Source organism: Nonlabens sp. (assembly GCF_047636915.1).
GTDB lineage: Bacteria > Bacteroidota > Bacteroidia > Flavobacteriales > Flavobacteriaceae > Nonlabens.
The window spans coordinates 1-57,671 of record NZ_JBLIGN010000009.1 but is presented as its reverse complement, the minus strand read 5'-3'; the positions used below and the strand labels follow the sequence as shown (position 1 = coordinate 57,671).

Below are 57,671 nucleotides of genomic sequence, written 5' to 3'. Positions count from 1 at the left end.
TTTTAGTATGGAATTAGCGGCAACAGAATATACGGGTACAGGTAACGATGTAGGTTCTAATTGGGGTCTTGCTAGTTCTCCTTTTGGTGATGGAGATAATGGAACTCCAGGAGCTACTAACGATTTCACTTTGTCTTCAACTCAATTGGAAACTACCAACTTTAGATTGTACCCAAACCCTGTTACTGATAGTCATGTTTTTATAGAAAGCAGTAACAATCAATCATTTCATATTGTTGTATTTGATATTTTAGGAAAACAAATTAGAAATCTGAATTTAAGTAATAATCAACCATTAGATGTTTCTGACTTGAATTCTGGAATGTATATATTAAAAATTACTCAAAACAAATCTTCGGTTCGTAAAAAACTTATTATTAAGTAAATTACTTTCAAAATAGGAAAAGCACTTTAATTTTACATTAAAGTGCTTTTTTATAACCTCTAAAAACGTTTATCAATGAGATATTATTCTTTTCTAAAAAACACAGTAGCTTTGTTTGTTTTCATAAGTGTCATTTCCTGTGATACAGATGACATTCTACCAGCTCTAGAATTAGAGGCAAGTGACATTAGTTTAAATGAAAATAATGGTCTTATTACGTTAACGGCTAATTTAAATGCTGCGGCTACTCAACAAATTATTGTTCCTTTATCTATTTCAGGTACTTCTACACCAACGGCAGATTATAGTATTAGTGCTTTAGAAATAGTAATTAACGCAGGAGATAATTCAGGTAGCGTTACCATAACTGGTATTCAGGACACCAGTGTTGAAGGTATTGAAACACTTATTATACGTGTTGCTGATGCTCAAAATGTACTCTTATTTTCAAATACAGAGATTTCTATATCTATTTTAGATGATGATTCAGACACCGATGGTGATGGGGTTTTAGATGCAAACGATGATTGCCCACAAGTAGCTGGTGATCCCGCTAATAATGGCTGTCCATTTTTAGGATTTATTATTAATGAAGTTTCCTATGATCCAGCATCAGGTATTGCAGGTGATGCAAACGGAGATGGTACCAGAGATGCCACTGATGACGAGTTTGTAGAATTTTTTAATTCAGGAGCGGTACTTGATATTAGCGGCTATATGGTATTTGATGCAGATGCCTTGCTCAACGGTTCACCGAGACATACTTTTCCTGCGGGGACAATCGTACCGGTTAATACCGCCATTGTGCTATTTGGTGGAGGAATTCCAACAGGCTCTTTTGGTGGTTCGGTAACACAAACAGCTTCTGGAGGAACTCTAAATTTAAGTAATGCTGGTGATTTGATAACTTTACAAGACGCTGCGGGAAATACCATTCTCACATTTGATATTTCTCCATTGTCTAATAATCCAGACGAGTCTTATACGAGAGATCCTGATTTGACAGGTAGTTTTGTTCAACACTCGACCATCATTGCTACTAATGGCACCCTCTTTTCTCCAGGCACTAAATTGGACGGAACATCTTTCTAAGCATAAATAGCATGAGCAATTTAGGTCCTATCTTATCACTAATATGTATAGCAATAACAGCTGTATTACTCCTTAAGAAATTCTACCCACATGCTGTGTTGTTAGTTTCGGGGTTATCTATGCTCATTATTGCTTTTTTACTGAATTTAGATATGCCTTTGCTACTAAAACCTACGGGGTTTTCGATTTTCGATTTATTTCGATATGTAAAAGAGTCATTTGCAAAAACGAATGCAGGAGTAGGTCTTATGATCATGTCTATAGGAGGCTTTGTAGCTTATTCAGACCATATAGGTGCTTCAAAGGCATTGGTATACGTAGCGCTTAAACCTCTCAAGCTTTTAAAAAAAAGACCCTATCTCGCAGCATCCTTAGTAATACCAATCGGGCAAACCCTATTTGTAGCCATTCCTTCGGCAGCTGGTTTGGGATTATTATTAATGGCATCTTTATTTCCTATTCTTATTAATTTAGGAGTCAGCAGAATATCTGCTGCCTCCGTAATCACGGGTTGTACAGCTTTTGGAATAGGTCCAGCATCTGCCATAACAGCTAGTGCGGTAAGTATTCTAGGGATGGATGCAGCTTCATTTTTTGTAAATCATCAAGTGTTATTAGTGTTGCCGCTAACTTTATCTATGATGGTTACTTATTATTTTGTGAACAGATATTATGACAAGCGAGATAAAGATTTGAAGTTTAAAGAGCCTATTGATGAAGAAGAAATGGCAGTAAAAGCACCATTGATTTATGCTTTTATTCCCGTATTACCTATACTATTACTTTTAGCTTTTTCGTCACTTTTCAATATTTTTGGAACTCCTATAATTTTAGACACTACTACAGCCATGTTTATCAGTCTGTTTATAGCATTAGTGTTTGAATGGATTAGGAAAAGAAGCATTAAGAAAGTCTTTGAATCTTTAAATGTATTTTGGAACGGAATGGGAAATATTTTCAAAACCGTTGTAACGCTCATAATAGCGGCAGATATTTTTGCGAAAGGACTTATTAGTCTTGGTTTTATCGAAGGCTTATTAAGTCTGGTTCAAACCTTGGGATTTAGTGCTGTAGGAGTGATCATAGTTATGTCTGTTATGATATTTCTAGCTTCTATGCTTATGGGCAGTGGAAACGCTTCCTTTTTTGCTTTTGGCCCATTAGTTCCTAAAATAGGGCTCCAATTAGGAATTGATCCTATAAAAATGATTTTGCCCATGCAGCTTTCTGCCTCTATGGGACGTACCGTATCTCCCGTAGCAGGCGTTATTATCGCGGTTTCAGAGATTGCAGGTGTCTCTACACTTGCCATCGTAAAACGCAACTTAATCCCGCTTACCGTTGCCTTATTATTAATGCTTATTTTACTCTTTTTATAATGATGCTCAAACTCATAAAAAATGCCAACGTCTATGCACCACAACATTTAGGAAATAAGGACATTCTTATTGCAGGTGAGAAAATAGTAGCCATTGCATCTGACCTTTCTAAATACGAAAGCGATGCAAAAGTATGGGATGCACAAGGTAAAACTCTTACTCCAGGACTTATTGACCAGCACATGCACGTCACTGGTGCAGGAGGAAAAAATGGATTTGCTTCCATGACTCCAGAAGTAAGTTTAAGCGAGTTAATTTCCTGTGGTACAACAACAGTAGTTGGACTTTTAGGAACTGATGGTACCACTCGCAACATCAGATCTCTATACAGTAAAGTAAGGTCCTTAGAACAAGAAGGTGTTACAGCGTATATGTTTTGTGGTTATTATGGAGTGGACAGCTTGACCATTACAGAGAGCATCCAGAGTGATATGATTTTTATAGATCAAATGCTGGGTTGTAAAGTGGCTATAAGTGACATAAGATCTTCGTATCCCACGGCGTTAGAATTGCTTCGTAAATTGAGACAAATTCGTGTTGGTGGATTTACAGCAAATAAAAAAGGCATACTTCATGTGCATTTAGGAAATCTAGATACAAAAATGGATATACTGTTTGAGCTTGTAGAGAAATATCAATTTCCAATAGAATATATTTCTCCAACACATGTAGGACGTACTAAAGAGCTTTTTGATCAGGCTATCGCTTTCGCAAAAATAGGAGGAAGCATAGATATAACCACAGGAGCATCTAAATATACAGAACCATATAAGTCGGTACTCTATGCTCTAGAACAAGGAGTTTCTATGGATTTGATGACTTTTAGTACCGATGGACATGCTGGACTAACGGTTACAGATGATCAAGGTAATTTTGTGAGAGATAGAATCGCACCTATAGAAGCAAATCTAGATCAAGTAGTGCAGTTGATTCAACTTGGCGGTATTCCTATTGAAGAGGCTTTTAAATTAATTACCTCAAGCCCAGCAAAGAACCTAGGTCTTAAGCATAAAGGAAACACCGCCGTAGGAAGTGATGCAGATTTCTGTGCATTTGATAATAATTTGGTGCTTACAGATGTATTTGCAAGAGGAAAACAAATGATGAATAACGGCAAAATTATAATTACTGGAAATTTTGAATCGTAGAAAATATCAAAGTTATATGAAGATTTTAAAACTAATATTAATTCCCTGTATTTGGATCCTGATTTCTCAGGTTCGAGCTCAAGAAGTTCAACTCAATTCCTATGAATTTGGAGAAGGTCTTCGATTTCAAACAGATAATGGTAGCAATTTCAATATTAGAGGTTATTTACAACCAGGGATGGAAGTAAAGCAATATACTTCAGATAATGAATTTGGTTCCTTAAACAGATTTCGTTTGCGACGCGCTCGATTAAGGTTTGATGGAAGCTCTAGTAATGAACGTTTTAAATATAGATTCCAAATAGATTTAAGTGGTTCATCAGAGGCTGGTGATGACACTGAATCTAACTACCTGCTCGATGCTTATGTTTCTTATGACGTTACGAAAAGAATCAATGTAGCCTTCGGTCAGCGAGCGACTTATACGGATAATCGAGAGTTGTTTATAAACTCTAATGCCTTGCAATTAGTGGAGCGCAGCAGGTTAACATCGGCATTTGCATCGATTCGGGAATTTGGTCTATTTGCTCAAGGAAATTTCAAAACAGGAAACATATCTCGTTTAAAACCCTATTTTGTGTTGACAAATGGAGATGGATTAAATGCTTTTGGGAGAGATTTTGGTGGACTAAAAGTAGGTGGTAGAGTAGACTTTTTACCTTTTGGATTATTCACAAATTTCGGCCAATTTAGACAGGCAGATGTTGTTAGAGAACAAACACCTAAATTAGTAATAGGGGTCAACTATAGTTATAATAATGGAATGAGTAGTAGAAGAGGTCGCAATAGCGGCGCTATACTTTACTTAAATGATACTGATGAGGAATCACTTCCGGATTATACCAAGTACGGAATCGACTTTTTGTTCAAATACAAAGGTTTTTCTGTATTGGGAGAGTATGTAGGAGCAACAGCAACGGTTCCAGATGATATTACACAAAGAGTTCGCAATGACGGCTCTACATCTACTAATTTTGATGTAGCAGGAATGCAAGATGTACAAAATTTTGTCAAAGGAAGAATGATGTTAGGGAATGGTTATAACATTCAAGCAGGTTATCTGTTTAAAAATGGAATATCATTAGATGGCAGGTATACACGCCTCAATCCAGATGACAATTCTTTTTTAAATAACGCTACTTTTTATAGCAGGCCCAATTATTACACGATCGGAATCAGTAAATATTTGAGCCGTAATTATGGTGCGAAAATCCAAACTTCGTTAACCTATGTAGAGGGCGATATGATTAATGATTTCCAAAGCAATCCCATTGATGGAAATGAGTGGATAGGTCGGGTTCAATTAACCTTAGCCTTTTAAATATGAAGATGATACTCCTTTTAACTGGTTTCTTGCTTCTATCGTTGGTAACATTAGCGCAATCTAATCCACAGTCTAAAAAGATAACAGAACGATATTTTCAAGATGCAGATACCATTAAGGACGTAACTCCAGCCTTACAGAAAGAAGACGGATTTACAGATTATGAAGAGCTTATTGGTTTTTTAGAAAAATTGCAAAAAGTAAAGCCAAATATGGTGGAACTAAGTTACATTGGTGTGTCTCAGAAAGGATATCAAGTCCCATTAATTCACCTTTTAAATAAAAAGACTACTGGAGAGAAAATAAAAGTATGGATGCAAGGTGGACTGCACGGTAATGAACCTGCTAGTACAGAGGGTCTTTTATATCTTTTACAGGAGCTCGTCAACAACCCAAAACACGAATACCTTTTAGAGCGACTAGAGATAGCCGCAGTGCCTATGGCAAACATTGACGGGTACTTAAAGCAAGATAGATACGCTGCAAATGGTTTGGATCTCAATAGAGATCAAACTAAATTAATGGCTCCAGAAAGTGTGTTCCTTAAGAAAACCTTTTCAGATTATAAGGCAGAGGTAGCCATTGATTTTCATGAGTACAATGCTTTTAGAAAGGACTTTTCTAAACTCAGTTCTTTCGGTGTCATGAGCTCTTATGACGTGATGTTATTGAAATCAGGAAATCTTAACGTACCTCAAAATATGCGAACCCTTACAGATTCTTTATTTTCTGGTCATACAGAGATGGCACTGGATGCTCATGGTTTGCGACATCATGATTACGTATCATCTAATAAGTTTAGAGGAGCGATACATTTCAACCAAGGGTCTAATAGTGCCCGTTCCAGTGCCACATCTTATGCGCTTACTAATGCGATTTCTTCACTGATTGAAGTAAGAGGGTCTAAGCTCAATAGAACTTCATTTAAGCGCAGGATAGCTACTACTTATATAGTTGGCATGTCTTATTTAACAACAGCTTATCATCATGTATCAGTTGTAAAAAGAGCGATACAGGTAGCACAGATTTCACAGGATAGCTTAACAGTAACAAGCTTAAGAACGGTGTATAAAGATCAATTGCAATTTATTGATATTGATACAAAAGAACTCATAGACCTAGACGTTACTATAAGGGATGCGAGTCAAATGCAAGCTCAATTGACCAGATCAGCACCAGCAGCTTATCTGATTCACAAAGGACAAATTGAGATGATAGAAAAGCTTCAAACACTGGGGATACAAGTTGAACAACTAGAACAAGAAACCAGCTATAAAGTGGAGGCATTCAAAATAATTGAATATGATAGAGCTACAGCACGCTACGAAAAAATGAAGCTCCAGACGGTAAAAACAAGCTTGGAAAATAAAAGTATTGCTTTTTCTAAAGGAACATTTATCATTTATACAAATCAAAAAAACGCACCATTACTTGCTGAAGTACTGGAACCAGAAGCTCCTAATAGCTTTGTGAGTTTTGGAGTATTAGAAACGAGTTTAAATGAAGAATTACCAATTTATAGATTACCTAAAACAATTTAAAATGAAGTCATTAAAAACATACTTATCCTGTTTATTAATAGTAGGTGCAACCGCTATACTTTGGTCACAGGAGGAAGAACAAGCGCCTAATCAAGCAGACTTTAACCTAGGAGAAGGATTGCAGTTTTCTTTTAATGAAGGAAACTACCTGTTTAATATAGGTGGTTTTATTCAACCTAGTGCGAGCTTTGAAAAATTATCAGAAGCTGACGCAGACTTTTTCTTTAACTCAAAGCGCACTTATCTTATCATAAGTGGAAAAGCCTTAGAAGAAAAAGTAAGCTTTTTGCTTCAATCAGATTTTAGCTTTAACCAGCCTTTGTTAGATGCTTGGGTGGCATATCACCCCACAGAAAACATTACTATTAGCGCAGGACAAAAACAAACCTTCTTGAACAATCGGGAGATGATTTATAGAGAAGACAGATTACAATTTACAGACCGCAGTAGATTAAGTCAGTTATTCAGTGAAACGGGTAGAGAATTTGGGCTTTTTGTAGAAGGATCATTTGGAACTGAATTTATAATTTCACCAGCAGTCGCTATTACTTCAGGAGATGGAAGAAACTCCTTCGGTTCAGACTCTAGAGATACAGATAAAGGGGGTGTTAAATACGGAGCACGTTTAGATATTTATCCATTGGGTGCCTTTAAAAAAGGAAACGATAGGTACACAGCAGATCTTGCTCATGAGAGCCAACTTAAAATGTTATTGGGTGGAGCAATAAGTTATAACAACGGTGCTAGTGGTCCAAATGGCGAAAGACATGGAGATTTTTTGTTTTTTGATGCAAATGGTATTGAAAATCTTCCAGATTACTCACAACAATACTTGGATTTGTTATTGAAATATAAAGGATTCTCCTTTTTAGGGGAGTATGTAAACGCAAGTGCAAGAGGTATAGAACTGGCCTTTTTAGACACTGCCGGAGCAAATTTACTCGTACCATCACAAGTAAGTAATTTTCTAGTATTAGGAAGCAGTTACAGCCTTCAAACGGGTTATGTTACTAAAAGTGGTTACAGTCTTGATCTAAGATACGAGCAAACCACTCCAGAATTTGAAAATAATCTTAATTCTATCTTACTTGACGCAAATAGTTATTCGATAGGATTTACTAAATATTTTAGAGCAAATAACTTAAAGTTACAAGCTTCTTATAGCAAGACAGATTTTGCTCAAGGAACAGATATCTCAGCGGCCGAAATATTAATGCAAATTGTTTTTTAAGATAAAGATGAGTAAAACAAAAACAATTTAGACAAAATAATTTGATGTGAAATAGGTATGGTGCACTGTAGGGCAGACAATGTAAAGGCCTCCTATCCTTTTTTCATAAATGCCACAATTTCTTCTAGGAGATCATTCTATGGAAAAAAGAGTTGAGTGACCATTGGAACATGTTTTTTGTTTAGAAACTCTATGTGAGCATTGGGCTGATATCTTTGAAGCTTTAGAGCAAATTTCTTATTACCAGCTATAATAGATGCCTAGGTTGTCGTTCCTGTATAGATTTTTATTTTGGGCGTTTCTTCATCAATAGAGTAATAGGGAGAAGCGGCTTTCCAATTTTCTGGATCCAACGTCCGTATATTGTGGTAATTGTTTTTTTAGTGGTTTTGTTTTTTAATAAATACGAGTAGATGTCTAGTCCTACGACAACGTTTAAAATAATACCTTTTAGGGTATTAGTGGGTATATGGTATTCTTTATTCATAATAGCAAGCGCTCCTAAATGTGCGCCAGCACTATGTCCAGTCACGTAGATTTGATCAGGATCTCCATTATATGTTGCAATATTTTTTGTATTCACTTTATGGATTGTGCAATTTGCTCTGCCATTTCTTTATAGCTTGATACAAGACTTTTAGTATAATCAGTTTGTACGACTGTAACTCCATTGCGTACAAAATTTCGAGCTACGTGATTGTAAATTTCCTTGCGACCACTGTTTCAATTGCCGCTGTAAACAAAAATCAATACTTTTTGTAATGAATCTTTTGGATGTCGTTTCGTAAAAAAAAATATGTAATATAGGTGCAGGAGTTTCTTTTACTTGTGATGCTTGATCGGTTAAATTATTGAATTAATATGGAGCAACCGATATGAAGAAAATAAAAAATACATAAATAGCAGCGCATACTTTAAAATGACATGCAGTTTTTGAATTAAAGTCTATGTAAAAGTTGAGTAGAATACTGTTCTTTATGGATCACTTTGAGCTATTTAAACAAATGTAACCTACGTATTCAATTCGTTATAAAATTTCTTTACTCGCAGCTTCTTGAGCCGCTTTAGTAATCGCCTTTAACCGCTCTGTACGCAATTCTTTTTTGCTGCGTTTTTTGTTTTTAATACGTTCTATAAGCTCCGTATGCTTATTCTTATTTCTGGTATTCTTTTCTTTTCCTTGCTTAGCCATAATAGTTTAATGATACTGCAAAGGTAGTCGTTCTAGACTTTAAAGCTAAAGGAGTTACATTTATATGAAATATCTGCAGCAGGAGCATTAATGATATCATTGGGAATTACAAAAGCAAAGGACACCACTAGGATGCTCCTCAAAGTATGGATGAAGGAGAACTTACTTCATCTTCTGATAGAAAGAGAATCATCATCGCTTCGTGTATTATATAAGGCAGTAGTCTCATAAAAGAACAGGATTCTTTAAAGACCGTATTTTAGGTATTAATTTAAAGAACAAAATACTTTAATTATTCTGCTTTCGCGAAAGCAGCACATAGACACATTTATGTTTAATTAAAAAATTATATTTAACCGGATCTGTTGTGAATTATGACCATCTCTTATATCAAATAATAAGATTTTGCTTAACCCAAAATTCACTTATAAAATTTCTTTTTACTAGGGTATTGCTCCTAATAGGTGTTAGTATTCACGAACAACAAGAGGTAGGATAGCTGCTTCACAATACCATATCACCAGATGGTGCAAACTATGGTCTTTACGTTTAAAGGTGATTTGTATAAAGTCTCTTTTGAAGGGGTAGGTATACAACCATTAACCTTTCATGAAGCTCACGATTATCATGCCGTTTGGAGTAAATACGGAAAGTAAATTGCTTTTGCCTCTAACCGTTATAGAAATTTTGGTGGGAATGTCATAAATGCAATCGCAGGTGCTGTTTGCATTTACACAGGATGATAAAAAATGCTTTTTGGAGTTGTGCGTATGGATGAGGTTAACCACAGACAGTTTTCTCCAGGATCACAGCTAGAAGTGTACCATGTGCTCGTTGCTGGTGGATGAGTAGATCAAGTATTTACTATTCTCGCAGAATTTCTCAAGGTACGTATAGATGGCAAGACGATTTTATACCACTATAAAAAAGGAGATGAAGATAATTGGCGCAAGCAACATCAAAAAAGCATACAAGAGATATTTGGAACTCTGAAGTTGCTACAGATACGCATAAAATGATCACTATTTTTAAAGGAGAAGACAAACTGCCTGTTTTCCTACGGATCAAATTTCCTTATATTATTTAAGTGAACAGAGTGGTACGTTTAACGTTCATAAATCAAATTTAGACGGCTCTAATACAAGCCAATTAACTTCCGTTAAGTAGTGTCCAGTGCGTTTTTTATCTTTTGAAAAGGGAACACTTTGTTTTAGTCTTGATGGAAAGTTAGGTACCATGAAAGAAGGTCAAGAGCCTAAAAAACTTGTGGTAGATATTACTACACAACAAATAAGCAACAGCGAGAAATTTATTTCGATCATTGGCGGTGTAAAAAAAATAGAAATTTTTCCAAAAGGTAAAGAAATCACTTTTATTACCAGAGGAAGAGTATTGGTAACCTCCGTAGAAGAATCATTTACAATCAGGATTGCCAATACGATATAAGAAGAGCGATTTGTGACTTGAGGATCAGATGGTAAATCTATGGTTTATAGATTGAGTGCCATGGGAAATGGAGCATTGAAAGTTTATATCTTGTTTTAAGATTATAAAGGATTCCTTTTACCCTATTCTATTTTGACTTTTTAGGAGGTAATAGTTACAGCTTTATTGAAAAGTTCTAAGTTATGGATAAAAGAGAATCGGAAAGCGCGTCATTGGTTGTTTTTTGAAGCATATAACCTACTTCGTAATAATAAAATTCAGCTGAATTTGATTTTAGGCTTAGCCTATGGTTATTTCAATTTAAAAATAAAAAGATAGGTGTTATTAAAGAGAAAAGTATTCCTAATTTACCAACTATATGAGGTTGTAATTTTTATTATTCGGTCATAACAGCCTTTACAACGACTGTAATTTTATCAGCTATTTTTTTACTGACTATAGAAGGAATATCAATGTTATAATCGCTCGGGTTGAGTTTAAATTCAGCAAGCAGTTTATATCCTGCTGCCGTATAGGTGAGTTCTATGGGGATTTCTAACTCTTTTTTAATGCCGTGCATTTCAAGTGTTCCTATGAATTGTAATGTTTGAGTAGAACCATCAGACACAAAAGTGTCGTAATTGGCAAACTTGCCTCTGAGCGTAGCATTAGGAAAGTCATCACTTTCCATATAATTTTCATTAAAATGTTCTTGCATTAATGCGACAGGAAAACGAAAGCCTTTTATCAAGACCAGCGCTGCAAGATTGCCTTTATTATCTAATACTACGGTAGTACTTTCATTAGTAGCCTTAATGGGTTGAAAGGTTTCCACAGAACCTTCAAAACTTATGGTTCCCGTTTTAGTCACATGTTTTTGTGCATGTGTATGTAAAACTGTTATGAGCACCAGAAAAGGGAATAAACATTTCATATTGGGTTAATTTTCTAGGTATCCATCCGTTTGCCATTGCAAGATAAGATTGATACTGTTTTGTGGAAGTTGGTTGCCTTGGGGCATGAGTAATTGATCTCCTACATTTCTTGTGATTCTGTCAATAACATTGCCGTTTTCTGTGGCAACTCTAAATTGAGCATAACTGCTGTAACTATTATTTCCGGAAGCAAAATTATCATTATGACAGGACAAACACTGACTTTCTACAATTGGAAAAATATCGGCACCATATTTAACGGATCCCGTTATGGGTGTACCATCTTCAAGGTCCTCGGGGCTTGTGTTTGTACAAGAGATAAGTGTTAAAACTATCGTAAGGTAAAACAAAAGGTGTTTCATTTCGGTATTCTTTGCTATAAATATATGATTCTGTTAGGAATATATTGTAAATTATATGTATAATTGATATAACAAATGAAAAAAAAGATACTTTTAGTTTTTTTTATTATTGTCATTATGGGGTTTCTAGGGTATAATTTTGTGTACCAAGACCATAGAGACATAGCATCTAGTGATGCGACTTCATCATTTACGACATCAGAACTTACAGCTCTTTTGACAGATGATGATGCTTCTAATGATGTGCGGGCTTTAGATCAAGTGATTGAAGTTTCAGGAATTGCCACTGATGTAAAAACAACATCTATAACTTTAAATGGTCAGGTGTTTATTGAATTATCCAATGCTCATGATACAGAAATAAATCAACCTTACACTATCAAAGGCCGTTGCTTAGGCTATGATGACTTATTACAAGAAGTTAAAGTAGATCAAGCCATATTTATAAATTCACCTAATTAAAACATAAACATTATGAAAAAAAATTACTCATTTTACAGCATTCTAACAGCTATTCCTATAGGACTTTTATGTTTGGTTAGTTTTTCTGGTGGTCAAACAGGAAATTTTTCAGGTTCGCCAGGTGATGGTGGAAGTACTTGCACCAATTGTCATGCGACAGGATCAAATCATGGAGGTACTCCAGCATTAACAAATATGCCTACCGCTTACACAGCGGGTCAAACCTACAGTATTAATTTAGGAATCAACGGTTCTAACGTATCTAAATTTGGTTTTAACATCACTGCAGAAGTTGCAGGTGGAGCTAAGATAGGAACATGGACAGCAGGTACAAGTACTCAATTACGTACTGATACTAATGGATTGACTCATAATTCTTCAGGAACTAGCAGCAATAATTGGGATCTTTCTTGGACCGCACCAGCCTCTAACCTTGGACCTGTCACATTTTACTACGCAACTCTTCAAGCAAATAATGCTAATGGCAATGGTGGCGATCAAATGGTGAGTGGACAGTCTTCTGCGATTTTGACTAATAATGAGGAACTCATCAGTTCTTTTCAATTATTTCCTACCCATGCTATAAATGAGGTGACTATTGAACTTGCAAATTCAGATAAAGCACAGTTGGTGATCTATAACATGAATGGGCAGCCAGTTCTTCGACGCAGCATAGAAAGACAAACCCAAATTGATGTGGCTTCTCTATCTACGGGAATTTATATCAGTCAGGTGATTGTGGATCATAAAATTTCAATACAGAAATTCATTAAAAAGTAAAAAAAATAACCAAAGCCGCTATATTGAATTATGGGCGGCTTTCTCTTTTTTGAAATTATGAAATATTTATCAGCGTTATTTATTTATTTATTTATTATTTTTTGCGCTTCGGCTCAAGAAGACTTATTAGAAGGCTTTGATCAAGAGGAAGATAAGACAGTTATCGCTACGTGGAAATCATTAAAAGTGGTCAATTTTGAGACTACAAAATTAGTAGCTCCAAAGGAGTTTCAAATGGTAATATCTCATCGTTTTGGCAGTGTAGAAAATGGTATTGATGATCTCTTTGGCATGGACAATGCGGTTACTAGATTCCAATTCGTCTACGGACTTACAGAATGGATGCACATAGAAGCCAGTCGGACAGGTTTTAATAAAACTTATCAGCTCGCCACAAAATTTAAGTTAAAACAACAAGTACGAGAAGGCTTTCCTTTTTCTATAGCTTTATTCACTGCTTTGGACACAAATACCGAATTAGATAGAGTTATTTATCCAAAACTGGAATTTGTAGATCGACTGGGCTATACGGCACAATTTATTATTGCCAGAAAAGTATCTAAAAGATTCTCGGCACAATTGAGTCCTACCTTGTTTCATCAAAACTTTGTGCCTTTTGATCCACAAGATAATACACAGTTTGCTATGGGATTAGGGGCTCGTTATAAATTAACCAACAGATGGAGTATCAATGCAGATTACGGTGCTCATTTAAATAGAGCAAATGAAAGTCCGTTTGTGAACCCGCTAAGTGTTGGTGTTGATTTAGAAACTGGCGGCCATGTTTTTCAGATGCATTTTACAAATGCGCAGCCCATGTTAACCAATGGTTTTTTGAGTCAAGCAGCAGGCGATTGGACAAAAGGTAGGTTCTATTTTGGATTTAATCTGGTACGTGTTTTTTAAAGATTGATCTCTACGTTATATTTTTTTAATTCTACCTTATAACTAACATCAGAGAAGTTTGCTTCAGCAATTTCTTTTGCACTCTTATTTTTGATCTCTTTCCTTTTTATGGCTCTAGCAAATCTGCGTACGTCGGTTTCGTTACTTATTTTAAGTCCTGGAACTGGAACTGTTTTCCCATGATTATCTTTTGCAACCATAGTAAGAAAGGAAGAGTTGCAATGCTTAGATTCGCCTGTTTGAATGTTTTCGGCATCTACCCGTATTCCTACAACAATAGAAGAGGTGCCTACGTAATTGACAGTGGCTTTTAGAGTTAGCATTTCTCCTACTTCTATCGGAGCTTTAAAATCTACGACATCTACACTGGCAGTTACACAGTAAACGCCACTGTGCTTTGAGGCACAAGCAAATGCAATTTGATCGATAAGCGATAATACATAGCCTCCGTGGATTTTACCTGAAAAGTTAGCATGCGATGGTAACATCAGTAGCGATAGCATCACTCTAGATTGTTCTGGTGATTTGAATTTTTCATTCATAAAACAATTATAATTAAGTGTGTTAGATATATGCTCCGAAAATTTTTATAAGGAGCGTAGTCGTTAGGAAAATACATCACTAGCATCAGTAATTCTTATTAAAATAAAGGTTGTCTTTTTTAATAGCCGGTAGTATAAAGGCTTTTGTTTTACCTCAAAAGAAGAAAGAGCTAAATTTTTCTTCGTGCGTAAGTTCTACATAATTCCTAAAATATTTTTACAACACATAGTTTTTAAAAACGAGTCCAACTAGAATTGCAATGCCAAAGCTAAGCAATGTACCTATCAATACGTACTCGGTTAACTTCATATTTTTTGCTTTGCTTAAGTCACCAAATCTAAAAACAGATTTGGCGGTCAATAATAAACCTACAGCTCCAAAATTATCGGTAATAATAAAGAGAAATATCAATAATCTTTCTAACATCCCTATCCATTTCCCTGCATTTTGCAATCCATAGATTCCAGTTTCATCATCAGATAATGTCCATCTTGTAAAAAATATCTTTAACATAATCCCGACAGGATTGGTTAAGAAAAGGACACATAGTAGCAAGGGCCACAGCAGTTCTATGAACCTACCACTTACATAAAAATCTATTAATGAAGTATAAACTGCAAGCGCTAGAATGACTAAAATATGAGCCAGTTGGTCTAAAGCAAATAACCAGCGATTGTTTTTCTTAGTAGTAAAATAAAGTTTGCCAGTATCTATGATCAAATGTGAGACTAAAATAATAAGTGCCACATACCAATAGCTCAAATCCCATAAAAGCAACCAAGATGCGATTCCATGAATCCCTGCATGGAGATAAAGATGATAGGAGCGAAGCTTGAGTTTTTCTTTCTTCTTTGTAAAATTGTCCGTCTGTAAAACAAAGTCTCCTAGAAAATGCACTATTAAAAGTTTAATCAATAGCTCCATGGCTCACATCTTTATAGAATTGTTCAAATAACAGTATCAATTCTTGAATTTCTGTCCAGTAGGCTCTTTCTAGTCTTCTGCTTGCTGTAGCCTGTTTGATTCCTAATAGTTGCCCTAGTTGGGTTTGGTTTACTTTAGGATTTATAAGGGCTTCATAAACGGTTTCTGCACTATTAATGCTCCAGGAGTCCATTAATATCCCCGCTAGTTTTAAATTACTGTTCATATAAGTATCTAATGGGTGATCGCTAGATAAAATGATATTCTGTTTTTTATTTTCTATAGCATCTAATGCACGTCCAGATCTTATAAACGCCGTTCCATTAGATTTAGAAGTGATGGCATTTTTAAAGTCTATACCGCCCAAGCCTATCGCAAGTTTTACGTCTAGTGTTTTTATTCTTTTAAGCGCTGATTTTAATTCGATAATCACACTTAATGCTTTTGCTGGTTGAGCTACTACGAGTTGAAAGCTATCGCCTCGATAAATACTATACTGTTGATCTTTTGAATGTTTTATGATCCATTTTTCTAAAATGGACAAGTATACCTGTGGCTTTACGTTTGTAGAGTTAACGATATCTCCTGATAAGATGATTTCCATATTACATATTTAGGTAATAATCAAATATATTACATATTTAGGTAATAATCAGTATTATTACATTTTTAGGTACTATTTTAATTTAAAAGAGGATCTTCATCACTCGCATCTAAAACGTCAGGATCACTTTCTATAGCTCGATAAACAAGCTTTTCATTGAGAGATTTATTCGTTTTAGCACCTAGTATCTTTAATCGCTCAATTTTACCTACTAAGTTTCCAGAACCTTCTGTAAGCTTATTCATACTAGATTTATAGGTTTTTTGAACCGTATCCATTTGTGTCCCTACTTTGATGAGGTCTTCTGTTAGGCCTACAAATTTATCGTATAAAGCTCCAGCTGCGGTGGCTATATCCAGTGCATTTTTTTGCTGTTTTTCATTTTGCCACATTGTATCAATAGTTCGTAAGGTTGCCAGTAGCGTCGTAGGCGTGACGATGACTATGTTTTTATCAAATGCCTCACTGTACAAGCTACCGTCATAATTAAGGGCCATCGCAAAAGCTGGTTCGATAGGTATAAAAAGGAGAACAAAATCTGGACTGTCTATATGGTAATCATGATAGTTCTTTCCAGAAAGATCTGCTACATGCTTTTTCAGAGACGCGACGTGGTCTTTCAAATAGCGCTGTTGCATTTCTTCATCTTCTTCATTGATAAATCGTTCGTAGGCATTCAAGGATACCTTAGAGTCAATCACCATTTTCTTGCCGCCAGGAAGGTTAATAACCACATCAGGAAACAAGGTTTTTCCATCTTCTGTCTTAATGGTTTGTTGCACCTCATACTCAGAGCCTTTTACTAAACCAGATTTTTCAAGAACTCTTTCCAGTACTAATTCCCCCCAATTACCCCGCATTTTTGAATCCCCTTTGAGCGCTTTGGTAAGATTGCTAGTTTCCTTACTCATTTGCTGGTTCAGTTCTTTGAGTCCTAATATTTGTTCTCTCAACGAACTTTGTCGGTCTATAGTATCTTTGTGGGTGTCTTCTACACGTTTTTCAAAGCTTGTAATTTTCTCCTGTAGCGGACTCAGAATTTGCTCGATATTTTTTTTGTTTTGGTCCGTGAATTTGATGCTTTTTTCGTCTAGGATTTTGTTAGCTAAGTTTTCAAACTCCTTGGTGAATTTTTCATTTAATTTTTCTATTTCTCCCTGTGCTTCGGTGTGTTTTTCTTCCGCTTTCGCGAAAGCGGTACGTTGCTCAGCTAGTACTATATTTATATGCTCCTTCTCGATAGTTATTTCCCGATACTCTTTATCTAACTTTTGAAGCCTAGCACTAAGTTCTTGTTGACTTTCTAGTTTCTGCTGCAGTTGTGCGCTATACTGACTGTTTTCATGTTTTAACTTATCACGTTCTTCCAGCGCTGGTTGCAATCGAGAAAGTTGCGAAGTCAATTGGTTCTTTTCTGATGCTAATAGATTTAAACTCCCGGAGAAACTTGTCTTTGCAAAAAACCACGCCACAACAGCACCGACAAACACACCAATGATTAAAAATAACAACCAATTCCATTCTTGAGACATAACATAGACATTTACAGTAAAAATACGATGTGCATTCCCGTCTCAAAATAGGAATGTGACCTAGTTATTCACAAGACTTTAAAAAGGAGCAGGAACCTTCAAAATGACAGGTTGTAATGTTATGGGGTGTATGAATTCCAGTTGCTCAGCGTGCAAGTACAATCGGTCTTTTTTAAAACCGTAAAGATCGTCACCCATAATAGGACAGTTTAATCCTAGTGGATGCGCTGCATGAACTCTCAGTTGATGCGTACGACCGGTGATAGGGAAGAAGTAGATTCTTGTTTTTCCATCTTTTCGTTCTAACACTTCATATCGAGTACGTGCATTTTTACCGTACACAGGATCTACCATTTGAAAGGGACGGTTGTCGAGATCCACACGTAAAGACAGGTCTATAAAACCACTATTATCTTGTACGATTCCATCGAGTAATGCCACATAGCGTTTTTTAACCGTGCGCTTTTCAAACTGATCTTGGAGTCTTTTATGTACCTCCAAAGATTTAGTCAATACCAATATGCCAGAAGTGCTCATGTCTAGTCTATGAACAATAAGCGGTCCAGTGGCATCAGGGAAACGCTTTTTCATCCTGGATTCTACAGAATCTTCTATAGTTTTACCTCGTACTGAAAGGAACTCTTCCGGTTTGTTGACAGCCATAAGGTAGTCGTCTTCGTAAATAATAGGTAAATCCTTTCCTTCAGCTGGATTTTTGAGTAAGGGATTGTCATCCACCTCTAGACCTTCTAACATGTGTTCTAAAATCGGTTCACATTTAGAACGACAGGATGGATAATAATGACCGTGCTTTCTAATTTGGGACTTTAAAGACTCTCCGTACCAAAACTCCGCCATAGCTATCGGTTTTAGATTATGGAGGTAGGCATATTGTATTAATTTAGGCGCTGCACAATCTCCTGTTCCAGAAGGAGGGAAGTAGGGCGGTATGTTTTTAAATAGATCAAGCGCACTTTTAGGCTCGCCATTGGCATTGAGGAACTTGTAGTGCTCAAAAATCCAGCTTTGAAGTTTATGAGATAAGTTTTTACGCTTGGTTTTGAGTTCCTCGATTGCTTTTTTACGTTTGGAAATAAATTCTTTTACAGGAGCAGCTTTTGTATCAAGGTATATTTTGTATTCCTTAAGTAAGAACTTTGCATGCATTCCTTGCGTTTGATGACTATCAATCAGTCTTTGATACTCCTCTTCACTAAAGGAACTTAGAGCCTGTTCCCGTTCTTTTTTACGAGCAGCTTTGAGTACCGCATGTTTTTTACGCTGGTTGTAGAGCAGGAGCTCGTTTTCTTTTTCAAGTTTTAGAAGTTGTTTTAAGCTTTTTAAAAATGAAGCATCGGTTTTTAAGGAATCAATTTGTTGATTCAACTCATCCAGTTGTGAATTCTCCTTTGCATAAAAGCTATCCTCTGAAAACATATTAAAAACTAAAGGAACAAAACGAGAATCTTTTTGCGTTCCTGTGATCACACCAGAATAAGCCCATAAATGTCTTAGCGCACCATCTGTCTTTTCTACCACAAGAACCCCAAACATCTTCCCAAGCGGATGCTCGTAATTTTCTGGTCCTAAATTTAAATCATAAAACCAATTCGCAAAACTGTCTAAGTAATTTTTGAGTTGCTCAGCTGCCGCTATAGCAAGTGGGTGCGGTTCATAAAGAAATGGAAAGGTGAATTTTTGAGGGACATCGGTATCTTTTGTTGGATCAATTGGATCAAATCGATGCAGAATGGAACTCATCAAAGTATAGATAGATTCATAGTACAAAGGTAGGATTAAATGATGGTTTGTATCACCTTTAAAAGTGAAAGGAATTTTGTTTTTTTGCTGACTTTTAAGCATGTTTTAAAATCAAAAGTATTTTAAAACCGGTATGGACTTTTATCCTATTGTTAATTTTTGTAACTTCAAAATAAATAACATATTCAGATTGAGAGAGATAACAGGATTTTTTTTGGTATTACTATCCGTGTTTTTTTCTGTGGTTTCCTGTCAGGACACGGATATATTGAATGAAGAAGAGCGCAAATGGCTCAACGACAAGGAACGGATTCAGGTAGCCGTTTACCCTTCCTATTCTCCGTATATTTTTCTAGATAAAAATGATCACCCTAAAGGGATCCTTATGGATTATTTAGCGCTTCTAGAAAAAAGAGCGCAATTTAAATTTGATATCAAGACCTACGATGATTTTTCAAATGTTATGGAAGATGCGCGCAACAATAACCTAGATCTAATTCTTGAAATCCAAGAAGCCCCGTCCAGAAAAGCATACCTCAACTTTTATTTTAAGTTGTTTGAATCACCTTATGTTATTGTAGGGAATAGAGCTTCTGGAAAAGCAAAGACTATAAAGGATTTTGAAACGGCATCCTTTTACTTACCTAATGATTTTGCTATAGTAGAAAATCTAAAACTTCAATTTCCTAAAGCTACGATTTTAACTCCATGCGGGACCGATCTAGAATGTCTAAAAAAGATTTCAGAAAGTGGAGCAGCTTATTTTGTCGGACCTAAAACTGTAGTTACTTACTATATCGAGTCCAAAAACTTACATAATTTAGAAATTTTAAAATACACAGGTCAGTATTATGAACCTTCTATAGCTGTCGTTAAAAATGATATCATGCTCAATGAAGTTATTTATAGCGCTATGCAGAGCATTACCTATCAAGATAAGCAAGAGATCATCGATTCTTGGTTGGTGACCTTTAAAAAGCCTTTTTACCAGAGCGTATCTTTTTGGGTCAAGTTGTGTATTGGAATTTTATGTTTGTTGTCATTGATACTGGTATTCAATAGGTATTTAAAATATGTTATTAATTCAAAAACAAATGAACTTAAAAAGGCAAAAATTAATGCGGAGCAGAGCAGTGAAATAAAGACTTCATTTATGAATAACATCACTCATGAAATGCGTACTCCCATGAATGCCATTATGGGTTTTTCAGGTTTGTTAAATAAGGAAGGTCTTGAGGAGAGCCAGAAAGAAGACTATGTAGCGATTATTAATCAAGCTTGTTTGAGATTGATGGATATGATGGATAATGTCCTGGAAATGTCGATGTTACAAAACAAGCAAATATCGGCTCAAAAAAATACAGTACTTCTTTCGGATGTGTTGAACAAGTGTTTTGATAAATATATAAATTTATCGAGGTTAAAGAAGCTCCAATACCAACTAATAGTGGAGATTCCTGAAAATCAAAACTGTGTCATTGTGGATGAAAATAAGTTATCTAAAACGATCAAGTATGTCATTGATAATGCCATCAAGTTTACGAGTTATGGAGAAGTTATCTTTTTTGCAACCATTAAAAATGATTGTATTGATATTACATTAACAGACACTGGAATAGGTATTTCTGAGGAACGTCAGAAATCTATTTTTGATAGTTATTCCAAGTCTAATCAAGATACTACCGAGTTATTTGAAGGTTTGGGGCTAGGTTTAACCATATCAAAAGCTTACGTTGAATTAATGAATGGACAGCTCGATCTTTATTCAGATTTAGGAAAAGGAACAACTGTTCATATCAAAGTACCAATAACTGTAACAAAAAAACAAGAATTGCGGGATGAGAAAGTAAAAGAATCAATCAAGAAGGCAAGGCCCTCTTTTTATAAAATTTTGATAGCTGAAGATGTAGCCTTGAATTACTTAATCCTCAAATCTTTGTTAGAAAAAATAAAGGAGTACGAATTTCAAATAATTAGAGCTGAAAATGGGCAAGTAGCTATTGAAATAATGGAGCAAGAACAGAATGTAGATCTTGTTTTTATGGATATTCAAATGCCTGTTATGAATGGTTATAAAGCCACACGAGAGATTAAAAAAATGTTTCCTTATACCCCTATAGTGGTTCAAACTGCCTATACGAATTCTGAGGATAGACAGAGGGCTATTGCATCTGGATGCGATGATTTTATATCTAAACCCATCAAACCTTCGGCAGTAAAAGAGGTGTTAAAGAAGTTTATTAATAATTAGAAATCATCAGCTCTTATCAACTAAAGTGATGATAGCGTTATTTTTAAAAGGAGCTTTACAAATTATTTTTTAGTAAAGATTATCGCAACATTTTTTTCCTCTTCACGGGACATTTTTGAAGTCGCTTTTAATTTTTCTATAAAAAGAGCCACCTTTTCCTTAGAAGCTGACCATCCAAGATTTTGACCTTTATTAGTAAAAGAGTCTGTGACTTAATTTCCTGCGGCATCCAGAACCACCCAAAACGGCAATCCGTATTTTGTTTTTTTAACTTTGTAATTAATTCACGAAAACCGGGATTTTCAGGTCATACTTGGTTTTCATTTTCAAACATTGCGATAGGAAGTACTACACAATTCTCGTTAAAGAACGTACCAACTTTTTTGGTATTGATATTCTTAGTTATGGGATGCTACCAAGGATACTAAGAAGCCTTGGATTTAATCAGCCCATGCTCTTCTCAGGCTGTTACTTGATTTAGCCGTTTAACTAGTAACCTATATAGACAGATTTTTATGCTTGTGATAGGGAGGCACAAGTATATAAAAGGACGTAAAAGAAGGAGCCTGGTTATTTTTTTGTTCTCTAAGATATATACTTAAATCATCATACCAGACTTTGCATGCTTACCAGTCCGTGATAAAGACCTTCTTTAGCAAGTAATTCTATATGTGTTCCCTGCTCTACTATGTCTCCTTTTTTTAGGACTACAATATGATCAGCATTTTGAATGGTAGACAGTCGGTGAGCAATGATAATGGAGGTTCTGTTCTTCATCACTTTTTCTAGAGCATTTTGAACAAGACGTTCACTTTCTGTATCTAACGCACTTGTCGCTTCATCGAGTATGAGAATAGGAGCATTTTTAAGCACTGCACGAGCGATGGAAAGGCGTTGCTTTTGTCCTCCACTTAATTTACCACCGCTATCGCCTATATTGGTATGAATTCCTTCAGGCAAGTCTTTTACAAATTCCCATGCGTTTGCAATTATAAGGGCTTCTATAATACGTTCTTCTGAAGCATTTTTATCACTTAGCGCTACATTAGTGGCAATGGTATCGTTAAAAAGAATAGAATCTTGCGTTACAATCGCAATTTGATCGCGCAAACTCTTAAGTGCTACATCTTTTATATTTACACCGTCTATGGAGATGGTTCCTTCTTCTACGTCATAGAACCTGGTTAATAAATTTGCAATCGTACTTTTTCCAGAACCTGATTGGCCTACAAAGGCAACGCTAGTTCCTTTTGCAATATGAAGAGAGAAGCTCTTGAGAACGGGTTCTTCTTGATAGGCAAAGGTGACATTTTGTAAGTCTACCGCTTTCGCGAAAGCGGGAATAGCAACAGCTCCTTCTTGATCTTCAATTTCATTCTCAGTATGGAGAATTTCAAGAACACGCTCTGCAGCCGCATTTCCTTGTTTTACCCCATAACTGGCTTTAGAAATAGCCTTTGCAGGAGTAAGGATTCCATAAGCAAGTCCCATAAAAGCAATAAATATGGCCCCATCTATATTATCTTCAAAAACCATTTTACCACCAAACCAAAGAAGAACACCGATAACCATGATCCCAAGAAATTCACTAACAGGCCCCGCAAGACCTTTTCTCAGCTCGAGCTTATTGGAAAATTCATAGAATCTTGTAGAGCTACTTTTAAAGGTGTCCGTCATTCTTCCTTCAGCGTTAAAGCCTTTGATAACTTTAAGACCACTTAAAGTTTCCTCAAGTAAAGAAAGAAAAAAGCCTTGCTCTTTTTGTACTTTATCAGATTGTTTTTTAAGCCGTTTACCGATTAATGAAATGACAAATCCAGAAATAGGAATAAAAATTAAAACAAAAACAGTAAGCTTAACGCTAAATAAAAGCATGGCACCTAAGGCAAATAATATATTAAGTGGCTCTTTAACAATAAGTTCTAAAACAGATAGAAAACTATTTTTAACTTCTATGACATCACTACTAGCTCTAGCTATGACATCTCCTTTGCGTTTTTCAGAAAAATAGGATATCGGAAGATCTATGATTTTGGTGTACATTTCATTTCTTATGTCTCTTAAGACACCATTGCGAAGAAAAGTGATGAAATACAATCCTAAATAACCAAAAAAGTTTTTAAGAAGAAAAAGAACCAGCACAAGAACAATCATCATGATTAATGCATTTTCTTGGTCTTTATTTGCAACATCTGTTACATACCAATTTATATAGCTTTCTAAATACTCCTTTGCTTCCGTAAAACCGGTCCAAGAAGGTTTGATGTATTCATCTTTGGTAGTTTCAAACAAGACTTTCATCACAGGAACTAAAGCAACAAAGGAAAGAGTACCGAACAATGCATAAAATACATTGCATATTATATTTAATACTCCGTACCGCTTATAAGGTTTTGCGTACTGTAAAATTTCTTTAAAATAATTCATTGATTTACCTGTCAAAACTGGCAAGAATGCCATTAATTTTTTCTTCTAGTAGTTCTTGGACGCTAGCATAGTTTTCTACTTGGTCCAATGCTGTTTTTACCGATATATAAAACTTAATCTTAGGTTCTGTACCACTAGGCCGCGCTGCAATTTTTGAGCCATCTGCTAGATAAAAGATCAAAACATTAGATTTTGGAATAGCAATCGTTTCTGTTTGATTCAATTGCTTGTTTTCTCTGGTACTGGCCGCATAGTCTTCTACGATCGTTACATCTTGTCCCCCTATTTGAGCTGGTGGATTTTCCCTTAAATCCACCATCATTTGCTTGATTTCTTCGGCTCCAGAGATCCCTTTTTTGACTACAGAGACCAACTTTTCTTGATAACATCCATGTTTTACATAAAGCTTGATCAATTCTCGATAGGTTGTTGATGAATTTGCCTTTGCAAAAGCGTACATCTCACAAGCTAATAAGGCTGCTGTAACCGCATCTTTATCACGTACAAAATCTCCTACCATGTATCCAAAACTTTCCTCGCCGCCACCTACAAAGTCTTGTTGTGGATAGTCCTCGATCATTTTGGCAATCCATTTAAACCCAGTCAGTCCTTCTTTACACTCTACCTCATAAAATCTAGCTATATCGTGCATCATAGGAGTAGAAACAATCGTAGAACCTATAAATGGGTGCTTTAAAGACTTTAAATCGTTTTGTTTCAATAAAAAATCGGTCATGGCGATCATGGTTTGATTGCCGTTGAGTAAGATCATCTTACCTTCATTATTGCGAACTGCAACACCCAATCGATCGCCATCAGGATCTGTTCCAATTACAATGTCAGCATGAATTTTATCCGCCAGAGCTATAGCCATTTTTAATGCTTCTGGCTCTTCTGGGTTAGGAGATTTAACCGTTGGAAAATCACCATCTGGAAAAGCTTGTTCTTTAACGACGTGTAAATCGGTATATCCAGCTCGTTTTAAAGTTTCTGGAATTAAGGTAATACTGGTACCGTGAAGGCTGGTAAAAACAATTTTTAATCGAGAACGGTCCACGTGACCTGCTATTCTACCTGCTTTTATACTAGCTTCTATAAAGATATTATCATCCTCCTCCGTAAGGAATTCTATTAATTTAGGGTTCCCATTAAAGCTGATTTCACTAAAGTCTGTAGATCCGATGATATCTAATATTTCTTGATCTTGTGGTGGGACCAACTGACCGCCATCTTGCCAGTATACTTTGTAACCATTATACTCCGGCGGATTATGACTTGCAGTCAAGACAATTCCTGCATGGCATCCTTTTGCTTTTACGGTGTAAGAAAGCAGTGGAGTAGGGCGCAACTCTGCAAAAAGGTATACGTAAATACCGTTAGCACTAAAAACGTCTGCGACTACTTGTGCCAATTCTTTGGAGTTATGACGGCAATCATATGCTATGGCAACTTTTATTTGTTCTTCCGGAAATTGTTGGTTCAAATATTGAGAGAGCCCTTGTGTGTTTTTACCTAATGTATATTTATTAATGCGGTTGGTTCCGACACCCATAATACCTCGCATTCCTCCAGTACCAAATTCTAGATCCTTGTAAAAAGATTCTTGGAATTCATCATTATTTGCTGTTATCAAGGCTAACGTACGGGTGATAGTGGCCTCGTCAAAAGGTGCTTGTGTCCAAGATTGTGCTGTTCTAAGTATATGTTCTTTATTCATTGGTGATGTAGTGACTATTGTTGTACAAAGATAGGAATAAGTAGGCAGTAGGCAGATTGAATTGTTTGCTTTGCTTATAAATATGACTGGGTAGACAGCTAATTAAATTTTCTAGATTTGTTTGTAAATAGTTACAGTCATAAATTGTTTCGGCTTCTAAGGTTATTCCTTGTGTAATTACAACTACTATTTATAAAAAGGTATTACTTGCTGTACATATATCTGACTATTAATAATGCTTGCTAAATTTCTTCAGCGACCCTATAACGAATCCCGTGTTGGCCACTTCTTAAGATCAATTCACCTAAGAATCCTGAGATAAAGAATAGTGTTCCTAAAATCATACTGGTTAATGCGAGAAAAAACCAGGGGTTATCTGTCACAAGGCTGTAAGGAAGATCATGTGCCATGCGGTACAGTTTTGAACTGCCTATGTAACCTGCAATTACAAAGCCTATCATAAACATAATCACTCCTAAGGTACCAAAAAGGTGCATAGGCCGTTTGCCATATTTGGAAATAAAGGCGATGGTAATCAAGTCTAAAAAGCCATTTATAAAACGCTCGTAACCGAATTTAGTAGTGCCGTATTTGCGAGCTTGATGGATCACTTCCTTTTGTGTAATATCTGTAAACCCAGCATTTTTTGCTAGAACAGGAATATAGCGGTGCATCTCGCCATGAACATCTATATTTTTTACCACATCGCTTTTGTATGCTTTTAGACCGCAATTGAAATCATTGAGCTGTATACCACTGGTCTTACGTGCCGCCCAATTAAAGAGTTTACTGGGTAAGTTTTTGGAGAGAACACTGTCGTAGCGCTTTTTTTTCCAACCGCTAACCAAGTCGTGATGGCCTTTTGTAATCATCTGATACAGCTCTAGAATCTCATCTGGAGAATCCTGAAGATCTGCATCCATAGTGATGATTACATTTCCTTGGGCAATCTTAAAACCGGCGTGAAGAGCTTGTGATTTCCCATAATTAGATTGAAATTTGATACCTTTTACGAGTTGAGGGGAATTAACCTGTTTTCGCTTTCGCGAAAGCGCACTAATAATACTCCAACTCTCATCTGTGCTGCCGTCATCTATATAGATAACTTCGTAACAAAGGTTCGTATTTTCCATGACACGATCAATCCATGCTTGTAATTCTGGAAGCGAATCTGCCTCATTGAGAAGCGGTACGACGATGGAGAGATTAGTTTTATTCAAACTCGTAAAGTCTATCTTTTTTAATAATTAAACTAGAGATTAATCCAGCGACCGTATAAAAAGCAAGGTTACTTATATACCCGATGACAAGACTTGCGGTACCAAATGGTGTAGGACTTAACTTCATAGAATCTCGTATTTGATCTTCAGAAATTTGTCCAGCGACCTCTTTCATTCCCATCCATCCTAGCATTTTGTTGCTCATCTCTATAGAAGCTTGAATGGTAAGCTCCACTAATTCTTTCTTGGCGTCTGGATCAATAATGTGAAATATAAGAATTCCAGCACTCACATAACCTAAAAAAGCAATAGCAATAGTGACTACAAAGTAAAGTAAAGCACTGCTAAAAGTCAGATGACCACCAAGTTCTTTTTTTGCTTGTTTTTGAGAGTAAACACCCAAAATAAGTATTAATATTAAAATAGGGTAGGTAACAAGAGGGTTTAGAAACAGACCTAAGTCTATTTTCCACATCGTAAAGTAGGCAACGATAAAGATCATGAAACCTAAGGTACCGTGCTTAAAGGAAGTTTTTTTTAATATATCTTTCATAGATCAGTGTTGCAATATAAGAATCAAATATAAACATGTAAAGGAGAAGAACTATCGTTGTGGAGCTTTACTAATTATTATTCCAGTAATTAATCCAGGAATCATGCAGAGCAATACTCCAGGAAAAAATCCTTTTATTAACTCACCAGCAGAATATGATGACTCTGTAAAATTTTGAGATTGTGCCAGACTGCTATGTGTTTTGGCATGAACGGATCTCAAAGCATCATTAGCTAATTCTTTAGCAGACGGGTCAAAAACATTAAAAATGAGGTAATTAATTAATGCTTCTGTAAAGAATACAATTAGAATACAAATAAAATAGGCCAGTACTACTTGTTTAAAGGAAACGATACCTTTCCCAGCCCTTCTGGCGAGTATTTGTGCAATAATACCTATTAGGATAGGATAGAGCTTGATGGCTAAACCTATATCAGTGTTTGTATACTCTTGGTTTTTCCATATATAAAGGTAGATGGCAATGGTAAGTATGGCTCCTAAAATCCCTAATACAAAAGAATTTCTTTTGATTGTTTTGTCCACAAAAATGATTTTTAAATGAGAAGGCAAATATAAAGCTAGGAGTTGTGTTTTTATAGATTACATTTGTTTTAAATAAAACAAAACCAAAAGGCCGTTAATTAAATAAAAATAATTAAATTTGCAGCCGCTAAAGAATAAGATTAAAGTCATGCAAAAAGGAATACACCCAGAGAATTATAGATTAGTAGCATTTAAGGATATGTCTAATGAAGAAGTGTTCATTACAAAATCTACTGCTAACACAAGTGAGACTATCGAACATGAGGGAACACAATATCCACTTATAAAAATGGAAATTTCTCGCACTTCCCATCCATTTTATACGGGTGAGAGTAAACTTATCGATACTGCTGGACGTATTGATAAATTCAAAAACAAATATTCAAAATTCAAGAAGTAACTTTCTTAAAGTTTTACATATACCAAACGCCTTGCAATTCGCAAGGCGTTTTTTGTTGGTAGTTATTTTGATCATAGCATTTAGTAATACCCTATTTGTTTATGTGCTGAGTTCAACCCATAAGTGCTACAACTTTATTGTTTAGGACTTCCATCGGGTTATGGTAATTAAAGTTTCAAATAGGTCTGTAATTTAGTCATCATTGAACTTCTTTTATTCTTTTGGTTGACACAACTCTAAGATCTGTTTTCTAAGGTTCCCTTTTCCTGATATATATATATGTTCTTGTGAAATAAATCTTTATATGTTAATTTATTGCGTTATCAAATGTGATGGTCTTGATCCATAAAGTGTAAAAGTTGGTAAGTCTCTGATTCATTTTTTCATATAATTCATCTGCATTTTTACTTTTGAGTTTTTCAATCATCGTTTTCAAAGTTGTCCTATCAGTCATTACAAATAGGGCAGATTTATGATTACTTTACATTATTATGTTTCCAATACGAGAGCGGCTCTCTACAACCTTTAAACGTTCATCTATACCTATTATAGCAATAGGTCTGTCTCCTGTAATGTTACGCTTCTGTCTGCGTCCAGTGTGGCGTAGGTGTTCATAGAGCTTTTATATTCTAGGTAGTTATGAATACTCTATATGGTATTATTTACCAAATCAGTCCTGTTTTCAGAAATCAGCCTACTGGTTTGTATGTCATTTATGTGAGGACATTTCTCTATGAGTAGGAACCAGTACAAGAATAACGGCACTTTGACATCCCATGATTATATACACCAAATGAAAATGGTTTTAACGATTACTTTACAATAGGCCGCCCAGAACTCTTTAAAACTATAAACAATAATATTTTTGATCGCTATGGGGACTTATTGTTTTCGGTAAAAAACACCAGTATTAACTGCCATGAAACGTACCTTGGGTCTCCATTACCATCATCAGATTATTGGAGTATATTCATCCTTACGGTAAAGAACACAGAGGGCATTTTACTCTAAAGAGATCACTTTTGAAACTTATTTAAAAAGTTACTAAGTATAGCATTCAACCATTTTTCAAAAAGATTCTGTTTTACTTACGCTTTCACGAAAGCATAAGTAAAACAGAATTAGGTGTTTTTTTTTTCATGTTCCATTAAACGGTTCGTTTTCTTAATAGGGTGAATTTCATTAATGTTCCATATGTAATTAAAAGTGATAGAAGTATGTAGCTTGTCTCAAATAAACAGATGGTGAAACTACTGTAAATAGGAGCCTTTCCTTTTAATTTTATTCTGCAGGGTAAAAGTTATCTATTTAAATTCTATGTTATTTAAAAAATAGCTGCATATATATCAAAACACCTCCTGTAGAACAGAGGTTATTATGATAAGAATTGAAGTGATTACTAACTTAGTTTATGATACACCAATGTTTAAATCAAGAAGGATAAAGCTAATTGCGATAGCTCTAGTAGTAACGACAAGACGCTTCTTTCTATCAACTTCAAAATACATCTTCCTCTTTTTATTTAATAAGAACCAAATTATAACCCCATATAACAAGGAATAGCCTAAGGTCATTATAGAAAACATACTATTTTCTGAATCATAAGGAAGGGCACGTTAAAGAGACCTTTTTAAATAAGTCACAAATAAATAAAAATCATGAGAATCCATCCATACCAGTGCTTTTAATAAAATAAAAAGGCAGTAACTAGACATAAAAGCATGATGATAAAAGGTTCTACGAGGTATATATTTCTTCACTCCAGATCACTTGATATGTACAATATATCCATCAGTTATTGAACTAAGTTGATAGGCTGATCAACATAAAAATTACAGCAATTACAATTATCTGAATATGTATATGATCAGTAGATTTTTTAACCGTTAAAATATGGACGTTTTTTTTTTAAAATATATTTAGAAGAGGAAGGATTTCTTAAAAGCGATTCTTTTTATAACTTTTTTTGGTACCATTCTTTCTTTACTTTTTCTAAGTCTTTTTCACTTAGAAGACGTGTGATAAATTCTTCTTACGCGGCTTCAATGACCGGTGTTTCGTATTTATGAGATTCTATTAAAACCGTAAGCACCTCGTTGTAAGATAAGTTTTATATACTTTATGGAATGGATTCTTTTGTAGAATAATAATAAAGTCATTAGAGCTTGTATTTTTATATACATACACTTTAGACTTTATTAAAGTTCCACCAACTTTATAAAATTTCTGTATAGGATAAAGCAACATAAATAAACAATATAGAACGGATGGAATAAATACCACTTGAATCATGTAATCTATTTACCTTTTACTCCTCGTACTTTATTTATATGTAGTGATATAAAAATAATAGGTCGGCTACCCGTATACTTCTTAGGTTAACCAAATTATTAATTAGAGTATTTAAATAGCAACTATTTCAACACTCTAAACCGTGTTGCTTACTTTTTAAGAGCTGTTCCTGTAAATATCTGGTCCCGACCGGATTGTTTAAATTCAAAAGTGTAAGAATCTTTTTTGGTGCTTAAGATTTTAAAAAGGTACGCGCGACTTTCGGCGTTTGTTTTAGGATCAATCGGAATTACTCTCCACTCACAATCATTTATCCATTCTATTTTAGAAGTATCAACTGTATTTTCAAATCGCTCAATTTGTAAATCTTTTGTACGAGTAAACTCAGTCTTTAATAATTTCCCACCACTTTCTTGCTCCCAGATAAAAGTGCCTTCTTGATAATCTTTACAATCTCTCGTGTTTTCATAACAGCCCGTTGTCACTATCAACATAAGAATAAATAGAGGTGAATACTTCATCTAGATCTTTTTTTACAAAGTTAATTCTTGAATTGGTAGTTAAGGTATAAAATATTCAAAACTTCCATCGTTATATAATAAAATTATTTTTTGTATATTTTTCCCTTCAACTGATTTAATTTTAAAAGGAATTTTTTCATTTTCTGCAGTTGAAAATAAATCTTGGGATTTTGTTTTAGTAGATTCAGAAAGACTAGGATCTCCTTTTTTATCTTGAGGAATAGAAGTAGAGTAGCTACCCGTAGGATTGGAGGCTTGCGGCATCTCTGTTTTGGGATAAGTTCCGTTACCATTTAACAACCAATAAAGATCAACTTCTGGAAACTCCTTTACGGTATTGACCACAAAGTCCAAGCTAGGTTTGTTGCGTCCAGAAAGGATATGTGATATGGAACTACGCCCCACATGAATACGTTCGGCAAAGGAAGATGCGTTTAAATCATTTCTATCCATAATTTTTTGTAATCGTTTCGAAAAATCCGCTGAATTCACCATAGGTTACAAAAGTAAACAAAATAAGGTTTACAAATGTGTTTATTATTGTAAACAGCATGGTTTATCTAGGAAAACTAGGAGAGTAATAGCTATTTATATTATGAATTATAACTTTATATAGAGGTGTACAACATACTGAAATTGAACAAATAAAACCTTATAAAAGTAAATATCAGCTCAACAAGGTCTTTCTTAAAATTAATGTTTCATTTAGTGGTATCAAGCGTGATTACAATTGTAACCTGTTGAGGAACTTGTAATGTTTACAGATGTAACATTGCTGATGTTTACTTTTGTCAACTATAAAGAGTTTACATTTGTATGATGATTTTTATATTGAACTAGACGGGCCTTGAGCTTTCTGTAAACTTTAATTTGTACATGCTTACTAGATATTACACCTATTCCCAATTTGAAAATTACTTTGGATCTGTTGTGAAAAGTCTGAACGGTTCTATCCTCAAAAATTTAGAGATAGGTCAGTCGGTTCTTAAACGTTCTGTTTATGGTCTTAAAATAGGTTCTGGGAAAATTAAAGTTTTAGCGTGGTCTCAAATGCATGGGAATGAATCTACTACTACTAGAGCCATATGTGAACTGCTAGCCAGCGATGATTTATTTCAAATAATTAAAAATATTGAATTATACATTATTCCTGTATTAAATCCTGATGGTGCTGATGCTTGGACAAGGGTAAATGCAAATAAGGTCGATTTAAACAGAGATGCAGTTTCGTTATCTCAACCAGAAAGTATCTTATTGCAAAAAGTTTTTGATGACTTTAAACCAGATTATTGTTTCAACCTTCATGGACAGCGTTCCATTTATGGTTCAGAAGATGGTATCATGCCAGCACAAGTTTCATTTCTTGCCCCTGCTGGCGATGAAAGGAAGCTGTTTAAAAGAGCACGCACGCAATCCATGAGTATTATTAATGATATTCACAAGAAATTAGGAAAAGAGGTCTCTGGAATTATAGGAAGGTATAATGATGATTTCAACATCAACTGCGTAGGGGATTTTATGATGAGTAAAGATGTGCCTACAATCCTATTTGAGGCAGGCCATTCTGGTTTTGATTATTCTAGAGACGAGGCAACTTTATTACTGACCAAAGCCTTAAAAATTGCAATAACCTCTGTAAGTAATATTTCTTTTGACAAAGAAAGTACTTGGACCAATTATAAAGCTATTCCCAAAATGAGTGCTAATTATGTAGATATTTTGATTAAAAACTATAAAGCAACCTCGGGAAATCAATCATTATCCATAAGATATCACGAACAAGTAAAAGATAGTTGTCTTTATTTCGTTCCCGTATTAATAGGCATCAATAGAAAAGAAGTGCTTAACGGTCATAGAGTTATAGATTTAGAGCAGGATCAGCATTTTAAAAACGATTTGATTGTTACGGGTGACTTAGAAATCTATTCGGAATCTTTAAATATTAAAATATTTGCTAATTAATTGTAAAATACTTCTTTTTGTTAGTTTATTATCAGCAATTGTCCTTCTTTTGTATAAAATTATTAGTAGAATACATTATTATGGCAAAAATTGATGATATTGATAAGCAAATTCTTGATGTGCTTATCGAAAATACCCGGACTCCGTTTACAGATATAGCAAAAAGACTACATATAAGCGCCGGAACTGTACATGTAAGGGTTAAAAAGATGGAAGAGTCAGGAATTATACATGGATCTTCTTTAACGGTAGACTACCATCAGTTGGGATATACTTTTATTGCTTACATAGGTGTATTTCTGGAAAAGACAAGCACTACACAATTTGTATTGAGTAGGATTAAAGAAATACCTTTTGTGACGGTAGCCCATATTACCACTGGAAAGTTTAATATTTTTTGTAAGATACGAGCCAAAGATACCACTCACGCAAAGAAGATTATTTTTATGCTTGATGATATTGATGGCGTCAGTCGAACAGAGACTATGATCAGTTTAGAAGAAAGTATCAACGATAAAAAAAGATTGTTACACAAAGTTTTTCAAGACTTGTAGATGGTCACGTTTAATAACATTTCAGCAGATGAATATCCTGCGTATTATCAACCTTATTTGAATCTTATTGATCCTTCGTTAAGTCTTTTTGATACTTTAGAGAATTCACTGTATAATTCGCTAAATCTCCTCAAATCTATTGAGGTGCCTTTGAGTTACCGTTATGCGCCAAATAAATGGTCTATTGGTCAAGTTATGATGCATAATATCGATACGGAACGAGTTTTTGCTTATCGTGCCCTTTGTTTTATGAGGGGAGATCCAACCTCTTTACCGAGTTTTGATCAAGATTTATTTGTAGATAATCTAGGGGATTTAGCTTTCGCGAAAGCAGATGTATTACAATCCTTAAAAACCACTAGAGATGCTACTATTGAATTGTTTAAAAATGCAAGCGATGTTTCCTTAATTTTTAAGGGAACTGCCAGTGATAAAATAATGACGCCACGTGTCATTCCTTTTATCATAGTTGGGCATAATTTGCATCATGAAAAGATCATTAGAGAACGTTACTTAGTAGGATCTTAACGGTGTGTGATGAGCTTACTATTTATAACAAAAAATGCTCGCAATTTGCGAGCATTTTTTATATGATCTATTTGTCTATTTATTGATTGAGCATTACTGGCATCACAAGCATAGTCACATTCTCACCTTCATCTAGACCGTCGACAGGCGTTAGAATACCTGCGCGGTTAGGTAGTGACATTTCTAGAGAAACATCCTCACAAGTTAAGTTGTTAAGCATTTCAATAAGAAACCTGCTGTTAAAGCCTATTTGCATGTCATCACCTTGATAATCACAAGTAAGTCTCTCGTCTGCTTTATTGCTGTAATCTAGATCCTCAGCACTTATGTTAAGCTCTGCACCAGCCATTTTAAGTCTAATTTGGTGCGTCGTTTTATTAGAGAAAATACTAACACGTCTAACAGAATTTAAAAATTGAGTTCTTGAAATAGTAAGTCTGTTGGGATTTTCTTTAGGAATTACCGCTTCGTAATTAGGGTATTTACCATCAATTAATCGGCATATGATATTTGTACTGTCAAAACTAAATTGTGCATTACTCTCATTATACTCTACAAGCACTTCTGACTCGCTTCCTTGAAGCATCGCTTTAAGAAGGTTCAAAGGTTTTTTAGGCATAATAAATTCGGCAGTCTGACTTGCCGTAAGGTCTTCTCTTTTGTAACGGACTAGTTTGTGTGCGTCTGTAGCTACAAATGTTAATGAATCACTTGCAAATTGAAAAAAGACACCGCTCATTACTGGTCTAAGATCATCATTACCGGCAGCAAATATAGTTTTGTTAATGGCTGTTGCAAGAGTATCTCCCATTATGGTTGTGCTGCTGGGTTCTGAGATAGAAACTGATTTCGGGAATTCTTCTGCAGCTGCACAAGCTATTTCAGACTTACCTTTATCGTGACTTACGGTCATCATTGTGTCTACAGAATTAAAAGTAAGTGGCTGTTCTGGAAATGTTTTAAGCGTGTCTAATAATAATTTTGCTGGTAAAGCGATGCTTCCATCATCTTCACTCTCCACATCAAGCTTGGTTACAATAGTAGTTTCCATATCACTGGCAGATACCTTAAGCTCATTACCAGTTAATTCTAAAAGGAAATTGTCTAAAATTGGTAATGTGTTGTTATTATTGATGACACCACCCAATAGTTGGAGGTGCTTTTGTAGATAAGAACTAGATACTATAAATTTCATCTTGGAATTATTAATTAGTGATATTAGCTTCTTTTGAATTAAATAATGAAATTAAATTTACTAAAATCGAAAGGGTTTTTAGATCAAATTACTTTCAAACATATGCGAACAAAGATATTTTATATATAACTAGTAGCATAACATTTTTATCAACAATTAGACTTTTCTTATAAAAAGCGGTTATTTATACACCAAGGTTGTGACCACCGTATCTTTTGGCTGTTGACTCTTTTGTATCCCGTTTCCATAACCACCCGATATAACCACAAGGAAAGAGTGAAGAGTGGCAACATTAGTATATGCTAATAAAAGATGCTTTAAAATGAGCTATCTAAATGTTTTTTTATTAAGTCTTTGAACTATAAAATAATCGACTATTGATGATCAGCTGTATAAAACTAGCCTTTATCTTTTATCGTTAAAATCATAAGTATAGCTTACCAAGAAAAGGGAATTATCTAGATCAGAACAGCCATGTCGGTACAATAAATTTAGAAGCGATTCAAAGGCAATTCGCATATTTTCTGAAAACAGTATGTATTGTTTGCCTTTGTTAAATTAAAGGCTAATTATTATAATAATCCTACAACGAATAAGATTCCTAGCGGAATAGATGACAGCATCTCTGTGCTTTCCCTTTCTCATACAAAACTAATTTTCAAAAATGAGATGGAGGTGTTTCTTTTGTATTACTGTTCATTCTTAATAAAAATGCTGTACCGGAAAAAGGTTGAGGATTGAGAACCTATATCGAGAAACATTTGTAAAGGAAAAGAAAACTTTTAAAGAATATCTAAGTCTGACATCGAAAGCAGCTGTAGCGGTTAGAAAAGGAAGTTCTCCTAACCATAGGATACGTAATAAATATTATATGAGATAAACGATTTCTAACGGAAAAATAGAATTTTTAAGGAGTGTGAATGGAAAGACAATTAGATATTTGATTATTTTATATCTAAAGGGCATTACTATAAATACTGTATGAAAGTCATGAGAATAGTGGTAAAACTCACTAAAGAAGTTTTTTTGAAAGCCGTGTAGGCATAGTTCTCATCAATTTAACCCCTCATAATTTTAAGATATCCTTGTTGGGTAACCAGGAGTGAAACAGGCTTTTAAACGTTGTTATAAAAACCTTTTAAATCAGTGAGGTTGTTGATACGTAATTTGTCATGTATTTACTAGCATTGTGTTATCTGCAGATTTAAAAACAAACTGTTTCCCTATATTTTTTCACCCACTTTACAGATGAATCTATTGCCTTATCATTTCAATGCGCTCTTCAAGTTTACTACCGACTATTGTTTTGTGTAGTGGGTAAATAATTGGATTTGTTTTAAATTTGACCTTAGACTTCTACTTTTATGATTTTGGCATCATTTTAAAACCAAATAATTATAATAAACTCACATAAATAGCAAGGTTTTTAATTAAATTGCTCTCGCGATAAAAATGTGCAATAAAATTGCTTTAGATAATGATTAAGAGCCATATATATTTATCAATAACTCGGATTTACTACAAAATACAGAATCATGCTTAAATACAATTTTTTAATTTTCATAATCTTTGTGACTGCTAACAATTTTGTCTCTTATGGACAAACCAAACAAGAAAAAGCAAAAATTGCAAGTACTTATGATCAAGAGAAAATAAACCTCCTTAATACTTACTTTGCTGATACATTCGAAAAGCAAAATAAAAGACTTGTAAAATTAAAAGCCTTGTACAATTGGCCAGATACTCTTGTTACAAAAGACGGGAGCATTGCCTCACTAATTACGGTAAATTATTTAGATGTGCCTATGTACGTGAGTACGATGAATGATGAGGCCGCACAAATGCAAAATGCAAGGTCTTTACAAACAGGAGGTTTACTAGGTCTAAACATAGAAGGCCAGGGAATGATTGTAGGTGTTTGGGATGGAGATAAGGTAAGGGATACTCATAATGCTTTTTCTGGAAGAATCATACCTGGTGAATTTCTCACTGTTTTAGATGGTCATGCTACTCATGTAGCTGGCACTATTGCTTCAAATGGTATAGGCGATTTAAATGCACGTGGGATAGCACCACAGGTGAGTATTAAATCCTATAGATTTAGACAAACACAAATGCAAGGTGCAGACGAGATCGAAATGGCATTTGAAGCTGCTAATGGGATGCTAGTATCCAATCACAGTTATGGAATACCTGCTGATGCGGTACCAGTGGCTTTATTGGGCAAATATGATAATCGCGCACAAGAATGGGATTTGTTAGCTCAAAATTATCCTTATTATTTAATCGTAACTAGTGCCGGTAATTCTCGTAACCTCGGTGCAAACCTTCCTGATGGTGGTTTTGATTTGCTTACTTCTAATGCTAATGCAAAAAATGTTTTAACCGTAGGAGCTACAAATGGTGTTGCAAATTATGCAGGGCCTTCTAGTGTAGCAAATGCTCGGTTTAGCAGTTACGGTCCTACTGACGATGGCAGAGTGAAGCCGGATATCAGCACCAAAGGAGTTGACATGTATAGCACAGATTACACAGGAGATAGTCAGTACATAAATAAAAGCGGTACATCAATGTCTTCTCCAGCAGTTGCTGGTGGAGCCATTTTATTACAACAATATTATAATAACTTGCATAACGATTTTATGAAAGCAGCCACTTTAAAAGGGGTTATATTACATACGGTTGATGAAGCTGGGGCGAGTAATGGTCCGGACTATTCCTTTGGCTGGGGACTTTTAAATACAGAAAAAGCAGCTATAGCAATCGCAAATTTGGCGAATGCAAGTTCCATTGCAGAGCTTAATCTTTCAGAAGGGGCTACTTATTCAAAAACAGTAACTGCCACTGGAAATACAGCTTTTGGGGATGTACTCACGATATCAATATCCTGGACAGATCCTGCTACTTTAAGACAAAATTTACCTTCGTCTTCTGAAGATGACAGAGCCGCAATGATTGAAAATGATCTTGATTTAATAGTCACTTCTTCGGCTGGAGTTATTTACCGTCCTTGGAAATTAGATCCTGTTAATCCAACGATTGCAGCAACTACAGGAGTAAACGATGTAGATAACTTTGAAAAAATTGAAATCGATCAATTAACAGGCAATTTTACGATCAATGTAACGCATAAAGGCAGTTTAATAGGTGCCGCTCAGGATTATACACTTGTAATAACTGGTGCAAACTCAGGTACGCTTTCCAGTAACTCTGAGGAAACATCAAAATTCACTATGTATCCTAATCCAACAAAAGATCAGTTTACCATAGCGTTAAAAGAACAGTTATCTGGTCATAAAATCTCTATATCAGTTTACGATATTTTGGGAAAGCAGATTATTAATACCTCTTTCGAGAATACAGGTAGATTTGAAGAGAATATTGAAGTCTCAAGTTTTAAACCTGGTATATATCTTGTTAGAGTAGGAGATGGAAGTACATTTAGTACTAGAAAACTTATTATTAGATAGGTCTCCATCAAATAAATTTTTAACTTGACTTTGATAAAACAAAGGCTTTTTTTATGATAGATCCTGCATTAATAAACTTTTTAGAAGAGCTTGCTCAAAACAATAATAAACCATGGTTTGAAGAACAAAAGTCTTGTTTTAAAAAATTGGATAGTGACTTCAAGAGTTTTGCAGCTATAATGGCAACAAATCTTAATCAGCATGATGTGATTGAAAGAGCTAAAACTTTTAGAATTTATAGAGATATACGTTTTTCAAAGGATAAGTCACCTTTTAAAACACATTTTAGTATCAACTGGATAAGGGCAGGTTTAGAAAGGAGAGGTGGCTATTTTATGCGTGTTAAACCTCACGAACATGTAATAGGAATTGGCTTTTTTGCACCAGAAAAAGAAGATCTTCTAAGGATTAGAAAAGAAATTGAGTTGGATGCAAAAGAATTCCGCTCTTTATGTAATGAGGACACCTTTAAAAAATGCTGGGGAAAACTTTTAGGAGATCAATTAAAAACAGCCCCTAGAAATTTTAATAAAAACCATCCCGACATGGATCTTATCAAATTTAAATCTTTCTATTTTATGAAGTCGTTTACGGATAAAGAAGTACGGAATGCAGATTTCTCAGCGGTCGTAAACGATTCGTTTAAAACGGCAAGGCCATTTCTTGATTATATGACAGATGTTCTGAACACAAACCTTAATGGTGAGTATTTGTTATAGTTCTATCGCAGGCTTTTCAAACAATTGTATATTGCTAATTAATCGCTCTCGTACAAGATTCATCATACGCTTGTTGAGTGCACTAGAATTAGAAATATAGTGTTCAAATTCTACAATTGTAAATAACCCCATAAGAATCCCTTTGAGAGAACTTCTGAATTTCTGATCTCTATTTACTGCATTTTCTATGTAATCGATGCGTTTATTAGCGGTAAGTCCACAAAAGACATTTTTGTGTTTCTTGATATAATTTCTAAAAACGGCAATTAGAAGATCATTTTGTAATTTGGCAATGGGTCGCAATGTCATGTTTTGAAAACGCTCTTCGTCGCTCATATTTTCATCTATTCGAGCACCAGGGATTTCGGGCCTTAGGGCTACTAGATATTCGTCTCTGCTATTCATAACAATTCCTTTTTTTATAAAGGTATGATTGCACATTGATTCATCTCGAGTTAATTCATTTAGGTTCTCAACAGGTTTGTTAACATAGTCATTGTCTATTTTTAATAAAGTCAAGTGTGTATTCCGCTTTTGCGAAAGCAATATACACCTTCATTTAGTAAATTTTACATGTACCTTTAAGAAGGTAAATCGCATATGTTAATTTTAGTTTGCCCACCATTATATATTTATTTATGGTTCAAAAAAACTTTGTCTTTTCGTTCTGTTGATCCTTTTACGACAATTCAAGGGCAAATGGAAAGTGCAGATGATGATGCCAAGTAAAAATTATTGATAAATAATGATAGGCTTATGGTCCTAGACTTTTATCCCATATGGTGCGGGCCTTGTAAAATAAGGGATCCTATCCTATAAAAATTTACTAAAGAATATGAAGATACGGTTGGTTTCTGTAAAATTGACGTTGATAAAAACGAAGTCGATGACACTCTAAGTATTGATGCGATATCCACTTATTTTTTCTTGTTAACCTTCATTAACTTCTACCTTACAAAAGGTGTAATGTCTAAAAGTGAAATAAAAGAGATTATTGATGAGTTGCTTAAAGAGCATTTTAATGTTTCTACCTCAAGTTTTTTCAGGGATTCAGACTCTGTTTTTTAAGATGCAATGCAGTGCACGGAGATTTGGACAAGTTTTCTATATCGACAATTGCTGGTGTTTGGAACGAATCAACTAAATTAAATTCACTGGCATGGCATGTATAGAAACAGCATGATGATGATCCTATTTTATTCAAAGCGATTGAAGTTGTCATGCGTTCTATTGAATTACAGAAAACATGCTACAATGCTGATACATTTGCTGCATTATATTTTAAAGTAGGTAGATACAAACAAGCCTTAAAAAAAGCAAAGCGAGTTATTCAAATTGCTAAGCGTGAAAGTATTTTATACACCTCAATTACGTAGCTTATAAATGCTATTATTGACGAGATGTAATAATTAGAATGTCAGGTAGAATTGAAAAACACAAGATTGTATTTAATTTTTTTGCTTTTACATGAAGCCAAAGTTCATAAAACCAAATACGCTTCTTATTTTTACATATTATGCCGCACTTTATTGATGTTATATTACCCCTTCCCCTAGAGCGTTATTTTACTTATACGGTCAATCCTGCTGAATTTGATTTTTTAAAACCAGGCATGCGAGTTGCTGTGCCATTTGGTAAATCAAAAATCTATACGGGTATTGTTCACCGAATACACCGAGAAAATACAGCGACTTATGAGGTAAAGGATATCGAGTTTATTATTGACGAAACACCAGTAGTTACTGAAGACCAACTTAAATTTTGGGAATGGATAAGTTCCTATTATTTATGTGCAGTAGGTCAGGTCATGCGGGCATCACTTCCAAAGTCTTTTTTATTAGAGAGCGAGACCACTGTTTTGAAAAACGAGTCAACGTTTATAGAAGAGTCGATGTTAAACGATCGAGAATTTCTTGTTATGGAGGCACTTGAGAGTCGCAATGCTTTGAAAGTGCAAGAGGTCATGGATATTTTGGATAGAAAGAGTGTGCTACCTATCTTACAAAGAATGTTAGAAAAGGATTTTATTATCCTGCAAGAGGAGCTCTATAATACGTACAAGCCCAAAACTGAAAAATATATTTTCCTTCAAGAAAAATTAAAAGAGGAAGAAAGTTTAAAATCTTTACTAAAAGAGCTGCAACGTGCTCCTAAACAAAGAGAAGCAGTCATGACGCTTTTCATGATGCAGTCAGGACATCTCAATGACATCACAAAAAAGCAACTTATACAAAGGGCAAATGTAACAGGTGCTGTCATAAAATCTTTAGTTTCTAAAGGTATTCTTGTTGAAATTAAAAAAGAAATAGATCGAGTACTGGACAATGAAGAAGAAGGAATTGATTTGTATGAGCTTAATGAAGATCAATCTCGTGCTTTGCAAGAAATTAAAAGTAGTTTTGAAATACCTAAAACGGTTTTACTTCATGGTGTTACTTCAAGCGGTAAGACCCAATTGTACGTAGAACTCATCAAAGAACAACTAGAAAAGGGCAATCAATCCCTTTATTTGTTGCCAGAAATTGCACTGACAACACAATTGATATCTAGATTAAAAGTTTTTTTTAAACATCAGGTGCTCATCTATCATTCTAAATACAACCTCAATGAAAGACTAGAGGTCTGGAATCATGTGATTAACGCAAAAGAGCCATACGTGGTAATAGGGGCTCGTAGTGCCATGTTGTTGCCATTTCAAAAGCTAGGGTTGATCCTTATAGATGAAGAGCATGAAACTAGTTTTAAGCAGTATGATCCAGCTCCTCGCTATCACGCTAGAGACGCTGCAATAGTATTGGGTCATATGAAAAAGGCTTCGGTTCTTTTAGGGAGTGCCACACCTTCATTAGAGAGCTATTACAATGCTAATTCAGGTAAATACCATTTAGTAGAGTTGAAAAAGCGATTTGGAAATGTCCAGATGCCAGAGATCAATATGGTTAATATCAAAGAAAAACACAAGCGTAAAAAAATGAAAGGTCATTTTTCTGATACGCTTATTGATCAAATGCAGCAAGCATTTAAAAATAATAATCAAGTTATCCTCTTTCAGAATAGGAGAGGTTATGCGCCTATAATGGAATGTGGTACTTGTGGAAATGCACCACAATGCCCTAATTGTGACGTAAGTCTTACGTACCATAAATATAAAGGACAGTTGAGATGCCACTACTGCAGTTACCATACTTTTGTTCCTAAGGAATGTCCATCTTGTTCTAGCAACGCGCTAGATACAAAAGGATTCGGAACGGAACAAATAGAACAGGAATTCTTGGTGTTATTTCCTAACCAGAAAGTAGCGCGTATGGATTTAGATACTACCAGAGGTAAAAATTCTTACCAAAAGCTTATTCAACAAATGGATGCTGGAGAAATAGACTGTTTGATAGGAACTCAGATGCTTACTAAAGGACTGGATTTTAGAAACGTTAGTCTAGTAGGTGTTATGAATGCAGACTCCATGCTCAATTTTCCCGATTTCAGGGCGCACGAAAGGTGCTTTCAACTGCTTACCCAAGTAGCAGGAAGAGCTGGACGTACTAAAGAAAGAGGCAAAGTGTTGATACAAAGTTACCATCCAGAGCACATGATTCTACAACAAGTAAGCTCTTATGACTTCCATACCATGTATAAAGAGCAGATTGAGGAGCGGTATCAGTTTAAATACCCACCATTTCAAAGATTGATAAGGATTACATTTAAACATCGCGATTATCAAACTACGTTAGATTCTAGTACTTGGTTTGTAGACGCTCTCAATCAGATTCCGCACGGGGTGGTGGTGCTAGGTCCGGAGTTTCCTCCAGTTTCACGCGTTAGAAATCTATATAATATCCACGTGATTATAAAAATGACAAAACAGCAACCTTCTGATCAAGTGAAAGGTTATATAATGAAAATAAAGAAAAGTTTTGAAACTATTAATCAGTATCGTTCTGTACGTTGTAACATAGACGTAGATGCTTATTAAATTTAGAATATTAGGGTTCCGCTTTCGCGAAAGCTAAATAAGTAAAAAATAACCGCCGTTTAAGATAAAGATTGTCAAAATAGTTCAGAAATTAGCCAAGTAGGTCTACTAAATGTTTTTCTAAAATTGGGATAACGCATCAATCAAATCTGATTTTCTATTGCGACTTAAAGGAAGAACTTCACTGCCAAGCTCTACAGCTTTAGAGTTAAATTTCTCTACTTTCCGAAGATTTATAATATAAGATTTGTGTATGCGTAAAAAATCTACTTCCGGCAGGGTGCTCTCAAATGTTTTCATAGTTGATAGAACAATTAAGCTATCTTCATCAGTAATTAATTTCACATAATCGCCTAATGCTTGAATATACCGCAGTTCTTTGAGATATACTTTCCGCTTCTTAAGGTTGCTTTTTACAAAAATAAACTCTCCACGATCTTCAATCAATTCTGTTTTCATCTTTTGTGCAAGTAGTGCACGTTCGACAGAATAGAGAAAACGGTCCTTCATAATAGGCTTTTGCAGGTAGTCTATTGCAGCATAGTCAAATGCTTTAAAGGCATATTTAGTTTGCCCCGTAACAAATATGACACCAGGCTTTTCTATAAGATCATCTAATAAATCAAACCCCGTAAGAATAGGCATCTCTATATCTAGAAATATAAGGTCTATGTCTTGTTCTTTTAAGGCTGTTTTCGTCTCTACCGCATTGCTAAATTCACCCATTAACTTTAAATTAGGGTGACTTTCAATCATTTTTACGATAGCCAGTCTTTGTATACTAGAATCATCTACTACAAAGCAATTAAGGATAGTGTTACTCATCGGTTTTATTAAGATATTATAGTCAAAAGTAATTCCTTTTCTGATGAAATACAAATAAAACATACTTTTAATCGGTTTTATTTACAATTTAGCGAATTTATCATACTTATAACGTTATCTAAAGATATAGTAAGTATGTGTAAAACTGAAAATAGTTAGATTAAAAATTATTATTTAATTCTATGATAATTCTAATAACTGGTTTAAAACGATATTGTGCTACTATTATAAGACGTAGGACTTGATTTTTTCTAAGCTATAGCTTGGTATGTTATTCTTGATTAATTTTTCTTATTACAATAAACAATTTTATTATATTATCTATTGTTAACTTGTTCGCTGAAACAAATGGTTTTGACTCTTAATTGCCTTTTGAAATGGTTGTGACTGGTTTGTAGCCGATAGATTATTTTTCCGACGTACTAAAAGAATTCTATTCTTTATTTTATGGAAAAATTGATCTTGCTATTTTTGTATCTCCAGAAGTTTTACTTTGACCATAATTAAAGGAATTAAGCACCTTGAAATTATAACAGAGTCTAATTTGTTTAAATAGTATAAAAAGATTATTTTTGCAGCCGTTTAAAACAATATTAATTATGAATCAATACGAAACTGTTTTCATTTTGAATCCCGTTTTATCTGATGATCAGGTAAAGGAGACAGTAAAGAAGTTTGAGAATTTCCTTACTGACCGCGGTGCAAAAATGATAGCCAAAGAAGATTGGGGCCTAAAAAAAATGGCTTATGCAATCGAAAACAAGAAAAGTGGTTTTTACCAACTTTTTCAATTTGAAGTTCCTGGTGAGGTGATTAACGAATACGAAGTAGAATTCGGTCGCGATGAGCGCATTATGAGGTACCTTACTGTAAAACTTGATAAGTATGCTATCGAGTGGGCAGAGAAGAGAAGAAGTAGAATGTCTAAAAAATCTAAAGCTTAAATTATGGCAACATTACAACAACAAGCTAAAGGTAAAAAAGATGGTGACATCCGGTACCTTTCTCCTTTAAAGATAGAAACTCAAGAAAGAAAAAAATACTGTCGCTTCAAGCGCAGTGGTATTAAGTACATTGATTATAAAGATGCTACTTGGCTTTTTGGGTTTGTGAATGAGCAAGGGAAATTGCTTCCACGCCGTCTTACTGGAACCTCTTTAAAATATCAGCGTAAAGTCGCTATAGCTGTAAAACGTGCCCGTCATATCGCTATCATGCCTTACGTTGGAGATTTACTTAAATAATAAAATCAGATTAACATTATGGAACTTATATTAAAAAAAGACGTAGAACATTTAGGTTTTACTGACGATTTAGTGAGTGTTAAGCCTGGTTATGGTCGTAACTTTTTAATTCCTAACGGACTTGCTGTAATGGCAACTGTTAGTGCTAAAAAAGTATTGGCTGAAACGCTTAAACAACGAGCTCACAAGGAAGCTGCAAACGTGAAGGCTGCTCAAGGGCAGGCTGATCAACTTGTCGCTCTTGATTTAAAAATAATTGCAAAAACGGGTGATGGAAACAAATTATTTGGTTCTATTACGACTGCAGATGTTTCTGATTTGCTAGCTAAGAAAGGTATCGAAATAGAGAAGAAATTTATCTCTGTCGCTGGTGGTTCTATCAAAAGATTAGGTCAGTATGAAGCTGATGTTCGTTTTCACAGAGATGTAACTGCAAAACTTATCTTTACCGTAGTAGCCGACAAATAAGATTTATTCTTAACATTTATACAGCCGTTTCATTAAATTGAAACGGCTTTTTTAATACGAACTCTTAACAAGATCAGTTCTTATTTAAAAGAAAACTAAGGTAATTTGAATAACAAATCTTTTTTTTAAATACCATCCTTTTATTATGAAATACAGAAGACTTACTAAAGAGCAACTGGAAGAAATGCACCCAGAGTTTATCAATTTCCTTGCGACTCAAACCATTAAGGCAAAAGAATGGGAGGATATTAAAACTAGTCAGCCTGAAGTGGCAGAGCAAGAAATAGACGTTTTTTCTGATCTGGTATGGGAAGGTGTCCTTAATAAAGCAGAGTTCCTAGAGCATATTTCTCCTAGAACAATGAATCTATTCTCCTTAGGAGAAAAAGAAATGGAAGTTATATCCATTATGGTAGGAGATGAGTTGATCGACATTACCACCTCAGGTGGTTATAAATGGTTGCAAAAAAACTTAATGGATGATGAAGTAAAGATTTTTACTGCAAAAAAAACCTATAGTGCAAGCCCTAATGGAGACAAGTTCAAACTTATTGAAACAGGAGCCGTAATTACCAAAGGACAACTATTTATATATTTTGACGACCTTATGGAATTAGGCAAAGAAACAAATGGTTTTTAAAGAGGAGCTTTACAATGATTGTTAATCAAAACTGTCATTTTTTTAAATTTTACATTACCGTAATTCTAAAAGAACAAAATATTTGATTTGAATTGGTATTGATCCCCAATCAAATTAACTTTTTATCTTTAACATCGTTTCAATACCTTTAGTATGCATAAAAAAAAGCCATTAAATGCTCGACTTTACGTTATAGTCTAAATTTAAGATGTTTTATAAAGGCTGCTTGGTAATTTAAATTTTATTCAGCAAATACCACTGTAAGCCTATGATGCTGATAGAATTATTAAAAAAACGTTCTTGAAGCTTTTGATGGATTTCACTTCTAGGTATTTTAACCAATTCAATATCTTCTTTTTCCGAAATAGAGCCTCCACCTTTTGATGTTTTTTGTCCAGAAGTTACTTCTCCATAAAATATACTGATCTGTTCAGACAGCATTCCAGGAGAAGGAAAGTAGGCTACCATAAATTCCAGTTGATCCACTTGATACCCTATTTCTTCTTCCACTTCTCTTATAGCAGCCTCTTGAGTTGTTTCATTTTTATCGATAGCTCCTGCGGGGAGTTCCAGAGTCCATGGATGACCATGACGCGCACTCGGATAACGGAATTGCCTGATAAACAAAAAGCTATCCGTATCCTTTTCATATAGCAATACTGCAATGGCATTCCCTTTATCTAAGGCCAGGCGATAAGCAGTGATTTTTTTATAACTATTAAAAGTGTCGTGGGTAACCTCTGCTTTATAAATTTTGAGAAAGTCGTTATAGACAAGTTCTTCTTTGTTGATGTTGTATGTCATTGAATTCATGCAATCGTTTCTTTTTTCTTTTCAAAATCCCTTTTTACGATTTATTTGATTGTCGCTTTTTTAATATTGTAGTACTTATTTGAATAAATTTTATCAATCGTTCACCACTAGAAAGTTTAGAGAACTTTTCTTCTTGTAATAGATTACTTTCTTCTTTATTTTAAAAATTAAATGTACAAGAACAATTTATAAATTTTATAAACTTTAAACAAGGTTTATGACAGTGGGTAATCTATGAAATAATTAGATATCAAATTATGCGTTTGGATTTTTACACCTTTATTTTTTTGTCAAGATCATTTCATTTACGAGTTGTTGCCTTTCTTTTTTTATACTTTCGCGAAAGCCCTAGTCTAGCTCTTTGTAAAAAAGAAACGTCCCATCGATCATCGTGATTTCAAGTATTAAATGACAATCAATGGAATCTGTTTTCAAAGCACGAAATCAGTATCTTTCCTTATACTTCCTGTTCGGTCGTCGATGTGAAGTAATTTTACAGGACTCAGAGTTCCAATTTTTAAAATTCTTCTTAACTATCTCTTTAAAAATTAAATGCGTCTACCGTTTTTTTTCAATTTTTATTATTCCGCAATAGGTATTTATCGTAAGTTTATTTTTGATTTCCGCATTACAAAACTGTTGCAGTCTATAAATACATTTATTATGACGTATAAACACCAATTGAATGTTTCTGAAATTCATTGTTACAATGCCCCCTTTAGTGGCCGCATTAAAAAATATCCGTTTTTGGTCTGTATGCTTGTGATGATCTCTTCAGCTGTTTTTTATACAGCAGATGCGCAAATAGCAGATGCAAGAAGAACCGGATTTACCTGGATAACCACTGAAAATGTTCCTGATGTAAGTTTTGGAGCAGGATATACCATGTATAGTGCTGTATGGCCTATTTTCAATGAGTATCCAGGAGCATTAAACTTCCAAACAGGATTGGGTAGTTCTTGGTTGACGACTCAACGCACAGGTAATGAGCCTTCTCAGTTTTATACGACGATTGAAGGCGGACTTGGTTGGTGGCGAGATACGCGTTTTGGAACTAAATATCCGAAATTTATTATGGGAGGAGTTTCACATAATTTTTTTGCTTGGGCAAATGGTCCTGGAGCTGGACAAAGTTCCATGTTAGGAAATGGACAAAGAGATTGGAGCACGTCAGGAGGTAAATATGGAGTTGCTCAACTATCAAATAGGTTGCTCTGGGCGCCTGATGGATTAAATATGGCACAAAGCTCAAATGGCCAACTTTTAGGTTACGGCTATACACCATTACCATTAACTGATCCTATGTTGCAAACTGCTGGCGTAAATATTACAACAGGAAATCAATGTTGGACATTATTCATGAATTCTACGAATTTCAAAGGCCCTGCTGCTTTCTTTTTACCCACTTTCTGGACAAAACCCGCATTAATTAATCCGTCTCTCGAGGGCTTATTTTTTGATAGTAGGCCATCAGATCCTAATGTAGGCCTTGGTGTAGAGCAAGCAGATTTACCAGCAATGATTTCCTCAGATAATGGAGGAACTCCTTATGCAAAAATAAAAAGAATACAATTTCCAGTTAGTGGTCTACGCAATTCAATTGTGATGAATCAAGTTAGTGCTTATTCTCAAAATGCACTTTGGAATGATATGGAAACCTGGTTTAATGGTGGAGCGGTAGTTCCACCAGGAATGAACCAAACAGGTGTTATTGATGTCGCCTTTTCCAATAATGGCGGTTCAATGATCGGTGAAATCTCCGAAAATGGACCAAATGGTTTAGACCATCCAATAGACTTGACCTATATAAATAATATGCAGCAGTCCTCCACAACAATGGGTTTTGAATATGATCTAAATAGGGTTGAAAAGGATAACGACAATTTTATTTTACCAGAATATTTCATGCTGGATCCAGATAACAAATGGCGTCCAGTTGATGCGGTAAATGTTCCTGCTTCTACTCATTTGCTAACGACTGAAGTTCCATCAAATCCAAGAAGTGAAATCACTTATTTGACACCACTAGAGACAGATTGCCATTGGCAAGATCTAAATGGTCCATGGAATAGTCCTGGTCCTTCAGCAGGTCCTTTTACAGCAGATTTAGGCGATGGAACCACTGTCACTTATCATTGGTATCGTTTTATTGACCAGCCAGCAGTAATACAGGCTAATCTCCCAGCAAGTATGCGTCTTGCAATGCAAGCAAGAGTTGAACTTATTCATTCTAATTGGAACCATACAGATGAATATTTAGCCCCTCCGTCAGTTGGAAATTTAGCCACAATTGATCCAAAGGCTGTTATTGAGCCTCCAGTTGGTTTTGAAATCGGTTATGTGCCTATTGTTACTAGACAACAAAAGACACCTAGTAAATTAAGAGTCTTTATTTTAGCTGGGCAGTCAAATATGCAAGGGCAAGGTGCTGTTGTTGATCCTGAAAATGATCCGGGTGATTTGATAGATATCATACAAAACGATACAAATGGCGATTGGTCAGAAATAGGGCAAATCAATAATTGGACGACACTTAATGATGTTTATCTGTATTATGAAGGTGATCAAGGTACTGTTAAAGGGAAAGTTACGGTCGGGCAGGGAGCTAATTCCAATTCCATTGGTCCAGAATTAATGTTTGCACACCAGCTAGATGCGTATTATGAAGATCCTGTATTGATTATAAAAACGGCTTGGGGCGGGAAAAACCTTGCACAGGACTTCCGTCCACCATCTGCTGGGGGCATAACTGGGCCGTTCTATAATCAAATGATTCAAATAGTTCAGCAGGTAACGCAGAACTTATCTACAGAATTTCCAAACATAGGAACAAGTAATTTTGAAATATCAGGATTGGCTTGGTTTCAAGGCTGGAATGACGGAGATAATAATGGGTTTCTAAATGAATATGAAAGCAATCTCCATCATCTAATAAATGATGTAAGAACAGATCTAGCAATTCCGGATCTCCCAATAGTTGTGGCAAGCTCTGGACAAGGTGGACTTTTGATAAGTAATGACCCTTGGGTTCAAGGGATACAAAATATAATATCAGTTGCACAAGAAACGGTTGCATGCGACGACGCAGCCTATGGTGGTCACGTAGGTTTTATTGATACAAAACCGTTTTATTACGATGTATCAGTATCGCCTTACGACGGGGTTTTTCATTTTAATAATAATGCGCTTACCTTTCTCAATGTTGGAAAATCAATGGGAAATGAAATGATTGCAGCAATCAATGAAATGGCTTTTTGTAATGATGATTGTGGTGATGTCATACCCGTTTCACCAGGTATAGTATCTATAGGTAATAGAGTATGGAATGACCTTAACAGAGACGGGATCAATAATCCTAGTGAACCAGGGATTCCAGGTGTATCTCTCGTATTATGGAGTGATTCTGACACTGATGGTATTCCTGATTGGCAAGGTTTTAGAGGTGTTGAAGTAACGGATGCTGATGGACATTATCGCTTCTCAGGTTTGCAGCCAGGTAATTACGTAGCATTTGTTTGGAGTGTAGATAATTGGGATATAGGAGAACCATTAAATGGATTCGTATCTTCTAATGGCTTTGTTGCTAACGCTAATAATGATATAGATTTAGATAATAATGGTTCTGGAAGTCCTTTTACAGATATTATGTCGGGCATTATTACGCTAACGGTAGATGGGGAACCGTTAAATGATGGTGACCCATTTGATTGCTTCTTTGATTATGATTCTAGTGGAAATAACACAGTTGATTTTGGTTTCTTTGATCCCGATATAACCGTGGGTATCGATGATCCAATTGAAAATAAGATTCAAATGTTTCCTATTCCAGTTATAAACGAGCTGACTGTTAAAAATAATTTTAAACTGTGTCAGATTAAAATATTTGATATGCTTGGTCGTATACATAGTACTATACAACCAACAAAAGCGATAGAAACATATGACCTCTCTAAATTACCAAAAGGATTGTATATCGTACGTTTAAGTGATGAGTCAACTGATTTCATAAATGTCCAAAAAATAATTAAGCTTTAAAACAGGAAATGTTAAGGAATCAATCATTTCAGTAGGAGCGCTTTTAAATGATCAAACAACATTATCGATAATTATAAATTGATTCTGCTTAAAAATCAGTCTTAGTTCTGGATTATTTTTCAATAATACGGTTTTTGTTATTTTGGTTTTACTTTAGTAAAAACCTCTACTCCAAAGTTTTTACTCCATATTATCAACTCTTAGCTGATGTTTGATAATTAAAAATCACCTGTTCAAATTCGAACAGGTGATTTTTTAAAACCATTTAAAAATTGCAGAATTACTCTGGCGCTACAGTTACTACTTAATCACCTCTTAATCTCAGCTCCAAATTTATTCATGTAACGCTCGTATAATTCGGTTTGATGAGAATTAAGAGAAATATCTCTACCGTCTATAAAAGCACGTGTGAGTTGGTTCCCTCTCATGTCTAGAGCATTCCCTTTTGAGATAAACAACGTCGCACTTTTTCCTTGTTCTAAAGAACCGTAGTTTTTATCGATTCCTAAAATCTTTGCAGGAGTAAGCGTAATCATCTTCAAGGCTTGTTCCATATCCATTCCATAACCGGCAACTGTTCCTGCATAGAATGGGAAATTACGTGTTTGATGTCTTTCCATACTTCCAGAATTCTCTAAAGCTACCATTACGCCTTTATCAGCCAGGAGTTTAGGGAACTTGTAAGGCATATCAAAGGCTTCATCTTCTCTTGCAGGAAGATCGTGAACGCGACCAGCCAAAACAGGAATATTCATAGCAACTAATTCAGCTCCTACTTTATCACCTTCACGAGCTCCTACTAGCACTGGTTTTTTAATTCCATTTGCTTTTATAAATTTCAACACATCTCTGATGGCTTTTTCTCCATTTACATGAATATAAAAATTCTCGTTTCCGTTGATGGCCGGCTGTAAAGCAGCATATTTTAAATTCAAGCCTTCTGGCTTGGACGTCAGGTTATAGGCTTTTGCATTGTTTAAGAAATCCGTGAGTTCTATTAATTGCTTGTCATAATCCTTACTAGGCTCGATAGGTCCTGGCTCGTACCAACTACCAGTTCTACTAAAACTTGATGGCCAGTTGACATGAACACCATCATCTGTTCGTATAGTAGCATCTTCCCAGTTCCAAGCGTCGAGTTGTACGACACTAGATTTTCCAGAAATACGTCCGCCGCGAGGTACCACTTGAGCGATAAGAACACCATTAGGTCTCATAGATTCTACTACCTTACTTTCGGCATTGTAAGCAATTAATGATCTGATATGCGGGTTAAATGTTCCTATCTCACGTACGTCAACACTGGCATTCACTGCATCTACTTCTACAAGACCTAGAGTAGAGTTCATGGCAATAATTCCAGGATATACATGCATACCATAAGCATCTATTTTTTCACCTTTAACATCCATTCTTGCTATCGTAGCGTCTGCAATGGCAGTGATGGTTCCATTTTCAATCATTATAATGGAGTTCTCGATCACTTCTCCATTACCTATGTGCGCAGTGGCGTTCATAATTGTGTAACTTCCAGTTTGTGCTGGAGCTGGCGTCTGTTGTGCTGTTGCAATAAGGGCAAATAAGGCACAAATCGTATATATTATCTTTTTCATTGTCTTCATTTTACCAGTGAATAGTGTCGCATTCATATAAAGTCTTGTCTTTCTTTTTAGGCGTTTGGGTCTTCATCCCTTTGTTTTTAGCAAAGATCATCTCATTTACGAGTTGTTGTCGTTCTTCTTTTATGCTTTTGCGAAAACCTAAGTCACGCTGCTTATCAAAAAAGACGATCCCATCTATCATAGTGATTTCAGCTCTAGCAGTGACACTTAACGGATTCTCGCTCCAAAGGACGAGATCAGCATCTTTTCCGGTCTTGATACTTCCCGTACGGTCATCGATATGAAGCAATTTTGCAGGATTCAAAGTCACAAATTTCCAAGCTTCTTCTTCACTAACACCTCCATATTTGACTGCTTTTGCAGCTTCTTGATTCAAACGGCGGGACATTTCAGCATCATCAGAATTGAAAGCGGTAAGCACGCCTTGAGAATGCAGGATTGCTCCATTATAAGGAATAGCGTCGTTTACCTCGTATTTATAAGCCCACCAGTCGCTGAAGGTAGAACCACCAGCACCATGAGCCGCCATTTTATCAGCTACTTTGTAACCTTCTAGAATGTGAGTAAATGTATTGATGCGGAAACCGTGCTTTACAGCTACCTTCATCAACATATTGATCTCACTTTGCACATAAGAATGACAAGAAACAAAACGCTCACTTTCTAGAATCTCTAACAAGACTTCCATTTCTTCATCATAACGGAAGTCTTTATTTCCTTTTGCATTGGCATAAGCCCGAGCTCTGGAAAAGTAATCTTCAAATACTTGTTCCACACCCATTCTTGTCTGAGGAAAACGCACGCCATTTTTAGAACGAGACTGTTTTACATTTTCTCCCAATGCAAACTTGATGAATTTAGGAGAGTCATTATAAATCATCTCATCTGCTTTGTAGCCCCATTTTAATTTAATGATCGCACTACGACCACCTATAGGGTTAGCACTTCCATGAAGTAATTGCGATGTGGTTACGCCACCAGCAAGATCTCTATAGATATTGATGTCTTCGTGATCTACGACATCTTCAATGGTCACCTCTGCGGTAGAGTTGTGCCCAGCTTCGTTAACACCATTATCAATAGCGATGTGGCTGTGTTCATCTACAATACCTGTGGTTAAATGCTTTCCTGTTGCATCTATTACTCTAGCACTTCCAGCATTAAGGTTTTTACCGATCTTAGATATTTTACCGTCTTTTACTAATACGTCTGTGTTTTCAAGTATTCCCTCATTTTCATTAGTCCAGACCGTTGCGTTGCGATATAAAACTGTTTCTTCCATAGGTTTTGTTTCACTACCATATCCTATATTGGGATAGGTCATGCGTCCCATTTCTTTTACGGTTTTGTCATCGCTTTCCTTTTCATTCTCATTCTCATCTTCCTTATCGTCTTTTGAATCGGCTGTATTTTTAAATGCCGTAAAAGCTACTTCTTGTCCGTTAGGCAAGTAAGCCGTTCCTTTTAAATCATCGTTTTGTGGTGTGGCCAAAAAACGAGTGTACGTTTTATTCACAGTATCCTTTTGAGTGGTTACGATATTGACCCAGTCACCATCATACGTGATTTTTGATCCTAAAGTAATACTGTCTATTTTAACGGTTGACTTTTTGCCTTTACTTTTAATACTTATGATATACTTCAAATTATTTAAAGTAGCCACATAAGAACCATCGATGTCCTTTTTATTTCTTTCCTTTAATACATGTTTGGAACCTTTTACCCAGTTCTCATAGATTTCTGTATCTTTTTCAAATAACTTTCCAGAGGTCATTATAAAATTGGCTAGTTTTCCTTTTTCAAGTGTTCCTACCATATCGCTTACTTTAAGGATATTTGCAGGAGTAGTGGTAAGTGCTGCTAGCGCTTGGTCTTCTGTTAGACCGTACTGCATGGCTACCTGTAACTTTTTCATTAAATCTGCAGGGGATTTGAGGTCTTTAGTAGTAATGGCAAAGGTGATTCCAGCTTTAGACAGCATCATCAAATTTCCTGGAGCTTGTTTCCATTCTCTCATATCCCCTAGGTTTACAAACCATTCTAAATTAGGATTAGAAACATCATAAGCGTCTGGAAAATTAAGAGGCACAATAAGCGCCGCGTTAGTAGCTTTTATATCGGCTATCATTTCATAAGCGTCTTCTCCACCTACAATAACAAATTGCTTTCCTATGCGATCTCCCAGTTTATCTACTCTAAGAATATTTTTCTTATCTCCAGCTTCTATAATCTGGACTAATTTTTTCTTGGTATTAAGCGCTTCGATAGAGAGGTCTTTTGATTTAGAATACCCTTTTGCATACCAATCTGCATCAAAATGAGTCTGACGTAGTAATGCCAGCGCACCCATCATAGAAGTGGGGTAACTCTGTCTGGATTGACGGCTTTTACTCAGTGAAAAGAAATTTCCACTTTCTTGTTTGAGAATGCGATCTGCATCAGTTCCGTTATTATCTAGAGCGATCAACATACCGTTTCCACGGGCAATACCGTCGTGTAAATGTGTTTGCACAGTTCCAAAACCCGCATCTATATATTTTTTAGCCTCTTTTTCATCATATTCAAAATGATCCATGGCGCTTTGTTCTGCTCTGATGTGATCGTTCCAATAATATCCTTTACGACCTTCATCATACTGTGCAGAACCGCTATTGGCAGCTCGTTTAGGAGTTTCCATAGCAAGATCTCCATAGGATTCTATAAAAGAGGGATAAATGTAGTTTCCTGCGGCATCTTCTAAGACTGCATTTTTAGGAATAGTAATACCGTTGCCTATAGCTTCTATATTACCATTTTTAATAATGATGGTTCCATTTGTTATTACCTGTCCGGGACGGGTAATGATCGTGGCATTAGTTATCGCACGAGTGACATTGCTTACCGCGCTTATGTCATCATTGTTTGGAAAATACTCTTGTGCTTGCAGGGAGAAACAAGCCAAAAGCAAGAGGGTACATATTCTTTTCATGAATTGAGGTTTAGCTTCTAAAGGTACATACACCTACCAATTCACTTCACAAAGAATTCTTAAAAAAGCAAATTTATTTATAGTAGTTCACAAGTAAAGCTACTACATAGCTATAGGTTTTCATTCCATCAGGTTGGTTGTTTGCTTTAAGGTAGGCGTTATAAGTAACCTGAGAAAGTTGTTCTATAACTCCTTCATATGGCTCCCAGAAGTCACTTTGTTCTTTATAATTCATAAAGATTCCATTGCGTATCAAGGGTCTTACTTCTTCATAAGCTACTGCATCTCTAAGATATAAATCGTTAAGGCAATACCGCAAAGCAAAAATACTGGCACTGTACTGGAAGTATACATCGTCGTGATTCATTCCTGCGATGATGGCTATAAAATTGGCTTCATTCTCTTTGGCAAACCCTAACTGATGCGCCATTTCATGCAACGTAAGTACAGGTGTTTTGTAATTATTGATCCATGCATTAGTTTGTGCTTCACCAGTGAGCGGATTCAAATAACCACTGTAACCCATATAGGATAACGGCATGGTGAGCAGCGATTCTTTAATGCTTGCATTTCCATAATCCAGCGCTGGATAGATAGAGTCTATATTTTCAAACGCACTAGGAGCAAGGTTAAATAATTTTGATTGTGATCTGTTAAATACTACAGGAAGCGAGTCTGTTTTTTGTAATTGATCATGCAACTTATTAGCAGTTAAAGTCAATTGATGCACCACTTTTTTTAGTTCTTCAGTGGTGTATTCTTTATCTAATTTCAGCACGTTGTGCAAAGGTTCTCTATAATAATTAAAACCCCACATACAGTGAAATAACGCGATACCTATATTTAAGGAAAGGAACAGTTGCGTGTACCGCTTTCGCGAAAGCGAGATCAAATCCTTCTTACTCAACCATAACCATCTTATAAGCATGACAATAGCAACCGAATACACGACATCTCCAAAAGAAAACGGAATCCATCCTAGTCCAAATCTCATGGCTTTTGCGATGTGGGGATAAACGCCCGTGCTGTATAGAGATTCCACCGTGGCTGGAAAAAAGCGCAGGCAGTAATAGAAAGTGAATTGTAGCATAAGAAGCCCTATGGCAATAAAAAGCGAGCAGTTTTTTTGCATGCTGCTAAATTAGTAATTTATCTAGGGAATACTGCTGCGTGGTGTGCATATAAAATCGGCACAAAGACGGTAACCA

49 protein-coding genes and 1 pseudogene (1 of these 50 running past the window's edge) are annotated in these 57,671 nt (G+C 35.3%); 26 read left to right on the top strand and 24 right to left on the bottom strand.

Annotated elements, in window-relative coordinates; genetic code table 11:
• From ACJAT0_RS03050 to ACJAT0_RS03020, 7 genes are all read left to right on the top strand, one after another.
• On the top strand, positions 1-385 hold the end of the coding sequence (locus tag ACJAT0_RS03050) for a lamin tail domain-containing protein (RefSeq protein WP_415180464.1). The gene continues 1,265 nt to the left of window position 1, outside the view; the window shows 385 of its 1,650 coding nt (coding positions 1,266-1,650); the start codon falls outside the window, past its left edge; it ends in the stop codon at positions 383-385.
• A gap of 75 nt (positions 386-460) precedes the next feature.
• Positions 461-1,477: a lamin tail domain-containing protein gene (locus ACJAT0_RS03045; protein WP_415180463.1), complete on the top strand. Its 1,017-nt coding sequence runs from the start codon at positions 461-463 to the stop codon at positions 1,475-1,477.
• Between the two features lie 11 nt (positions 1,478-1,488).
• Positions 1,489-2,856 (top strand): C4-dicarboxylate transporter DcuC, encoded by a 1,368-nt coding sequence (gene dcuC, locus ACJAT0_RS03040; protein WP_415180462.1) that lies wholly within the window; start codon positions 1,489-1,491, stop codon positions 2,854-2,856.
• Entirely contained in the window at positions 2,856-4,004 is a 1,149-nt protein-coding gene (gene iadA, locus ACJAT0_RS03035; protein WP_415180461.1) for a beta-aspartyl-peptidase, read from the top strand. The genes dcuC and iadA overlap by 1 nt, the downstream gene beginning before the upstream one ends.
• A gap of 16 nt (positions 4,005-4,020) precedes the next feature.
• On the top strand, positions 4,021-5,325 hold the full coding sequence (locus ACJAT0_RS03030; RefSeq protein ID WP_415180460.1) for a porin: 1,305 nt from the start codon (positions 4,021-4,023) through the stop codon (positions 5,323-5,325).
• Positions 5,326-5,333: 8 nt separating this feature from the next.
• Positions 5,334-6,869, top strand: a complete 1,536-nt coding sequence (locus ACJAT0_RS03025; protein ID WP_415180459.1) for a M14 family metallocarboxypeptidase — start codon at positions 5,334-5,336, stop codon at positions 6,867-6,869.
• 1 nt (position 6,870) lies between these two features.
• Entirely contained in the window at positions 6,871-8,100 is a 1,230-nt protein-coding gene (locus tag ACJAT0_RS03020; RefSeq protein ID WP_415180458.1) for a hypothetical protein, read from the top strand.
• 286 nt (positions 8,101-8,386) lie between these two features.
• Here the strand turns inward: ACJAT0_RS03020 and ACJAT0_RS03015 are convergent, their stop codons facing one another.
• Positions 8,387-8,683: an alpha/beta hydrolase gene (locus tag ACJAT0_RS03015; RefSeq protein ID WP_415180457.1), complete on the bottom strand. Its 297-nt coding sequence runs from the start codon at positions 8,681-8,683 to the stop codon at positions 8,387-8,389.
• A 444-nt stretch (positions 8,684-9,127) separates the two neighbouring features.
• The gene (locus tag ACJAT0_RS03010; RefSeq protein ID WP_374002762.1) at positions 9,128-9,292 is read right to left on the bottom strand and encodes a hypothetical protein; all 165 of its coding nucleotides are present in this window, start codon (positions 9,290-9,292) and stop codon (positions 9,128-9,130) included.
• A gap of 1,173 nt (positions 9,293-10,465) precedes the next feature.
• Here ACJAT0_RS03010 and ACJAT0_RS03005 point away from each other — a divergent pair.
• Positions 10,466-10,738 carry a hypothetical protein gene (locus ACJAT0_RS03005; protein ID WP_415180456.1) on the top strand — a complete coding sequence of 91 codons (273 nt, stop codon included), beginning with the start codon at positions 10,466-10,468 and terminating at the stop codon, positions 10,736-10,738.
• A gap of 376 nt (positions 10,739-11,114) precedes the next feature.
• Here ACJAT0_RS03005 and ACJAT0_RS03000 read toward each other — a convergent pair whose 3' ends face one another.
• Positions 11,115-11,651, bottom strand: coding sequence for a YceI family protein (locus ACJAT0_RS03000; protein WP_415180455.1), 537 nt, complete (start codon positions 11,649-11,651; stop codon positions 11,115-11,117).
• 6 nt (positions 11,652-11,657) lie between these two features.
• On the bottom strand, positions 11,658-12,014 hold the full coding sequence (locus ACJAT0_RS02995; protein WP_415180454.1) for a hypothetical protein: 357 nt from the start codon (positions 12,012-12,014) through the stop codon (positions 11,658-11,660).
• Between the two features lie 75 nt (positions 12,015-12,089).
• On the opposite strand from ACJAT0_RS02995, the gene ACJAT0_RS02990 reads away from it, so the two are divergent.
• From ACJAT0_RS02990 to ACJAT0_RS02980, 3 genes are read left to right on the top strand one after another with little or no spacing between them, the layout of a single operon-like run.
• The gene (locus ACJAT0_RS02990; RefSeq protein ID WP_415180453.1) at positions 12,090-12,476 is read left to right on the top strand and encodes an OB-fold protein; all 387 of its coding nucleotides are present in this window, start codon (positions 12,090-12,092) and stop codon (positions 12,474-12,476) included.
• Positions 12,477-12,488: 12 nt separating this feature from the next.
• Positions 12,489-13,256 carry a choice-of-anchor V domain-containing protein gene (locus ACJAT0_RS02985; protein ID WP_415180452.1) on the top strand — a complete coding sequence of 256 codons (768 nt, stop codon included), beginning with the start codon at positions 12,489-12,491 and terminating at the stop codon, positions 13,254-13,256.
• Between the two features lie 57 nt (positions 13,257-13,313).
• Entirely contained in the window at positions 13,314-14,162 is an 849-nt protein-coding gene (locus tag ACJAT0_RS02980; protein ID WP_415180451.1) for a DUF5777 family beta-barrel protein, read from the top strand.
• On the opposite strand, the gene ACJAT0_RS02975 is transcribed toward ACJAT0_RS02980, so the two are convergent.
• The 5 genes from ACJAT0_RS02975 to ACJAT0_RS02955 form a co-directional block, all read right to left on the bottom strand.
• Positions 14,159-14,704 (bottom strand): acyl-CoA thioesterase, encoded by a 546-nt coding sequence (locus tag ACJAT0_RS02975; protein WP_415180450.1) that lies wholly within the window; start codon positions 14,702-14,704, stop codon positions 14,159-14,161. The two genes, ACJAT0_RS02980 and ACJAT0_RS02975, sit on opposite strands and share 4 nt — an antisense overlap.
• A 217-nt stretch (positions 14,705-14,921) precedes the next feature.
• Complete coding sequence (locus ACJAT0_RS02970; protein WP_415180449.1) at positions 14,922-15,629, bottom strand: DUF3307 domain-containing protein; 708 nt, start codon at positions 15,627-15,629, stop codon at positions 14,922-14,924.
• Positions 15,613-16,233: a SatD family protein gene (locus ACJAT0_RS02965; RefSeq protein ID WP_415180448.1), complete on the bottom strand. Its 621-nt coding sequence runs from the start codon at positions 16,231-16,233 to the stop codon at positions 15,613-15,615. The genes ACJAT0_RS02970 and ACJAT0_RS02965 overlap by 17 nt, the downstream gene beginning before the upstream one ends.
• Before the next feature lie 77 nt (positions 16,234-16,310).
• On the bottom strand, positions 16,311-17,765 hold the full coding sequence (gene rmuC, locus ACJAT0_RS02960) for a DNA recombination protein RmuC (RefSeq protein WP_415180447.1): 1,455 nt from the start codon (positions 17,763-17,765) through the stop codon (positions 16,311-16,313).
• Positions 17,766-17,843: 78 nt separating this feature from the next.
• Entirely contained in the window at positions 17,844-19,628 is a 1,785-nt protein-coding gene (locus ACJAT0_RS02955; protein WP_415180446.1) for an RluA family pseudouridine synthase, read from the bottom strand.
• An 88-nt stretch (positions 19,629-19,716) separates the two neighbouring features.
• Here ACJAT0_RS02955 and ACJAT0_RS02950 point away from each other — a divergent pair, with 88 nt between their 5' ends.
• Entirely contained in the window at positions 19,717-21,777 is a 2,061-nt protein-coding gene (locus tag ACJAT0_RS02950; protein ID WP_415180445.1) for a response regulator, read from the top strand.
• 606 nt (positions 21,778-22,383) lie between these two features.
• Here ACJAT0_RS02950 and ACJAT0_RS02945 read toward each other — a convergent pair.
• The 5 genes from ACJAT0_RS02945 to ACJAT0_RS02925 form a co-directional block, all read right to left on the bottom strand.
• Positions 22,384-24,204 (bottom strand): ABC transporter ATP-binding protein, encoded by a 1,821-nt coding sequence (locus tag ACJAT0_RS02945; RefSeq protein WP_415180444.1) that lies wholly within the window; start codon positions 24,202-24,204, stop codon positions 22,384-22,386.
• 4 nt (positions 24,205-24,208) lie between these two features.
• Positions 24,209-25,921, bottom strand: coding sequence for a phospho-sugar mutase (locus tag ACJAT0_RS02940; protein WP_415180443.1), 1,713 nt, complete (start codon positions 25,919-25,921; stop codon positions 24,209-24,211).
• 242 nt (positions 25,922-26,163) lie between these two features.
• Positions 26,164-27,141 (bottom strand): glycosyltransferase family 2 protein, encoded by a 978-nt coding sequence (locus ACJAT0_RS02935; protein WP_415180442.1) that lies wholly within the window; start codon positions 27,139-27,141, stop codon positions 26,164-26,166.
• Entirely contained in the window at positions 27,134-27,694 is a 561-nt protein-coding gene (locus ACJAT0_RS02930; protein ID WP_415180441.1) for a DUF4199 domain-containing protein, read from the bottom strand. The genes ACJAT0_RS02935 and ACJAT0_RS02930 overlap by 8 nt, the downstream gene beginning before the upstream one ends.
• A 51-nt stretch (positions 27,695-27,745) precedes the next feature.
• Positions 27,746-28,237 carry a DUF4199 domain-containing protein gene (locus ACJAT0_RS02925; protein WP_415180440.1) on the bottom strand — a complete coding sequence of 164 codons (492 nt, stop codon included), beginning with the start codon at positions 28,235-28,237 and terminating at the stop codon, positions 27,746-27,748.
• A 148-nt stretch (positions 28,238-28,385) separates the two neighbouring features.
• On the opposite strand from ACJAT0_RS02925, the gene ACJAT0_RS02920 reads away from it, so the two are divergent.
• Complete coding sequence (locus ACJAT0_RS02920) at positions 28,386-28,637, top strand: type B 50S ribosomal protein L31 (RefSeq protein ID WP_374001984.1); 252 nt, start codon at positions 28,386-28,388, stop codon at positions 28,635-28,637.
• A gap of 307 nt (positions 28,638-28,944) precedes the next feature.
• On the opposite strand, the gene ACJAT0_RS02915 is transcribed toward ACJAT0_RS02920, so the two are convergent.
• Positions 28,945-29,091, bottom strand: coding sequence for a hypothetical protein (locus ACJAT0_RS02915; RefSeq protein ID WP_415180439.1), 147 nt, complete (start codon positions 29,089-29,091; stop codon positions 28,945-28,947).
• A 341-nt stretch (positions 29,092-29,432) separates the two neighbouring features.
• Here ACJAT0_RS02915 and ACJAT0_RS02910 point away from each other — a divergent pair.
• A pseudogene (locus ACJAT0_RS02910) lies at positions 29,433-29,648 on the top strand (T9SS type B sorting domain-containing protein); the annotation flags it as partial.
• A gap of 1,430 nt (positions 29,649-31,078) precedes the next feature.
• Here the strand turns inward: ACJAT0_RS02910 and ACJAT0_RS02905 are convergent.
• Positions 31,079-31,450 (bottom strand): DNA topoisomerase IV, encoded by a 372-nt coding sequence (locus tag ACJAT0_RS02905; RefSeq protein ID WP_415180438.1) that lies wholly within the window; start codon positions 31,448-31,450, stop codon positions 31,079-31,081.
• Between the two features lie 39 nt (positions 31,451-31,489).
• Positions 31,490-31,945, bottom strand: coding sequence for a helix-turn-helix domain-containing protein (locus ACJAT0_RS02900; RefSeq protein WP_415180437.1), 456 nt, complete (start codon positions 31,943-31,945; stop codon positions 31,490-31,492).
• A gap of 381 nt (positions 31,946-32,326) precedes the next feature.
• Between ACJAT0_RS02900 and ACJAT0_RS02895 the strand changes: the two genes are divergently transcribed.
• The 3 genes from ACJAT0_RS02895 (at position 32,327) to ACJAT0_RS02885 (ending at position 34,494) form a co-directional block, all read left to right on the top strand.
• The gene (locus ACJAT0_RS02895; RefSeq protein ID WP_415180436.1) at positions 32,327-33,412 is read left to right on the top strand and encodes a M14 family zinc carboxypeptidase; all 1,086 of its coding nucleotides are present in this window, start codon (positions 32,327-32,329) and stop codon (positions 33,410-33,412) included.
• 80 nt (positions 33,413-33,492) lie between these two features.
• Positions 33,493-33,966, top strand: a complete 474-nt coding sequence (locus ACJAT0_RS02890) for an Lrp/AsnC family transcriptional regulator (RefSeq protein WP_374002263.1) — start codon at positions 33,493-33,495, stop codon at positions 33,964-33,966.
• The gene (locus ACJAT0_RS02885; protein ID WP_415180435.1) at positions 33,967-34,494 is read left to right on the top strand and encodes a DinB family protein; all 528 of its coding nucleotides are present in this window, start codon (positions 33,967-33,969) and stop codon (positions 34,492-34,494) included.
• A 79-nt stretch (positions 34,495-34,573) separates the two neighbouring features.
• On the opposite strand, the gene dnaN is transcribed toward ACJAT0_RS02885, so the two are convergent.
• On the bottom strand, positions 34,574-35,689 hold the full coding sequence (dnaN, locus tag ACJAT0_RS02880; protein WP_415180434.1) for a DNA polymerase III subunit beta: 1,116 nt from the start codon (positions 35,687-35,689) through the stop codon (positions 34,574-34,576).
• Between the two features lie 1,535 nt (positions 35,690-37,224).
• On the opposite strand from dnaN, the gene ACJAT0_RS02875 reads away from it, so the two are divergent.
• Together ACJAT0_RS02875 and ACJAT0_RS02870 are read left to right on the top strand one after the other, a co-directional pair.
• Positions 37,225-39,159, top strand: a complete 1,935-nt coding sequence (locus tag ACJAT0_RS02875) for a S8 family serine peptidase (protein WP_415180433.1) — start codon at positions 37,225-37,227, stop codon at positions 39,157-39,159.
• Between the two features lie 53 nt (positions 39,160-39,212).
• The gene (locus ACJAT0_RS02870; protein WP_415180432.1) at positions 39,213-39,878 is read left to right on the top strand and encodes a DUF2461 domain-containing protein; all 666 of its coding nucleotides are present in this window, start codon (positions 39,213-39,215) and stop codon (positions 39,876-39,878) included.
• Here ACJAT0_RS02870 and ACJAT0_RS02865 read toward each other — a convergent pair.
• Positions 39,873-40,283, bottom strand: a complete 411-nt coding sequence (locus tag ACJAT0_RS02865) for a glyoxalase (RefSeq protein WP_374002258.1) — start codon at positions 40,281-40,283, stop codon at positions 39,873-39,875. The genes ACJAT0_RS02870 and ACJAT0_RS02865 overlap by 6 nt on opposite strands.
• A 351-nt stretch (positions 40,284-40,634) precedes the next feature.
• Here ACJAT0_RS02865 and ACJAT0_RS02860 point away from each other — a divergent pair, with 351 nt between their 5' ends.
• Positions 40,635-40,697, top strand: a complete 63-nt coding sequence (locus ACJAT0_RS02860) for a hypothetical protein (RefSeq protein ID WP_415180466.1) — start codon at positions 40,635-40,637, stop codon at positions 40,695-40,697.
• A 697-nt stretch (positions 40,698-41,394) separates the two neighbouring features.
• The gene (gene priA / locus ACJAT0_RS02855; RefSeq protein ID WP_415180431.1) at positions 41,395-43,848 is read left to right on the top strand and encodes a primosomal protein N'; all 2,454 of its coding nucleotides are present in this window, start codon (positions 41,395-41,397) and stop codon (positions 43,846-43,848) included.
• A gap of 120 nt (positions 43,849-43,968) precedes the next feature.
• On the opposite strand, the gene ACJAT0_RS02850 is transcribed toward priA, so the two are convergent.
• Positions 43,969-44,673: a LytR/AlgR family response regulator transcription factor gene (locus tag ACJAT0_RS02850; protein ID WP_415180430.1), complete on the bottom strand. Its 705-nt coding sequence runs from the start codon at positions 44,671-44,673 to the stop codon at positions 43,969-43,971.
• 599 nt (positions 44,674-45,272) lie between these two features.
• Between ACJAT0_RS02850 and rpsF the strand changes: the two genes are divergently transcribed.
• The 4 genes from rpsF to ACJAT0_RS02830 all read left to right on the top strand — a co-directional run bounded on the left by rpsF (position 45,273) and on the right by ACJAT0_RS02830 (position 47,025).
• On the top strand, positions 45,273-45,617 hold the full coding sequence (gene rpsF / locus ACJAT0_RS02845; protein ID WP_415180429.1) for a 30S ribosomal protein S6: 345 nt from the start codon (positions 45,273-45,275) through the stop codon (positions 45,615-45,617).
• 3 nt (positions 45,618-45,620) lie between these two features.
• Positions 45,621-45,917 carry a 30S ribosomal protein S18 gene (gene rpsR / locus ACJAT0_RS02840; protein WP_374003577.1) on the top strand — a complete coding sequence of 99 codons (297 nt, stop codon included), beginning with the start codon at positions 45,621-45,623 and terminating at the stop codon, positions 45,915-45,917.
• 18 nt (positions 45,918-45,935) lie between these two features.
• On the top strand, positions 45,936-46,385 hold the full coding sequence (rplI, locus tag ACJAT0_RS02835; RefSeq protein ID WP_415180428.1) for a 50S ribosomal protein L9: 450 nt from the start codon (positions 45,936-45,938) through the stop codon (positions 46,383-46,385).
• Between the two features lie 145 nt (positions 46,386-46,530).
• Positions 46,531-47,025, top strand: a complete 495-nt coding sequence (locus ACJAT0_RS02830) for a DUF6495 family protein (RefSeq protein WP_415180427.1) — start codon at positions 46,531-46,533, stop codon at positions 47,023-47,025.
• Between the two features lie 234 nt (positions 47,026-47,259).
• Here the strand turns inward: ACJAT0_RS02830 and ACJAT0_RS02825 are convergent, their stop codons facing one another.
• Complete coding sequence (locus ACJAT0_RS02825) at positions 47,260-47,838, bottom strand: NUDIX domain-containing protein (RefSeq protein ID WP_415180426.1); 579 nt, start codon at positions 47,836-47,838, stop codon at positions 47,260-47,262.
• Between the two features lie 663 nt (positions 47,839-48,501).
• Here ACJAT0_RS02825 and ACJAT0_RS02820 point away from each other — a divergent pair.
• The gene (locus tag ACJAT0_RS02820) at positions 48,502-51,873 is read left to right on the top strand and encodes a sialate O-acetylesterase (RefSeq protein WP_415180425.1); all 3,372 of its coding nucleotides are present in this window, start codon (positions 48,502-48,504) and stop codon (positions 51,871-51,873) included.
• 308 nt (positions 51,874-52,181) lie between these two features.
• Here the strand turns inward: ACJAT0_RS02820 and ACJAT0_RS02815 are convergent, their stop codons facing one another.
• The 3 genes from ACJAT0_RS02815 to ACJAT0_RS02805 form a co-directional block, all read right to left on the bottom strand.
• The gene (locus tag ACJAT0_RS02815) at positions 52,182-53,486 is read right to left on the bottom strand and encodes an amidohydrolase family protein (RefSeq protein WP_415180424.1); all 1,305 of its coding nucleotides are present in this window, start codon (positions 53,484-53,486) and stop codon (positions 52,182-52,184) included.
• Positions 53,487-53,496: 10 nt separating this feature from the next.
• Entirely contained in the window at positions 53,497-56,463 is a 2,967-nt protein-coding gene (locus tag ACJAT0_RS02810; protein ID WP_415180423.1) for an amidohydrolase family protein, read from the bottom strand.
• A 73-nt stretch (positions 56,464-56,536) separates the two neighbouring features.
• Positions 56,537-57,595: a DUF3810 domain-containing protein gene (locus tag ACJAT0_RS02805; RefSeq protein ID WP_415180422.1), complete on the bottom strand. Its 1,059-nt coding sequence runs from the start codon at positions 57,593-57,595 to the stop codon at positions 56,537-56,539.
• Positions 57,596-57,671 lie beyond the last annotated feature (76 nt).

Bases quoted from the DNA above. Each gene is read 5' to 3' on its own strand.
- ACJAT0_RS03045 (WP_415180463.1), top strand. From the start codon at position 461: ATGAGATATTATTCTTTTCTAAAAAACACAGTAGCTTTGTTTGTTTTC.
- dcuC (WP_415180462.1), top strand. From the start codon at position 1,489: ATGAGCAATTTAGGTCCTATCTTATCACTAATATGTATAGCAATAACA.
- iadA (WP_415180461.1), top strand. From the start codon at position 2,856: ATGATGCTCAAACTCATAAAAAATGCCAACGTCTATGCACCACAACAT.
- ACJAT0_RS03030 (WP_415180460.1), top strand. From the start codon at position 4,021: ATGAAGATTTTAAAACTAATATTAATTCCCTGTATTTGGATCCTGATT.
- ACJAT0_RS03025 (WP_415180459.1), top strand. From the start codon at position 5,334: ATGATACTCCTTTTAACTGGTTTCTTGCTTCTATCGTTGGTAACATTA.
- ACJAT0_RS03020 (WP_415180458.1), top strand. From the start codon at position 6,871: ATGAAGTCATTAAAAACATACTTATCCTGTTTATTAATAGTAGGTGCA.
- ACJAT0_RS03010 (WP_374002762.1), bottom strand. From the start codon at position 9,292: ATGGCTAAGCAAGGAAAAGAAAAGAATACCAGAAATAAGAATAAGCAT.
- ACJAT0_RS03000 (WP_415180455.1), bottom strand. From the start codon at position 11,651: ATGAAATGTTTATTCCCTTTTCTGGTGCTCATAACAGTTTTACATACA.
- ACJAT0_RS02995 (WP_415180454.1), bottom strand. From the start codon at position 12,014: ATGAAACACCTTTTGTTTTACCTTACGATAGTTTTAACACTTATCTCT.
- ACJAT0_RS02990 (WP_415180453.1), top strand. From the start codon at position 12,090: ATGAAAAAAAAGATACTTTTAGTTTTTTTTATTATTGTCATTATGGGG.
- ACJAT0_RS02985 (WP_415180452.1), top strand. From the start codon at position 12,489: ATGAAAAAAAATTACTCATTTTACAGCATTCTAACAGCTATTCCTATA.
- ACJAT0_RS02980 (WP_415180451.1), top strand. From the start codon at position 13,314: ATGAAATATTTATCAGCGTTATTTATTTATTTATTTATTATTTTTTGC.
- ACJAT0_RS02975 (WP_415180450.1), bottom strand. From the start codon at position 14,704: ATGAATGAAAAATTCAAATCACCAGAACAATCTAGAGTGATGCTATCG.
- ACJAT0_RS02970 (WP_415180449.1), bottom strand. From the start codon at position 15,629: ATGGAGCTATTGATTAAACTTTTAATAGTGCATTTTCTAGGAGACTTT.
- ACJAT0_RS02965 (WP_415180448.1), bottom strand. From the start codon at position 16,233: ATGGAAATCATCTTATCAGGAGATATCGTTAACTCTACAAACGTAAAG.
- rmuC (WP_415180447.1), bottom strand. From the start codon at position 17,765: ATGTCTCAAGAATGGAATTGGTTGTTATTTTTAATCATTGGTGTGTTT.
- ACJAT0_RS02955 (WP_415180446.1), bottom strand. From the start codon at position 19,628: ATGCTTAAAAGTCAGCAAAAAAACAAAATTCCTTTCACTTTTAAAGGT.
- ACJAT0_RS02945 (WP_415180444.1), bottom strand. From the start codon at position 24,204: ATGAATTATTTTAAAGAAATTTTACAGTACGCAAAACCTTATAAGCGG.
- ACJAT0_RS02940 (WP_415180443.1), bottom strand. From the start codon at position 25,921: ATGAATAAAGAACATATACTTAGAACAGCACAATCTTGGACACAAGCA.
- ACJAT0_RS02930 (WP_415180441.1), bottom strand. From the start codon at position 27,694: ATGAAAGATATATTAAAAAAAACTTCCTTTAAGCACGGTACCTTAGGT.
- ACJAT0_RS02920 (WP_374001984.1), top strand. From the start codon at position 28,386: ATGCAAAAAGGAATACACCCAGAGAATTATAGATTAGTAGCATTTAAG.
- ACJAT0_RS02915 (WP_415180439.1), bottom strand. From the start codon at position 29,091: ATGACTGATAGGACAACTTTGAAAACGATGATTGAAAAACTCAAAAGT.
- ACJAT0_RS02905 (WP_415180438.1), bottom strand. From the start codon at position 31,450: ATGAAGTATTCACCTCTATTTATTCTTATGTTGATAGTGACAACGGGC.
- ACJAT0_RS02900 (WP_415180437.1), bottom strand. From the start codon at position 31,945: ATGGTGAATTCAGCGGATTTTTCGAAACGATTACAAAAAATTATGGAT.
- ACJAT0_RS02895 (WP_415180436.1), top strand. From the start codon at position 32,327: ATGCTTACTAGATATTACACCTATTCCCAATTTGAAAATTACTTTGGA.
- ACJAT0_RS02890 (WP_374002263.1), top strand. From the start codon at position 33,493: ATGGCAAAAATTGATGATATTGATAAGCAAATTCTTGATGTGCTTATC.
- ACJAT0_RS02885 (WP_415180435.1), top strand. From the start codon at position 33,967: ATGGTCACGTTTAATAACATTTCAGCAGATGAATATCCTGCGTATTAT.
- dnaN (WP_415180434.1), bottom strand. From the start codon at position 35,689: ATGAAATTTATAGTATCTAGTTCTTATCTACAAAAGCACCTCCAACTA.
- ACJAT0_RS02875 (WP_415180433.1), top strand. From the start codon at position 37,225: ATGCTTAAATACAATTTTTTAATTTTCATAATCTTTGTGACTGCTAAC.
- ACJAT0_RS02870 (WP_415180432.1), top strand. From the start codon at position 39,213: ATGATAGATCCTGCATTAATAAACTTTTTAGAAGAGCTTGCTCAAAAC.
- ACJAT0_RS02865 (WP_374002258.1), bottom strand. From the start codon at position 40,283: ATGAATAGCAGAGACGAATATCTAGTAGCCCTAAGGCCCGAAATCCCT.
- priA (WP_415180431.1), top strand. From the start codon at position 41,395: ATGCCGCACTTTATTGATGTTATATTACCCCTTCCCCTAGAGCGTTAT.
- ACJAT0_RS02850 (WP_415180430.1), bottom strand. From the start codon at position 44,673: ATGAGTAACACTATCCTTAATTGCTTTGTAGTAGATGATTCTAGTATA.
- rpsF (WP_415180429.1), top strand. From the start codon at position 45,273: ATGAATCAATACGAAACTGTTTTCATTTTGAATCCCGTTTTATCTGAT.
- rpsR (WP_374003577.1), top strand. From the start codon at position 45,621: ATGGCAACATTACAACAACAAGCTAAAGGTAAAAAAGATGGTGACATC.
- rplI (WP_415180428.1), top strand. From the start codon at position 45,936: ATGGAACTTATATTAAAAAAAGACGTAGAACATTTAGGTTTTACTGAC.
- ACJAT0_RS02830 (WP_415180427.1), top strand. From the start codon at position 46,531: ATGAAATACAGAAGACTTACTAAAGAGCAACTGGAAGAAATGCACCCA.
- ACJAT0_RS02825 (WP_415180426.1), bottom strand. From the start codon at position 47,838: ATGAATTCAATGACATACAACATCAACAAAGAAGAACTTGTCTATAAC.
- ACJAT0_RS02820 (WP_415180425.1), top strand. From the start codon at position 48,502: ATGACGTATAAACACCAATTGAATGTTTCTGAAATTCATTGTTACAAT.
- ACJAT0_RS02815 (WP_415180424.1), bottom strand. From the start codon at position 53,486: ATGAAAAAGATAATATATACGATTTGTGCCTTATTTGCCCTTATTGCA.
- ACJAT0_RS02810 (WP_415180423.1), bottom strand. From the start codon at position 56,463: ATGAAAAGAATATGTACCCTCTTGCTTTTGGCTTGTTTCTCCCTGCAA.
- ACJAT0_RS02805 (WP_415180422.1), bottom strand. From the start codon at position 57,595: ATGCAAAAAAACTGCTCGCTTTTTATTGCCATAGGGCTTCTTATGCTA.